54 protein-coding genes and 2 tRNA genes are annotated in these 56,437 nt (G+C 57.7%); 25 read left to right on the forward strand and 31 right to left on the reverse strand.

Features of this window, described 5'->3' with window-relative positions; genetic code table 11:
* The 4 genes from PHX60_RS12225 to PHX60_RS12240 form a co-directional block, all read right to left on the reverse strand.
* The coding region (locus tag PHX60_RS12225) for a transposase (protein WP_300078058.1) at window positions 1–367 on the reverse strand (367 nt) is incomplete at its 3' end.
* 269 nt (window positions 368–636) lie between these two features.
* Window positions 637–1,341: a glycerol-3-phosphate 1-O-acyltransferase PlsY gene (gene plsY, locus PHX60_RS12230; RefSeq protein WP_300078063.1), complete on the reverse strand. Its 705-nt coding sequence runs from the start codon at window positions 1,339–1,341 to the stop codon at window positions 637–639.
* Window positions 1,342–1,406: 65 nt separating this feature from the next.
* Entirely contained in the window at window positions 1,407–1,907 is a 501-nt protein-coding gene (locus PHX60_RS12235; RefSeq protein ID WP_300078066.1) for an aminoacyl-tRNA deacylase, read from the reverse strand.
* A gap of 51 nt (window positions 1,908–1,958) precedes the next feature.
* A complete protein-coding gene (locus tag PHX60_RS12240) occupies window positions 1,959–3,017 on the reverse strand; it encodes an aldo/keto reductase (RefSeq protein WP_300078069.1) in 1,059 nt (352 codons plus the stop codon).
* A 69-nt stretch (window positions 3,018–3,086) separates the two neighbouring features.
* Between PHX60_RS12240 and PHX60_RS12245 the strand changes: the two genes are divergently transcribed.
* The 5 genes from PHX60_RS12245 (at window position 3,087) to PHX60_RS12265 (ending at window position 9,011) form a co-directional block, all read left to right on the forward strand.
* Entirely contained in the window at window positions 3,087–4,016 is a 930-nt protein-coding gene (locus PHX60_RS12245; protein ID WP_300078072.1) for an alpha/beta hydrolase, read from the forward strand.
* Window positions 4,017–4,084: 68 nt separating this feature from the next.
* A protein-coding gene (gene prfB / locus PHX60_RS12250) for a peptide chain release factor 2 (RefSeq protein WP_300078077.1) occupies window positions 4,085–5,189 on the forward strand; the annotation gives its coding sequence in 2 pieces (ribosomal slippage) (window positions 4,085–4,165 and window positions 4,167–5,189; 1,104 coding nt in all).
* 8 nt (window positions 5,190–5,197) lie between these two features.
* Entirely contained in the window at window positions 5,198–7,906 is a 2,709-nt protein-coding gene (gene pepN, locus PHX60_RS12255) for an aminopeptidase N (RefSeq protein ID WP_300078080.1), read from the forward strand.
* A gap of 11 nt (window positions 7,907–7,917) precedes the next feature.
* Window positions 7,918–8,925, forward strand: a complete 1,008-nt coding sequence (locus tag PHX60_RS12260) for a class 1 fructose-bisphosphatase (RefSeq protein WP_300078083.1) — start codon at window positions 7,918–7,920, stop codon at window positions 8,923–8,925.
* A 10-nt stretch (window positions 8,926–8,935) separates the two neighbouring features.
* Window positions 8,936–9,011 (forward strand) — tRNA-Thr (locus tag PHX60_RS12265).
* A gap of 315 nt (window positions 9,012–9,326) precedes the next feature.
* Here PHX60_RS12265 and PHX60_RS12270 read toward each other — a convergent pair.
* The 4 genes from PHX60_RS12270 to PHX60_RS12285 all read right to left on the reverse strand — a co-directional run bounded on the left by PHX60_RS12270 (window position 9,327) and on the right by PHX60_RS12285 (window position 14,431).
* Entirely contained in the window at window positions 9,327–9,644 is a 318-nt protein-coding gene (locus PHX60_RS12270) for a HigA family addiction module antitoxin (protein WP_300078086.1), read from the reverse strand.
* Window positions 9,645–9,655: 11 nt separating this feature from the next.
* On the reverse strand, window positions 9,656–9,934 hold the full coding sequence (locus tag PHX60_RS12275; RefSeq protein WP_300078089.1) for a type II toxin-antitoxin system RelE/ParE family toxin: 279 nt from the start codon (window positions 9,932–9,934) through the stop codon (window positions 9,656–9,658).
* 576 nt (window positions 9,935–10,510) lie between these two features.
* Window positions 10,511–11,404: a UTP--glucose-1-phosphate uridylyltransferase GalU gene (gene galU / locus PHX60_RS12280; protein WP_300078205.1), complete on the reverse strand. Its 894-nt coding sequence runs from the start codon at window positions 11,402–11,404 to the stop codon at window positions 10,511–10,513.
* A gap of 24 nt (window positions 11,405–11,428) precedes the next feature.
* On the reverse strand, window positions 11,429–14,431 hold the full coding sequence (locus PHX60_RS12285; protein WP_300078092.1) for a valine--tRNA ligase: 3,003 nt from the start codon (window positions 14,429–14,431) through the stop codon (window positions 11,429–11,431).
* Window positions 14,432–14,570: 139 nt separating this feature from the next.
* Between PHX60_RS12285 and PHX60_RS12290 the strand changes: the two genes are divergently transcribed.
* Window positions 14,571–15,299 carry a YggS family pyridoxal phosphate-dependent enzyme gene (locus PHX60_RS12290; protein WP_300078208.1) on the forward strand — a complete coding sequence of 243 codons (729 nt, stop codon included), beginning with the start codon at window positions 14,571–14,573 and terminating at the stop codon, window positions 15,297–15,299.
* Window positions 15,300–15,331: 32 nt separating this feature from the next.
* Here PHX60_RS12290 and ilvD read toward each other — a convergent pair whose 3' ends face one another.
* Both ilvD and PHX60_RS12300 read right to left on the reverse strand, forming a co-directional pair.
* Window positions 15,332–17,191 (reverse strand): dihydroxy-acid dehydratase, encoded by a 1,860-nt coding sequence (gene ilvD, locus PHX60_RS12295; RefSeq protein ID WP_300078094.1) that lies wholly within the window; start codon window positions 17,189–17,191, stop codon window positions 15,332–15,334.
* A gap of 90 nt (window positions 17,192–17,281) precedes the next feature.
* The gene (locus tag PHX60_RS12300; protein WP_300078097.1) at window positions 17,282–17,524 is read right to left on the reverse strand and encodes a TIGR04438 family Trp-rich protein; all 243 of its coding nucleotides are present in this window, start codon (window positions 17,522–17,524) and stop codon (window positions 17,282–17,284) included.
* Window positions 17,525–17,602: 78 nt separating this feature from the next.
* Between PHX60_RS12300 and PHX60_RS12305 the strand changes: the two genes are divergently transcribed.
* Window positions 17,603–17,908 (forward strand): c-type cytochrome, encoded by a 306-nt coding sequence (locus PHX60_RS12305; protein ID WP_300078101.1) that lies wholly within the window; start codon window positions 17,603–17,605, stop codon window positions 17,906–17,908.
* Between the two features lie 56 nt (window positions 17,909–17,964).
* Here the strand turns inward: PHX60_RS12305 and PHX60_RS12310 are convergent, their stop codons facing one another.
* Genes PHX60_RS12310 through PHX60_RS12345 form a run of 8 tightly spaced genes read right to left on the reverse strand, consistent with a single transcriptional unit; the run spans window position 17,965 to window position 25,473 of the window.
* Complete coding sequence (locus PHX60_RS12310) at window positions 17,965–18,834, reverse strand: TIGR00730 family Rossman fold protein (protein ID WP_300078104.1); 870 nt, start codon at window positions 18,832–18,834, stop codon at window positions 17,965–17,967.
* Window positions 18,835–18,880: 46 nt separating this feature from the next.
* Window positions 18,881–19,270 carry a fluoride efflux transporter CrcB gene (gene crcB / locus PHX60_RS12315; RefSeq protein ID WP_300078107.1) on the reverse strand — a complete coding sequence of 130 codons (390 nt, stop codon included), beginning with the start codon at window positions 19,268–19,270 and terminating at the stop codon, window positions 18,881–18,883.
* Window positions 19,271–19,301: 31 nt separating this feature from the next.
* The gene (mnhG, locus tag PHX60_RS12320; protein ID WP_300078110.1) at window positions 19,302–19,676 is read right to left on the reverse strand and encodes a monovalent cation/H(+) antiporter subunit G; all 375 of its coding nucleotides are present in this window, start codon (window positions 19,674–19,676) and stop codon (window positions 19,302–19,304) included.
* Entirely contained in the window at window positions 19,676–19,969 is a 294-nt protein-coding gene (locus tag PHX60_RS12325; RefSeq protein WP_300078113.1) for a K+/H+ antiporter subunit F, read from the reverse strand. The genes mnhG and PHX60_RS12325 overlap by 1 nt, the downstream gene beginning before the upstream one ends.
* On the reverse strand, window positions 19,966–20,457 hold the full coding sequence (locus PHX60_RS12330) for a Na+/H+ antiporter subunit E (protein ID WP_300078116.1): 492 nt from the start codon (window positions 20,455–20,457) through the stop codon (window positions 19,966–19,968). Before PHX60_RS12330 ends, PHX60_RS12325 begins: the two co-directional genes overlap by 4 nt.
* Window positions 20,454–22,184 (reverse strand): monovalent cation/H+ antiporter subunit D, encoded by a 1,731-nt coding sequence (locus PHX60_RS12335; protein WP_300078119.1) that lies wholly within the window; start codon window positions 22,182–22,184, stop codon window positions 20,454–20,456. Before PHX60_RS12335 ends, PHX60_RS12330 begins: the two co-directional genes overlap by 4 nt.
* Window positions 22,181–22,549, reverse strand: coding sequence for a Na+/H+ antiporter subunit C (locus PHX60_RS12340; protein WP_300078122.1), 369 nt, complete (start codon window positions 22,547–22,549; stop codon window positions 22,181–22,183). The genes PHX60_RS12335 and PHX60_RS12340 overlap by 4 nt, the downstream gene beginning before the upstream one ends.
* Window positions 22,549–25,473, reverse strand: a complete 2,925-nt coding sequence (locus PHX60_RS12345; protein ID WP_300078125.1) for a monovalent cation/H+ antiporter subunit A — start codon at window positions 25,471–25,473, stop codon at window positions 22,549–22,551. The genes PHX60_RS12340 and PHX60_RS12345 overlap by 1 nt, the downstream gene beginning before the upstream one ends.
* Before the next feature lie 171 nt (window positions 25,474–25,644).
* On the opposite strand from PHX60_RS12345, the gene PHX60_RS12350 reads away from it, so the two are divergent.
* Window positions 25,645–26,664, forward strand: coding sequence for a nitronate monooxygenase (locus PHX60_RS12350; RefSeq protein WP_366144385.1), 1,020 nt, complete (start codon window positions 25,645–25,647; stop codon window positions 26,662–26,664).
* 58 nt (window positions 26,665–26,722) lie between these two features.
* Here the strand turns inward: PHX60_RS12350 and PHX60_RS12355 are convergent, their stop codons facing one another.
* Complete coding sequence (locus PHX60_RS12355; RefSeq protein WP_300078130.1) at window positions 26,723–27,520, reverse strand: protein phosphatase 2C domain-containing protein; 798 nt, start codon at window positions 27,518–27,520, stop codon at window positions 26,723–26,725.
* 33 nt (window positions 27,521–27,553) lie between these two features.
* Complete coding sequence (locus PHX60_RS12360) at window positions 27,554–28,354, reverse strand: outer membrane protein assembly factor BamD (protein ID WP_300078133.1); 801 nt, start codon at window positions 28,352–28,354, stop codon at window positions 27,554–27,556.
* 101 nt (window positions 28,355–28,455) lie between these two features.
* On the opposite strand from PHX60_RS12360, the gene dnaE reads away from it, so the two are divergent.
* The 4 genes from dnaE (at window position 28,456) to clpA (ending at window position 35,738) form a co-directional block, all read left to right on the forward strand.
* Window positions 28,456–31,968, forward strand: a complete 3,513-nt coding sequence (dnaE, locus tag PHX60_RS12365) for a DNA polymerase III subunit alpha (protein ID WP_300078136.1) — start codon at window positions 28,456–28,458, stop codon at window positions 31,966–31,968.
* A gap of 97 nt (window positions 31,969–32,065) precedes the next feature.
* Window positions 32,066–32,425 (forward strand): ATP-dependent Clp protease adapter ClpS, encoded by a 360-nt coding sequence (gene clpS / locus PHX60_RS12370; protein WP_300078139.1) that lies wholly within the window; start codon window positions 32,066–32,068, stop codon window positions 32,423–32,425.
* Window positions 32,426–32,817: 392 nt separating this feature from the next.
* Window positions 32,818–33,384 carry an RRXRR domain-containing protein gene (locus tag PHX60_RS12375; RefSeq protein ID WP_366144386.1) on the forward strand — a complete coding sequence of 189 codons (567 nt, stop codon included), beginning with the start codon at window positions 32,818–32,820 and terminating at the stop codon, window positions 33,382–33,384.
* Entirely contained in the window at window positions 33,384–35,738 is a 2,355-nt protein-coding gene (gene clpA / locus PHX60_RS12380; protein WP_300078144.1) for an ATP-dependent Clp protease ATP-binding subunit ClpA, read from the forward strand. The genes PHX60_RS12375 and clpA overlap by 1 nt, the downstream gene beginning before the upstream one ends.
* Before the next feature lie 92 nt (window positions 35,739–35,830).
* On the opposite strand, the gene PHX60_RS12385 is transcribed toward clpA, so the two are convergent.
* The 3 genes from PHX60_RS12385 to PHX60_RS12395 form a co-directional block, all read right to left on the reverse strand.
* Window positions 35,831–36,736, reverse strand: a complete 906-nt coding sequence (locus PHX60_RS12385) for a GNAT family N-acetyltransferase (protein ID WP_300078148.1) — start codon at window positions 36,734–36,736, stop codon at window positions 35,831–35,833.
* A gap of 6 nt (window positions 36,737–36,742) precedes the next feature.
* The gene (locus tag PHX60_RS12390) at window positions 36,743–37,675 is read right to left on the reverse strand and encodes an alpha/beta hydrolase (RefSeq protein ID WP_300078211.1); all 933 of its coding nucleotides are present in this window, start codon (window positions 37,673–37,675) and stop codon (window positions 36,743–36,745) included.
* 81 nt (window positions 37,676–37,756) lie between these two features.
* Complete coding sequence (locus PHX60_RS12395; protein WP_300078151.1) at window positions 37,757–39,028, reverse strand: Hsp70 family protein; 1,272 nt, start codon at window positions 39,026–39,028, stop codon at window positions 37,757–37,759.
* 146 nt (window positions 39,029–39,174) lie between these two features.
* Here PHX60_RS12395 and PHX60_RS12400 point away from each other — a divergent pair, with 146 nt between their 5' ends.
* The 6 genes from PHX60_RS12400 (at window position 39,175) to PHX60_RS12425 (ending at window position 43,992) form a co-directional block, all read left to right on the forward strand.
* On the forward strand, window positions 39,175–39,855 hold the full coding sequence (locus PHX60_RS12400; RefSeq protein WP_300078154.1) for a glycine zipper 2TM domain-containing protein: 681 nt from the start codon (window positions 39,175–39,177) through the stop codon (window positions 39,853–39,855).
* 74 nt (window positions 39,856–39,929) lie between these two features.
* Window positions 39,930–40,247 carry a pyrimidine/purine nucleoside phosphorylase gene (locus tag PHX60_RS12405; RefSeq protein ID WP_300078157.1) on the forward strand — a complete coding sequence of 106 codons (318 nt, stop codon included), beginning with the start codon at window positions 39,930–39,932 and terminating at the stop codon, window positions 40,245–40,247.
* Window positions 40,248–40,276: 29 nt separating this feature from the next.
* The gene (argG, locus tag PHX60_RS12410; protein ID WP_300078160.1) at window positions 40,277–41,617 is read left to right on the forward strand and encodes an argininosuccinate synthase; all 1,341 of its coding nucleotides are present in this window, start codon (window positions 40,277–40,279) and stop codon (window positions 41,615–41,617) included.
* Window positions 41,618–41,696: 79 nt separating this feature from the next.
* Window positions 41,697–43,034 (forward strand): ferric reductase-like transmembrane domain-containing protein, encoded by a 1,338-nt coding sequence (locus PHX60_RS12415; protein WP_300078163.1) that lies wholly within the window; start codon window positions 41,697–41,699, stop codon window positions 43,032–43,034.
* Window positions 43,035–43,418: 384 nt separating this feature from the next.
* Window positions 43,419–43,493 carry a type II toxin-antitoxin system HicA family toxin gene (locus PHX60_RS16030; RefSeq protein WP_366144387.1) on the forward strand — a complete coding sequence of 25 codons (75 nt, stop codon included), beginning with the start codon at window positions 43,419–43,421 and terminating at the stop codon, window positions 43,491–43,493.
* Window positions 43,494–43,566: 73 nt separating this feature from the next.
* Entirely contained in the window at window positions 43,567–43,992 is a 426-nt protein-coding gene (locus PHX60_RS12425; protein WP_300078214.1) for a type II toxin-antitoxin system HicB family antitoxin, read from the forward strand.
* Window positions 43,993–44,148: 156 nt separating this feature from the next.
* Here PHX60_RS12425 and PHX60_RS12430 read toward each other — a convergent pair.
* Window positions 44,149–44,224 (reverse strand) — tRNA-Lys (locus PHX60_RS12430).
* Between the two features lie 169 nt (window positions 44,225–44,393).
* Between PHX60_RS12430 and PHX60_RS12435 the strand changes: the two genes are divergently transcribed.
* Window positions 44,394–46,439: a methyl-accepting chemotaxis protein gene (locus PHX60_RS12435; RefSeq protein ID WP_300078166.1), complete on the forward strand. Its 2,046-nt coding sequence runs from the start codon at window positions 44,394–44,396 to the stop codon at window positions 46,437–46,439.
* A 337-nt stretch (window positions 46,440–46,776) separates the two neighbouring features.
* Complete coding sequence (gene rraA / locus PHX60_RS12440) at window positions 46,777–47,283, forward strand: ribonuclease E activity regulator RraA (protein ID WP_300078169.1); 507 nt, start codon at window positions 46,777–46,779, stop codon at window positions 47,281–47,283.
* 40 nt (window positions 47,284–47,323) lie between these two features.
* Here the strand turns inward: rraA and PHX60_RS12445 are convergent, their stop codons facing one another.
* The 4 genes from PHX60_RS12445 to PHX60_RS12460 form a co-directional block, all read right to left on the reverse strand.
* Window positions 47,324–48,523, reverse strand: a complete 1,200-nt coding sequence (locus PHX60_RS12445) for an alpha/beta fold hydrolase (RefSeq protein ID WP_300078172.1) — start codon at window positions 48,521–48,523, stop codon at window positions 47,324–47,326.
* Window positions 48,524–48,577: 54 nt separating this feature from the next.
* Complete coding sequence (locus tag PHX60_RS12450; RefSeq protein WP_300078175.1) at window positions 48,578–49,441, reverse strand: MipA/OmpV family protein; 864 nt, start codon at window positions 49,439–49,441, stop codon at window positions 48,578–48,580.
* Window positions 49,442–49,449: 8 nt separating this feature from the next.
* Window positions 49,450–50,277 carry an undecaprenyl-diphosphate phosphatase gene (locus PHX60_RS12455; protein WP_300078177.1) on the reverse strand — a complete coding sequence of 276 codons (828 nt, stop codon included), beginning with the start codon at window positions 50,275–50,277 and terminating at the stop codon, window positions 49,450–49,452.
* Window positions 50,278–50,376: 99 nt separating this feature from the next.
* Window positions 50,377–51,006, reverse strand: coding sequence for an ATP-binding cassette domain-containing protein (locus PHX60_RS12460; RefSeq protein WP_300078180.1), 630 nt, complete (start codon window positions 51,004–51,006; stop codon window positions 50,377–50,379).
* Between the two features lie 102 nt (window positions 51,007–51,108).
* Between PHX60_RS12460 and PHX60_RS12465 the strand changes: the two genes are divergently transcribed.
* From PHX60_RS12465 to PHX60_RS12485, 5 genes are read left to right on the forward strand one after another with little or no spacing between them, the layout of a single operon-like run.
* Entirely contained in the window at window positions 51,109–51,486 is a 378-nt protein-coding gene (locus PHX60_RS12465; RefSeq protein WP_300078183.1) for a hypothetical protein, read from the forward strand.
* 32 nt (window positions 51,487–51,518) lie between these two features.
* Window positions 51,519–51,806 carry a DnaJ domain-containing protein gene (locus tag PHX60_RS12470; protein WP_300078186.1) on the forward strand — a complete coding sequence of 96 codons (288 nt, stop codon included), beginning with the start codon at window positions 51,519–51,521 and terminating at the stop codon, window positions 51,804–51,806.
* Between the two features lie 59 nt (window positions 51,807–51,865).
* Window positions 51,866–52,444, forward strand: coding sequence for a hypothetical protein (locus PHX60_RS12475; RefSeq protein WP_300078189.1), 579 nt, complete (start codon window positions 51,866–51,868; stop codon window positions 52,442–52,444).
* A 15-nt stretch (window positions 52,445–52,459) separates the two neighbouring features.
* The gene (locus PHX60_RS12480) at window positions 52,460–53,209 is read left to right on the forward strand and encodes a hypothetical protein (protein ID WP_300078192.1); all 750 of its coding nucleotides are present in this window, start codon (window positions 52,460–52,462) and stop codon (window positions 53,207–53,209) included.
* Window positions 53,210–53,223: 14 nt separating this feature from the next.
* The gene (locus tag PHX60_RS12485) at window positions 53,224–54,516 is read left to right on the forward strand and encodes a hypothetical protein (RefSeq protein ID WP_300078195.1); all 1,293 of its coding nucleotides are present in this window, start codon (window positions 53,224–53,226) and stop codon (window positions 54,514–54,516) included.
* Here the strand turns inward: PHX60_RS12485 and PHX60_RS12490 are convergent.
* The 3 genes from PHX60_RS12490 to PHX60_RS12500 form a co-directional block, all read right to left on the reverse strand.
* Window positions 54,487–54,963 carry a hemerythrin domain-containing protein gene (locus PHX60_RS12490; protein ID WP_300078198.1) on the reverse strand — a complete coding sequence of 159 codons (477 nt, stop codon included), beginning with the start codon at window positions 54,961–54,963 and terminating at the stop codon, window positions 54,487–54,489. The two genes, PHX60_RS12485 and PHX60_RS12490, sit on opposite strands and share 30 nt — an antisense overlap.
* A gap of 251 nt (window positions 54,964–55,214) precedes the next feature.
* Window positions 55,215–56,033 (reverse strand): methylmalonyl-CoA decarboxylase, encoded by an 819-nt coding sequence (gene scpB, locus PHX60_RS12495; protein WP_300078201.1) that lies wholly within the window; start codon window positions 56,031–56,033, stop codon window positions 55,215–55,217.
* Window positions 56,034–56,109: 76 nt separating this feature from the next.
* On the reverse strand, window positions 56,110–56,437 hold a 328-nt coding region (locus PHX60_RS12500), incomplete at its 5' end, for a zinc ribbon domain-containing protein (protein WP_300078203.1).

Genomic DNA, 56,437 nt, shown 5'->3' on the forward strand with positions numbered 1-56,437 from the left:
TTTTGAAGCTGAAGCCGGGAAAACGCCCCAGCGACTTGAAGCGCGGAAAGCCCGGTGTTTGGCCCGCCTTGATGCGCCTGAAGAACGCAGCAAATGCTTTGTCCAAGCGGCGCAGCGTCATCTGCTGACTAGAACAGTTAGCCGCATCAGCCCACTCGGGCAGGTCGTGGCGCAGCAGCGTCAGGCCCTTGCACTGGTCGGCATAAGAAATTGATGTGCCCGCCTTGCTCCAAGCGCTGATGCGTTCTTCCAAGGCCGCGTTGTAAAGCTGTTGGTGTGAGCGTAGCAGGGCATCGAGCGCAACGGCCTGCTTCGGCGTTGGGTACAGCCGATAGGTCGTTTTGCGTAGGTTGCGGGCTTCGCTCATAATTGGTTACTATAGACAAATTATGCAAATAAGCAAGCTACACAGTTGCCGCCTACGGCGGCACTGGCTGAGTTCTTCAATGGACTCAAGACTGGCACCAGCAGCAGGACAGGCCGGACGACTGAAGCCAGCCTGGGGCTGGCGGCGCTTACCCCTCCAGCCAATGGGGGCGGCTTTGCCTCTAGGCCGCAAGCGGCCAACCCAAATGGATGGAGCCCCTCGCGCTATTCAGTGGCGTTGCCGATGGCAGCGCCCTGTCTTTTCTAAGCTCAATGCCGTTTACGGGTTTTCTTGCTGCCTACCGGATGCTGGTGGGTAGCGGCAACTGGCGTTGCTGGCGCTGTTTTGTCTTTGCTTTGGCCCAGCTTAGCCTCTGTACCACGCAATAAGCGCCCAATGTTTTCTTGGTGTCGCCAGACCAGCAAACCGGCCATTGCGCCAATCGCAGCGGCCACGCGGTGGTCGGCATACCACAGCGCTCCCCCTGCCAGTAAAAAGAAGGTGGGCGCAAACACCGCTGCCGCCATCGACGCCAACGACACATAACGCGAAACAGACACCACCGCCAGCCATGCCAGCAGCGTGGCCAAGCCCAGCCAAGCGCTCACGCCCAGCAAGACCCCCAGCGCTGTCGCTACGCCCTTGCCACCCTTAAAACCAAAAAATACTGGCCACAGGTGGCCGACAAAAGCGGCCAAGGCCACCAGCGCTTGTGTGCCCTCTTCCATGCCATAGGGTGCGCCAAACCAACGCACCAGCGCCACCGGTAGCCAGCCTTTGGCGGCATCGAGAACCAAGGTCAGGATGGCAGCGGCTTTGCTGCCCGAGCGCAGCACATTGGTGGCCCCCGGATTTTTACTGCCAAAGGTGCGTGGGTCGTTCAGGCCCATCAGGCGGCTGACAATCACGGCAAACGACAACGAGCCTAGCAAATAGGCTGCCAGTACCGCCAGTGCGGAATAAACGAGGGGCAAAATCAATCTCCAAAAGGGTGGTTTGAACGCTTAGCGGGGCGCCATTGTGCCAGCGGCCTGTGGCATTATTCGGCCAAAGCGCATTGCACCGGCGTGGCCCCCAGCAGGCGCAAGCACACTTGTGGCTCTAGCTGTACCAAAAAACCACGTCGGCCGCCATTGATGGCGATGCGGGGTAAATCCAAAATAGACGCTTCGATATACACCGGCATGGCTTTGCGCGTGCCAAATGGCGAAGTGCCACCCACCAAATAACCGCTGTGCCGGTTGGCCACCTCGGGCGCACAAGGCTCGACCGATTTGGCCCCAATCTGGCGCGCCAAGGCTTTGGTGGACACTTTGCAATCACCGTGCATCAGCACGAGGAGCGGTTTGGCATCTTGGTCTTGCATCACCAGCGTTTTGACCACGCTGTGTTCATCCAGCCCCAAACTGGCGGCGCTGTGCGCGGTGCCGCCATGCTCAACATAATCGTAGGGCAAGCCAATAAAGGCCACGCCCTGCGCTTTGAGCAGCTGCGTGGCGGGGGTTTCACTGACGTGGGTTTTACTGTCTTTTTTTGCCATGATGGCAAATTGAACCACAAATACGACGGGCCTCAACAGCCCGTCAGCCGCTCAAAGAGCCGGGTCGCCCACCTGCCAGCGGATAGCATCGATTTCGGCCAGCAATTCAGGCGATAAGGTGGTGCCCCAAGCATCCACATCCTCTTCCAGCTGCGCCAATGAGGTCACGCCGATGATGGTGCTGGCTACCTGCCATTTGGTATAGCAAAACGCCAGCGCCAGCCGGGTAGGCGTTAGGCCATGCTGGCGTGCCAAAGCGTTGTAACGCCGCGCCGCTTCCAAGGCTTCGGGGCGGCCCCAACGTTGCTTGCGAAAGCCCTCAAACAAGGCCATGCGCCCTTGCGGTGCATCTGGCCCGGTCAGGCCGCTTTGGTCGTATTTGCCCGTGAGCAGGCCAAATCCTACCGGTGAATAAGCCAACAGCGAGACATTGAGGCGGTAGCAAGTTTCATCCAAGGCGTTTTCATAACTGCGGTTGATGAGGCAATAGGGGTTTTGCACCGTGGCAATGCGCGGCAGGCCATGCTGTTCGGCCAAACGAACAAACTCGTGTACGCCGTAGGGGGTTTCGTTGGACAGACCGATGTGGCGCACTTTGCCCGCCTTCACCAATCCGGCCAAGGCTTCTAATTGCTCATGAATCGAGGTTTGCGTGCGCTCTAGTTGCGGGTCGTAATACTGGATGCCAAAGTTGGGCGCGTAGCGCTCGGGCCAGTGGATTTGGTAGAGGTCAATCACCTCGGTTTGCAAACGGCGCAAACTGCCCTCACACGAGGCGACGATGTCCGCTGCCGTCAGGCCTTGCCCTTCGCGCAGCCACGGCATACCGCGTGAGGGACCTGCCACTTTGCTGGCCAGCACGATTTTTTGGCGCACACCGGGGTTTTGCGCCAGCCAGTGGCCAATGATGGTCTCGGTGGCTCCGGCGGTTTCGGCCCGCGCGGGTACGGCATACATCTCGGCGGTGTCGATAAAGTTAATGCCACGCTCTAAGGCACGATTCAAAATAGCGTGGGCATCGGCCTCTGGCACCTGCTCGCCAAAGGTCATCGTGCCTAAGCAAATGGGGGTAACATGCAGGTCGCTTTGACCCAATTGAACGGTATCCATGCGCTTGCTCCGCTTAAAACCTCCAGTGTACGCAGGGCGATAAAGCCTTGCTGCGGAATAATCGGACGCATGTACCAAAGCCTTCGCCCTTTTCAAACCGAGTTTGTCCCGCTGCGCGGCCTGCGCTACCATGTGCGCCATTGGGGCAGCGCCAGCAACAGCACCTCACAGCCGCCCTTGTTTTTGCTACATGGATGGATGGATGTCGGAGCCTCCTACCAATTTGTGGTGGATGCCCTGAGTGAGGATTTTTTTCAGGGACGGCGCATCATTGCGCCCGATTGGCGCGGTTTCGGCCTCACGGAACCACCTGCGGGCAATGACCATTACCAATTTGCCGATTACTTGGCTGACCTAGAACGCCTGCTAGACCATTACGCCCCCGGCCAAACAGTGGATTTGGTCGGCCACAGCATGGGTGGCAATATCGCCATGATGTACGCGGGCATACGGCCTGCACGCATTCGCCGTCTTATCAACCTAGAGGGTTTTGGTATGCCAGCCAACCCCCCAGACCAAGCCCCCACCCGCTATGCCCAATGGCTAGATGAATTGCAACACTACGAGCGTGGCACGCTCAGCATGAAAGCCTACGACAGCGCCCAAGCCGTGGCCCAGCGTTTAATCAAAACCAACCCACGCCTGCCCCAAGACAAGGCCGATTGGCTGGCGCAGCACTGGGCGCAAGCCAACGCCCAAGGCGAATGGCGCATTTTGGGCGATGCAGCGCACAAAATTATCAACGCGCAACTCTACCGCGTGGAAGAAGTGCTGGCGCTTTGGCGTGCCATTACTGCCCCCACCTTGGCGGTGGAAGCCACCGACAACCGCATGGCCCACTGGTGGCAAGGCCGCTACACCTTGGCGCAATACCATGAACGCCTGCAAGCGGTGCCAAACTGCCAACGGGCTGTGGTGCAAGAGGCCGGCCACATGTTGCACCACGACCAGCCCCAAGCCGTGGCGGCATGGATTGAATCGTTTTTGGCCACGGCCTAAGTCCGCCCCGCCAATAGGCGTGAGAAAATCGCGCACCCTTTACCGAATATAGACACAGAAAGAACATCATGGAAGCAGAACGTATCAACCTCATCGGCAATACCTTGCAAGACCTGTCCACCCGGACAGAAGAGTTACGGAGGTATCTTTGACTACGATGCCAAATTTGAACGCCTGCGTACCGTCGATGCCTCGCTAGAAGACCCAGCCGTCTGGAATGACCCCAAAAAAGCCCAAGAACTGGGCAAAGAAAAAAAACTGCTCGATGGCGTGGTGCTGACGCTAGAAAAGCTCACGCGCGAGCTGGCTGACAACGCCGAACTGTTTGAGATGAGCAAAGAAGAAGGCGACGAGGCCGGCCTGCTCACCATCGAAGCCGAATCGGCCAAGCTGCGCCCACTGATTGAAGAGCTAGAGTTCCGGCGCATGTTCCGCTATGAGGCCGACCCGCTCAATTGCTTTGTTGATATCCAATCGGGTGCCGGTGGTACCGAAGCCTGTGATTGGGCCAGCATCTTGCTGCGCCAGTACCTGAAATACGCCGAGCGCAAAGGCTTCAAAGCCACGGTAGAAGAAGAAACCCCCGGCGACGTGGCCGGTATCAAAAGCGCCACCATCCATATCGAAGGCGAATACGCCTATGGCCTGCTACGTACCGAGACCGGCGTGCATCGCTTGGTGCGTAAATCGCCGTTTGACAGCTCGGGCGGCCGCCATACCAGCTTTGCCAGCTTGTTTGTCTATCCTGAGATTGATGATTCGATTGAAATCAACATCAACCCCGCCGATGTGCGTACCGATACCTTCCGCGCCAGTGGGGCCGGTGGTCAGCACATCAACAAAACCGATTCGGCGGTGCGCCTGACGCACATCCCGACTGGCATCGTGGTGCAGTGCCAAGATGGCCGCAGCCAACACGGCAACCGTGACATCGCTTGGCAACGTTTGCGCTCTAAACTCTACGACTTTGAAATGCGTAAACGCCAAGAAGAAGCGCAAAAATTGGAAGACACCAAGACCGATGTCGGCTGGGGCCATCAAATCCGCTCTTATGTGCTAGACAACAGCCGCATCAAAGATTTACGCACCAATGTCGAAATCTCCGCCACGCAAAAAGTGCTGGACGGCGATTTAGACGCATTTATCGAAGCATCGCTCAAACAGGGCGTTTAAGGAAAACCATGTTGCTTATGCCTGACGGACAGGGCCAACCCACGGCCACCCACCGCAGCGACTACCAGCCCCCGGCGTGGTGGATTGACACGGTAGAACTGACTTTCGACCTCGACCCGGCCAAAACCCGGGTGCTGAATAAGATGCGCCTGCGCCGCAACCCCGAGGTAGCGGCCCAAGCCCTGCGTCTGGAGGGCGAAGAGCTGAATTTGTCGCGGGTGCTGGTGAATGGGGCTGGAACCTCGTTCAAAATGGACGGCAGCCAGTTGGTGCTAGAAAATCTACCCGAAGGGCCAGAGCCGTTCGATTTAGAGATTTTTACCACCTGCGCGCCCGACAAAAACACCCAGCTCATGGGGCTGTACGTCAGTCAGGGTACTTTCTTTACACAGTGCGAAGCCGAAGGCTTCCGGCGCATCACCTATTTCCTAGACCGCCCCGATGTCATGGCCAGCTACACCGTGACACTGCGCGCCGACAAAACGGCCTACCCGGTGTTGCTGTCCAACGGCAACTTGGTAGAGCAAGGCGACTTGGAAGGGGGCCGCCACTTTGCCAAGTGGCACGACCCACACAAAAAACCCTGCTATCTGTTTGCCTTGGTGGCTGGTAAGTTGGTGGCACGCCAGCAGCGCATTCTGTCGCGCTCGGGCACCGAGCATCTGTTGGAAGTGTATGTGCGCCCCGGCGACTTGGGTAAAACCGAACACGCCATGAACTCGCTCATGGCCAGCGTGGCTTGGGATGAGGCCCGCTTTGGCCTGCCCTTGGATTTGGAACGCTTCATGATTGTCGCCACCAGCGACTTCAACATGGGCGCGATGGAAAACAAGGGTCTCAATATCTTCAACACCAAGTATGTGCTGGCCAGCGAAGCCACTGCCACCGATACCGACTTTGCCAACATCGAAGCCGTGGTCGGGCACGAATACTTCCACAACTGGACGGGCAACCGCATCACCTGCCGCGATTGGTTCCAACTCTCGCTCAAAGAGGGGCTGACGGTCTTCCGGGACCAAGAGTTCAGCATGGACATGGCGGGCAGCCCCTCGGCCCGTGCGGTAAAACGCATTGAAGATGTGCGCGTATTGCGTAGCGCCCAGTTTCCCGAAGACGCTGGCCCGATGGCGCACGCGGTACGCCCAGACAGCTATATTGAAATCAATAACTTCTACACCGTCACCATCTACGAAAAAGGTGCAGAAGTCGTACGCATGATGCACAACTTGGTCGGCCGGGATGGCTTTGCCCAAGGCATGAAGCTGTACTTTGCCCGCCATGACGGCCAAGCCGTGACCTGCGATGATTTTGCCCAAGCCATTGCCGACGCGAACCCCGGCAGCGCACTGGCCTTGCAATTAGAACAGTTCAAGCGCTGGTACAGCCAAGCAGGCACGCCACGGGTGCAAGCCAGCGGCCAATACGACCCCGAAGCACAGCGTTACACACTGACGCTGCGCCAAAGCTGCCCAGCCACCCCCGGCCAACCGCACAAAGCGCCGTTTGTCATTCCGGTGGAATTGGGATTGCTCAATCACGCAGGTCAGGCGCTGGCCTTGCAACTGGAGGGCGAACAAACTGCCAACGGCAATAGTCGCACTTTGGTCTTGGACGGAGCTGAACAGCAATGGACGTTTATCAATGTAGTGCAAGCGCCCGTGCCATCGCTGTTGCGCGGCTTTAGCGCCCCCGTGGTGCTGGAAGTGGATTACAGCGATGCCGAATTGCTCACGCTGCTGGCCCACGACCAAGATGCGTTTAACCGCTGGGAAGCTGGCCAACGCTTGCTATTGCGCCGTGCCCTGCAAGCCATCACGGCCCCAGACGATAGCCAAGATGCCGCCATCTTGGACGAAGCCCTGTTGCAGGCACTGCGCCAAGTGCTACTTGACCCGCAGCTGGATGCAGCGTTCAAAGAGTTGGTGCTGACGTTGCCCTCGGAGACCTATATCGCTGAGCAACTGGAAGTCGTCAACCCGCAACGTATCCACGCGGTGCGCGAAGCCATGCGCCTACAACTGGCCTTGGCCTTGCATATCGATTGGCAATCGGCCTACGAAACCCACCAAGCCAGTGGCGCTTACCGCCCCGATGCCGCCTCCGCCGGGCGGCGCGCTTTGGCGGGTTTGGCCTTGACCATGCTCTGCTTAGGCGCACAACACAGCGGCGATAGCATTTGGCCGGGTAAAACTTTGCAGCGCTTCAAAGATGCGGGCAATATGACCGACCGCTTCAACGCTTTGGCTGCCTTGGTGGGCTGTGGCCATGCCTTGGCAGCGCCCGCGTTGGAGCGTTTCCATACGCTGTTCAAAGACGACCCACTGGTGCTGGACAAATGGTTTGCGCTCCAAGCTGGGGCCAGCGACCGTGCCGGCCATGTGCTGCCGTTGGTGAAACAACTGATGGCACACCCTGATTTCACCATCAAAAACCCCAACCGCGCCCGCAGTTTGATTTTTAGCTACTGCAACGCCAACCCCGGAGCCTTCCACCGCGCCGATGCTGCCGGTTATGTGTTCTGGAGCGAACGGGTGTTAGAGTTGGATGCCATCAACCCGCAAGTAGCCGCGCGCTTGGCCCGCGCCCTAGACCGCTGGAAAAAGCTGGCCGAACCTTGGCGCAGCAGCGCGCGCGAGGCCATTGCCCGCGTAGCCGCCCGCGCCGATTTGAGCAACGATGTGCGCGAGGTCGTCACCCGCGCCTTGGCCGAAGAATAAGGAGAGAACCTATGGCAAAACGAATCAGCCTAACCCGCTATCTGGTCGAACAACAACGCGTAGATGGCCTGATACCCTCGCAACTGCGCTTGCTGCTCGAAGTGGTGGCGCGCGCTTGCAAGAGCATCAGCCAAGCCGTGAACAAAGGCGCACTCGGGGGCGTACTGGGCAGCGCCGATAGCGAAAACGTGCAAGGCGAGGTACAGAAAAAGCTCGACATCATCGCCAACGAGGTACTGATTGAGGCCAACGAATGGGGCGGCCACTTGGCTGCGATGGCTTCGGAAGAGATGGACGGCATCTACGTCGTGCCCAATCGCTACCCACAAGGTGAATACCTGCTGCTGTTTGACCCCTTGGATGGCTCCAGCAACATCGATGTCAACGTCAGCATCGGTACGATTTTCAGCGTGCTGAAAAAGCCCGAAGGTGACCGGGGCGTAGAAGAAAAAGACTTCCTGCAAGCAGGCTACCAACAAGTGGCAGCGGGCTATTGCGTCTATGGCCCACAAACCACCTTGGTACTCACCGTGGGCGATGGCGTGGCCATGTTCACCCTCGACCGTGAGCAAGGCTCCTTCGTGCTAACGCAAGAAAAAGTGCGTATCCCCGAAGACACGAAAGAGTTTGCCATCAACATGAGCAATATGCGCCACTGGGACGAGCCCGTGAAGCGCTACATTGACGAATGCTTGCAAGGCAAAGAAGGTCCACGCGGCAAAGACTTCAATATGCGCTGGATTGCCAGCATGGTGGCCGATGTGCATCGCATCATGACGCGCGGCGGCGTGTTCATGTACCCTTGGGACAAGCGCGAACCGAACAAACCGGGCAAACTGCGCCTGATGTACGAGGCCAACCCGATGGGCTGGCTGGTCGAGCAAGCCGGTGGTGCCGCCACCAATGGCCGCCAACGCATTTTGGACATCCAACCTACGCATCTGCACGAGCGCGTCAGCGTGATGCTAGGTTCTAAGAACGAAGTCGAGCGCGTGACCAGCTACCACCAGCCGCTATAATGGCAGCTTAGCCGGTGTAGCTCAGTCGGTAGAGCAGCTCATTCGTAATGAGAAGGTCGGGTGTTCGATTCATCTCTCCGGCACCAATGAAAACAACAACTTAGCCACTCCTAGCCCGAGTGGCTTTTTTGTTGCCCGTTAGGATGTAACGGCGGATGTAACGCCATTTTTCAAATCGGGCCTTTTATCTGCACTTTTGCAGTACCCGCAACCGGCTATGCACCTGCTCTAGCCATGCCATGCTGGCTGCCAGTGTTTGCCTTTCAGCGGCGCGGTACTTGTTCACCAGTCTAGCAAAGGTGGTTGCCCTCATACCTTTGGGCTTTGGCCCTTCGCCAAAGGCAACACCAGGTAACTGTGCAGCAATGGCACATGCACGGCTTGGCCAGCAAGACCACAGGCTAGGTTTGTGCCATTTGCGGTGCTGGTTGAACATAGAAGGGCGCAGCCTTAAATCGTTGTTCGGCTTGCCACATGTCGTAGGCGCTTTGCTGTCCCAGCCATAGCCTTGCAGCGCCCCCACGCTCTACACCCAGCCACGCCTCTAAGCGCAGCGCCATTTCTGGGGAGATGGCGGCGTGCCCATTCAGCACACGGGACAAAGTGCCACGGGCTACACCTAGCTGCTGTGCAGCTTCGGTAACGGTCAGGCCCAAAGCTGGTAATACATCATCCCGCAGCGTTAGGCCGGGGTGGGGGGGGTTATACATATAGGCCATTGGGCTATTTCCTAGTGGTAATCCTGATAATCAACCAGCACAGCGTCTGCGCCATCAAAGGTGAACGTCATACGCCAGTTGCCATTTACCCAAATTGAAAAATATCCCTTGAGGTCTCCCTTTAGCGGGTGAAGATTCCAACCGGGTAAATTCATGTCTTGGGCGGTTTGGGCGTGGTCAAGGCGTGCCAGTTGACGGGCTAGTCTGGGCGCATGTGCTGGCTGGATACCGGCCATGCTGCCATCCTCAAAAAAAGCCTTTAAGCCCTTATGTCGGAATGTCTTAATCATGGGTCATTGTATGGCGTAGTGTTACACGATACAGCACCAGCGGAAACAAGGCTGGCCATAGCACGGGCACAGGTATGGCTGGAAAGTTATCCACAGCCACGCCTACAGGTAGAGAACCCCCAGCTTTATCCACAGTTTGGGCTAGGCAGCTTGGCATCGCAGCAATTGTCGTAACCCGTTGCGGGAATGCCAGCACCACACTAACCAGTGGCTCTACGGCATCGTTAGCCCTTGGTGTAGGTCTGCACAACAGGGGGCAATGACTGGCCAGCTTGATACCTGAATATCTGGCAAACGTCGGTCGGTCGGAGTCTTTCCCTATGCACCTAGCTGTATTAAACGATATGGACAGGCGCAGAGGGTAGAGCTGGCCACAGCACCAGCAACAAAAACCCCGGCATTTAGCCGGGCTTGGTGTGGCATGGCTGGTGCTGGGTAGCGCCAGCGGGGTCTAGGTGGCTGAAAATGCCTGCTCTACGGCGGCGCTCAATTGCTGGCCTACCGAACACAGCGGGCCACGGGTGCGCCCTGCAATCTTGCACACCGGGCAGCTCCAATAGTGGGCTTGAAACTCACTTACAACTCCAAGCCCCGCAAATACGCCCGGAACGAGGCCCCGACCTGCGGGTGCTGCAAGGCCAGCTCGACCGTGGCTTCTAAGAAGCCTTCTTTGCTGCCACAATCGTAACGCTTACCGGCATACTGGTAGGCATAAACAGCCTCGTGCTGCATCAGGCGGGCGATGGCATCGGTGAGTTGGATTTCGCCGCCAGCGCCTTGGCCTTGTTGCCGAATATGGCCAAAAATGGATGGCGTAAGAATATAGCGGCCAGCCACCCCCATGCGCGAAGGGGCAGTTTCCGGGCTGGGTTTTTCGACAATGCGCTCAATGCGTAACAGTGGCGAGGGGCCACCCGCTGGGTGCCCCGCAACGATACCATAGCGGTTGACCTGCTCCAGTGGCACTTCTTGCACCGCCAACAAAGAGCGTCCTTGCTCGGCAAAGGTGCGGGCCATTTGGGCCAACACGGGCAGGCCGTCGGGTGGCCCAACCATCAAATCATCGGCCAACAACACGGCAAAGGGTTCGTGTCCCACCAAAGGCTCGGCACAGAGTACGGCATGGCCTAGCCCCAAGGCACGGGGCTGGCGCACAAAGGCGCAGTCCATATCCTGCGGTTGGATGGAGCGCACCAGCGCCAGCAGTTCTTGCTTGCCCGCTTGTTCTAGCTCATTTTCTAGCTCGTAAGCGGTATCAAAATGGTCTTCAATGGCACGCTTGCCGCGGCCAGTGACAAAAATCATATGCCGCACGCCAGCGGCATAGGCTTCTTCGACCGCGTATTGAATCAGCGGCTTATCCACCACCGGCAACATCTCTTTGGGCGAGGCTTTGGTGGCGGGCAGAAAGCGTGTTCCCAGCCCGGCGACCGGGAACACGGCTTTGCGGATGGCGCTTGGCAGGTGCAGGCTCATCTTGATAGACTTTATGGTTTAGCCCAAACGGGCCAATTGTTCTTGAATGCGTGCCAGCGTGGCGCTGAAGTCGGCGACACGCTTTTGCTCTTGCGCCAGCACCGCTGGCGGGGCTTTGGCGACAAAAGCCTCGTTGCCGAGCTTGCCTTGGGCTTTGGCAATTTCGCCTTGCAGGCGGGCGGCCTCTTTACCCAAACGGGCTTTTTCAGCGGCCACGTCAATCTCGACAAACAAGGCCAAGCGGGCCTCGCCCACCACCGCCACGGGGGCTGTTTGCGCGGCAGTTTGCCAAGCGGCCTCGTCGTCAAACACTTTGACTTCACTCAGTTTGGCCAATGCTTGCAGCACGGGGGCCACACTACGCACAAAGCTGGCATCGCCCACCACCAGCAGGGGCAAACGGGTGGCGGGCGAGACATTCATCTCACCGCGCAGGGTGCGGCAAGTATCCACCAGCGCCTTCAGGCGGCCCATCTCGGTCACAGCGGCAGCATCCACCAGTTCAGGTTGTGCTTGTGGGTAGTGGGCAATGCTGACCGAAGCGCCAGCCAAGCCAGCCACTGGAGCCACGGTTTGCCATAAGGCTTCGGTGATGAAGGGAATAATGGGATGAGCCAAACGCAAAATGGCTTCCAGGGTACGAATCAGGGTGTGGCGGGTGGCGCGTTGCTGTGCCTCGTTGCCGTTCTGGATTTGCACCTTGGCGATTTCCAGATACCAATCGCAGAACTCGTTCCAAACAAAGTCATAAAGGGTGTTGGCAACGTTATCGAGACGGTATTCGGCAAAGCCTTTGGCGACTTCGGCAGCCACGGTTTGCAATTGGGCTTGAATCCAACGGTCGGCAGTGCTGAACTCTAGCGTGGCATCGGCTGTGACACCGCAGTCGTAGCCTTCGCAGTTCATCAGCACAAAACGGCTGGCGTTCCAGAGTTTGTTACAGAAGTTGCGATAGCCCTCGCAGCGTTTGCTGTCAAAGTTGATACTGCGGCCCAAGCTGGCCAAGGCGGCAAAGGTAAAGCGCAGGGCATCAGCGCCGTAGGCGGGAATGCCATCCGGGAACTCTTTTTGTGTATCTTTACGCACCCGGGGCGCGGTTTCGGGTTTACGCAGGCCGGTGGTGCGCTTGTCCAGCAACGGCTCTAAGGCAATGCCATCAATCAAGTCCACGGGGTCAAGCACGTTGCCCTCGGATTTGCTCATCTTTTTGCCTTGGGCATCACGCACCAAGCCGTGGATATACACATGCTTGAACGGCACACGCCCGGTGAAGTGCGTGGTCATCATAATCATCCGGGCCACCCAGAAGAAAATGATGTCATAGCCCGTCACCAGCACGCTGCTAGGCAGGTAGAGGTTGAAATCGTCGTTGGCAGCGTCGGTCTGCTCCGGCCAACCCATGGTGCTAAAGGGCACCAAGGCGGAGGAGTACCAAGTATCCAGCACGTCTTCATCGCGGCGCAGGGTTTTGCCCGGCGCTTGGGCTTGGGCCTCGGCTTCGTTACGGGCCACATAGACGTTACCTTCTTCGTCGTACCAAGCTGGGATTTGATGGCCCCACCACAGTTGGCGCGAAATGCACCAGTCTTGAATGTTGTTCATCCACTGGTGGTAGGTGTTAATCCAGTTTTCGGGCACAAACTTCACCGCACCCGAATCGACGGCTTCAATGGCTTTTTGGGTAATGCTCTTGCCGGTAGCATCGCCCTCGCCCACCTTGTTCATGGCGACAAACCATTGGTCGGTGAGCATTTTTTCAATCATCTCGCCGGTGCGGGTGCAAATGGGAGCCATCAGCTTGTGCTTTTTGGAGTCCACCAACGCGCCGGTTTCTTGTAGCTCGGCCACGATTTTTTTACGCGCCACATAACGGTCTAAGCCTTGGTAGGCTGGGGGCACCAAACGGGCCACGGCCTCAGCGGTGGGCAATTGGGCCAGTTCATGCAAAAACGCTGCATGGGCAGCAGGGGCGGCGCGCTCTTCTTCCGCTTCGCTCAGGCCATAGCTCCAAATTTGCGTGTGGATGTCGGCAATGCGCTCTGCCGACAGGGTGCGCGCTTGCAAGTCAAAAATAATCAACGCACTCAGGCGGTGACGGCGGCCTACGGCGTAGTCGTTCTCATCGTGTGCCGGTGTGACCTTGACCACGCCGGTACCAAAGTCTTTGTCCACATAGTCATCGGCAATCACTGGGATTTGGCGGCCCACCAGTGGCAGCGTCACAGTTTTGCCGATAAAGGCTTGGTAGCGTTCATCGTCGGGATGCACCATCACGGCCACGTCGCCCAGCATGGTTTCGGGGCGCGTAGTCGCTACCGTCAGGCTGCCGGAGCCATCGGTGAGCGGATAGACGATGTACCAAAGCGAGCCGTCTTTTTCTTCGTTTTCTACTTCCAAGTCCGAGACTGCCGATTGCAGCTTGGGGTCCCAATTCACCAAGCGCTTGCCCCGGTAAATTAAACCCTGCTGGTACAGGCGGACAAAAGTCTCACTGACCACTTTGGACAGTTTGTCGTCCATCGTGAAATATTCGCGGCTCCAGTCCACGCTGTCGCCCATGCGGCGCATTTGGGTGGTGATGGTGTTGCCGCTTTTTTCTTTCCACTCCCAGACTTTGGAGACAAAGTTTTTGCGCGCTTCAAACGGCGTAGCCCCCATATCGTGGCGGCTGATGCCTTGCTCTTGCAGTTGGCGCTCCACCACAATTTGCGTGGCAATACCGGCGTGGTCGGTGCCCGGAATCCAAGCTGTGTTGTCGCCCTTCATGCGGTGGTAGCGCGTCAGGCTGTCCATGATGGTCTGGTTGAACGCATGGCCCATGTGCAGCGTGCCCGTCACGTTCGGGGGCGGCAACTGGATGGAGAAAGCTGCTTGGCTGGCATCGGCTTGGCCCGTGCCGCGTACACCGGCAGCGCCGTAGCCGCGTGCTTCCCATTCGGGACCCCATTGGGCTTCTAAAGCGGCGGGTTCAAACGATTTGGACAGACTGGCAAGGCCGGGTTGGGAGAGGGTGTCGCTCATCGGGGGTAATCTTGGAAATGACAACGGCATCCAGCGGGGATACCGTCAGGTTAGCAGGTGACGGGAATGGGAATGGGGACTGATAATGGGGCTTGATTCTACCGGCCTGCTTTTATCCATCTTGCGCTATCCTGTGGCCATGCATACCATTGCCCAGAACCTTGAACAGCTCCATGCCCGGATTGCGCGCGCTTGCGCGGCAGCCGGGCGGGATGTCGGCAGCGTGGCCCTGCTGGCAGTATCCAAAACCTTTGGCCCCGAAGCGGTGCGCGAGGCCGCCGCCGCCGGGCAGTGCGCTTTTGGCGAAAACTACTTGCAAGAAGCGGTAGAAAAGATAGCCATTTTGCGCGCCGATACCACCTTACCCCAAGCGCTGCAATGGCACTGCATTGGCCCAGTGCAAAGCAACAAAACCCGCCTGGTGGCCGAGCATTTTGATTGGCTGCACACGCTAGACCGGCTCAAAATTGCCCAACGCCTGTCTGAGCAGCGCCCCGCCCATCTGCCACCCTTGCAGGTGTGCATTCAGGTGAATGTGGATGGTGGCCTGAATAAATCTGGCGTAGCCGCCACTGAAGCGCTGGCGCTGGCGCAAGCAGTGGCCGCCCTACCGCGCTTGCAATTGCGTGGCCTGATGGCGATTCCAGAACCTGCGCCAGATTTCCAAGCCCAATATGCCGTGCATCAAATCGCGCAAAAGCTGTTTGCACACATCCAGCACAGCGCCAGCCCCGGCTTGGAGGCGTGGGACACCCTGTCTTTGGGCATGACGGCTGATTTAGAGGCCGCTATTTTGGCCGGTAGTACGCTGGTGCGGGTGGGGAGCGGCATTTTTGGCAGCCGCCACTACCCCAGCACCCCGCTTTAATGCCCTTTTAGCGCTTGGGCGGCACTTTGGGGTCAATCGTCCAACAACGAGACATCACGCACTGCGCCCTTGTCGGCTGAAGTGACCAGCTTGGCATAGGCTTTGAGCGCCGCAGACACCTTGCGCGGGCGGGGTTGCGCGGGCTTCCAGCCCTTGGCATCTTGCTCGGCACGACGCTGGGCCAGTTCTTCATCGCTCAGCAGCACATCAATGCGGCGCTTGGGGATGTCGATGCGGATACGGTCGCCATTGCGTACCAAACCAATCGCACCACCTGCTGCGGCCTCGGGCGAACAGTGGCCAATCGACAGGCCCGACGTGCCGCCAGAAAAACGCCCATCGGTGAGCAAAGCACAGGCTTTACCCAAACCCTTGGATTTGATGTAGCTGGTCGGGTAGAGCATTTCTTGCATACCGGGGCCGCCCTTGGGGCCTTCGTAGCGCACGATGACCACATCACCGGCCTTGACCTTGTCGCTCAAAATGTTGGCCACGGCCTCGTCTTGGCTTTCGGTGACGTGGGCGGGGCCTTCAAACACTAGCAGTTCATCGTCCACGCCCGCGGTTTTCACTACGCAACCATCCAAAGCGATGTTGCCATGCAGCACCGCCAAGCCACCTTCTTGCGAGAAGGCATGGTCCGCAGAGCGGATGCAGCCTTCGGCGCGGTCGGTATCCAAACTGGGCCAGCGCACCGCTTGGCTAAAGGCCGTTTGCGTGGGCACGCCACCGGGGCCAGCCAGATAAAAGGTTTTCACGGCCTCGTCGGTGGTCTGCACAATGTCCCACTGCTTCAGGGCATCGCCCAAAGTGGGGCTGTGGACGGTGGGCACATCGGTGTGCAGCTTACCGGCGCGCGCCAATTCGCCCAAAATCGCCATGATGCCACCGGCGCGGTGGACATCTTCGATGTGGTATTTGTTGGTGTTGGGAGCCACCTTGCACAGCTGCGGCACTTGCAGAGATAGGCGGTCAATATCCTTCATGGTGAAGGCAATTTCGGCTTCTTGGGCGATGGCGAGCAGGTGCAAGATGGTGTTGGTAGAACCACCCATCGCAATGTCGAGCGTGATGGCGTTTTCAAACGCCTTAAAGCCAATCGCACGCGGCAAGATGGTTTCTTCGTTGCCTTCGTAATAACGCTTGGCCAATTCAACAATCAAATGTCCGGCACGTTTGAACAACTGCTCGCGGTCAGCATGGGTCGCTACCACGGTACCATTGCCCGGCAAGGACAGGCCCAGCGCTTCGGTCAGGCAGTTCATGGAGTTGGCAGTGAACATGCCCGAGCAAGAGCCACAGGTGGGGCAGGCCGAGCGCTCTACCTCGGCCACATCGGCATCGGACACCTTGTCATCGGCGGCCATGACCATCGCGTCGATCAAGTCGAGCTTTTTGATTTCGATGGTTTTGCTGCCGGGCTGGCTCAATTGCACCTTACCGGCCTCCATCGGGCCACCCGAGACAAACACCACCGGGATGTTCAGGCGCATGGCGGCCATCAACATGCCGGGGGTGATTTTGTCGCAGTTGGAGATACACACCATCGCATCGGCGCAATGGGCGTTGACCATGTACTCGACCGAGTCGGCAATGATGTCGCGGCTGGGCAGCGAGTACAACATGCCATCGTGGCCCATCGCGATGCCGTCATCGACGGCAATGGTGTTGAACTCTTTGGCGACACCACCGGCGGCTTCAATCTCACGCGCTACCAGTTGGCCCAGGTCTTTCAGGTGGACGTGGCCGGGCACAAACTGGGTGAAGGAGTTGACCACCGCAATGATGGGCTTTTGAAAGTCGGCATCTTTCATGCCGGTAGCCCGCCACAGCGAGCGGGCACCAGCCATGTTGCGGCCAGCGGTGGAAGTTTTGGAGCGGTAAACGGGCATGGGATTTTTTTCCGAAAAATGGGGCTGCATCCTAGTGCAAGATGCCAGCCAATTATGTCCCAGCCCCAGTAGCCACAACGGCCTTGTCGCTTAACGCGGGTTTTTAGGGCGCATTCCCAAATTTTCTTTTTGGCGGTTGAGGCGGTCTTTTTTGCGCTGGTCCACTTTTTCCATCGCCTTACGCTTGGTGTAGCCGGTCGAGTCGGCCCAGCCCCACCAGAGCAAGGTCAGGCCAAACGGCGACAACACCCACCACCAAGACCATTGCGCTACCGGCCCCACCTCTAGGTACTTGAGCAAAGCCAGCACAATGCCTAACATTAACAGATACATGATAAAAAATCCTTGTCAGCGCATGACAATACAATCGCGTTAAAACACTGTAATCTAACCTGAAGAAAGCCCCTCGCCATGAAACGTTCTCTCGCTGTTCTCGCTTTGACCCTCTCTGCTGCTGTGCCTGCGATGGCCGACCAAGCCTTGGCCACGGCCAAAAATTGCATGGCCTGCCATGCCGTAGATAAGAAGCTGGTTGGCCCCGCCTACAAGGACGTAGCCGCCAAGTACAAGGCCGATAAGGGTGCCGTCGATATGCTGGCGGCCAAAATTATCAAGGGTGGTGCAGGTGTCTGGGGTCCCGTGCCCATGCCACCGAATGCACAGGTGAACGAAGCCGAAGCCAAAAAGCTGGCCGCTTGGGTGATGGCGCAAAAATAAGCTGCTGTGGTTTTAGCACCACCGCCTGGCCCTTTGGGCAGGCGGTTTTTTGTTTTTTAGCGTTCCAATTTGTAAAAATTGCGAATCGTGACCCAAGCGTCTTCGGCATCGTCGGTGATGTGAAACAGCTTGAGGTCATGGGCCGAGATGGTGCCTTCTTCGACCATCAAATCCCAGTTAATCAGGCGCTTCCAGTAGTTGCTGCCAAACAACACAATCGGCAAGGGTTTGGCCTTCTTGGTTTGTACCAGCGTTAGCACTTCAAACAGCTCATCCAAGGTGCCAAAGCCGCCCGGAAAAGCCACCAACGCCTTGGCGCGAATCATAAAGTGCATCTTTCGCAGCGCAAAATAATGAAACTTGAAGCTCAACGAGGGCGAGATAAAGCGGTTGCCTGCCTGCTCGTGCGGTAGGGCAATACTTAAACCGACGTTGGGTGCATCGGCATCGTGCGCCCCTCGGTTGGCCGCCTCCATGATGCCGGGGCCACCACCAGTGCAGATATACAAGCGATTTTCGGGTTGTTGGCGTTTGCTGTGTTCGGCCACCAAACGGGCAAATTTGCGCGCTTGGGCATAGTGTTCGGCGTTGCGGACTGCCCGCTCGGCCAGCATAATTTGGTGTGCATTGCCCTTCTCTTTGGCTTGGGCCAGTTGCTTGGCGGCTTGCTTGGGCGAGATAAAACGCGCACTGCCATACACCACCACGGTGTTGTCAATGCCCTGCTCGGCTTGGCCCAAATCGGGCTTGAGCATTTCGAGCTGAAAGCGGATGCCCCGGGTTTCGCGCCGGAACATAAACTCGGGGTCGGCAAAGGCCATGCGGTGGGCATCGGCATGTAAGGGATTGCCTTGGTGGGCATCGGTGTGCAGCTCGGCCCACGCATCGGCCAGGCGGCGTTGGTTCAGTCGGGTATTGGCGTCCATAGTGTTCAAAAAAAAGGGCAAAAATGTTTGCCGAGACAGCATCACATCAACGCAGTCGCAACAATAAAACAACGGTCTGCAATCCGGCACCAGTCATCAATAAAGAGCCGAGCAGGTGCAGCGCACTCCAGCCTAACGCCATTAAATAACGTTGTTGTTGCAACAAGCCTACTACTTCGATAGAAAAGCTAGAAAAAGTGGTCAGTGCGCCCAAAAAGCCGGTGATTAAAGCCAAGCGCCACATGGGGTCCAGTGGTGGCAGGGTTTGGAAGAATCCGACCAACAGGCCAATCAGGTAGCCGCCCAGCAAATTGGCCGCCAAAGTGCCCCAAGGCAGCAAGGCCCCAGGGCTTAACCACAGGCCCAAACGCCAACGGGCCAAAGCGCCCACACTGGCCCCAAAGCAGATACTCAACATCTGTAATGCTATGGGCATGGGGTGCGCGAACGGGTTTTAGGTTTTTTGCTTAGGGTTTATCCACGCGGGTGGGCTGGATACGGCTCAGTGTTGGCGGAACCTCTTTGCGCCGCGCTTGGCGCGCCCGAAACAAACCTGCACGCATCAAAAAAATCGTGGTAATGGGCACGGTGATGGCCAGAAAAATAGCAATCAATAGCATGTGCCATGCCACGCCGCCTGACACCACAGAAAAATACAGCATCGCAGCGGCCAAAATACACCAGCAGCCCAAGGTCGCAATCATAGCTGGGGCATGAACCCGCTCAAAAAAACTGGGCAGCCGCAGCAGGCCGCTAGAGCCGAGCAAGGCAATGGCTGCACCCAAGAGCAGCAGCGCCGCCACTACCACTTCAGCCCACAAGGGCAAAACTGGTGCGTCCATTATTCAATCACCTCGCCACGTAACAGAAATTTAGCCATCGCGGTCGAACTGACAAAGCCGAGCAAGGCCACCAACAAAGCGGCTTCAAAATAATGCGGGCTGTTGTAGTGCAAGCCCAACACCAGCATGGCCAACATGCCATTGAGGTACATGCAGTCTAGCGCCAGCACCCGGTCTTGTGCTGCTGGCCCCAACAACACCCGCACCAAGGTACAGGCCATCGCCAGCACCAACATCAGCACCGCCAAAGGCACCGCCCACGACAAAATAGGCAAGGTGGCGGCGGTCGTCATAGTTCAAAAATCTCCATCAAAGGGCGCTCGTAGTGTTGTTTGATGTAGTTGGCAATGGCTTGGGCATCATCTACCTCTAGCACATGTAGCAACAGCATACTGCGGTCTAAGGCCAACTCGGCCCACGCCGTGCCGGGGGTGATGCAGACAATCATGGCCAACACGGCCAAGGCGTTGGGGTCGCGCAAATCCAGTGGTACATGCACAAAACCAGGCGGATGACTGCGGCTACCGGGCAGCAGCAACAAGCGCATCACGGCGATATTGGAATGGACAGAATCCAGCAGCACCCGGCACAACAAGCGCACGATGGTCAGGGGCCGACGCACGCGCACCGGCAAAGGGCGTAGCTCTTGGGTCAGCAATGGGATGCACAAGGCCAGCAACGTCCCCAACAACAGGTGCCCGGCACTCAAACTACGGTTGAGCAACAGCCACAACAACAACAAAGCCAGCGACAGCAAAGGCATGGGCAATAAGCGCTTCATGGTTGCTCCTGCCCGGTGATGGGTTGCCCGCTGGGTAAATACACGGGCGATGCAATCGGCATGGCCGACATCACGGCCCGCACATAGGTGCTGGGTGAATGCAGGGCATCGGCAGTGGCTTGGGTATAGCGCAACACCGGTTCAGCCGCTACCGTAAGCCAGACACACAGCAACAACAAACCGGCAATCGGCAAACCCTCTACCAGCCGCAACTGGGGTGCAGGCCGGTTGTGCGCCGCCCAAAAATGCCGAATGCCGGCACGGGTGAGGGCCAGCAGCGCCAGCAAGCCCGAACAAATCAGCAGCGCCAGAAAACTCCAGCCCGGCCAGCCCGGTTGGTGCCCCGCCGAGCCACCCAAACCCAAAGGATTAAGCACGGCGGTGAGCATGGCCACCTTGCCGACAAAACTGGCCAAGGGCGGCAAGCCAGCCACCATCAGGGTACAGCCCAAAAAAGCGCCCCCCATCAAGGCCGCTGCCGCTGGAATCACCCGCCCGACCAGCACCTCTTCTTGCTCATCGAGGTTCATGCCCACGGTGGGCACCAGTTCGGCATCTAAGAAAGGGGCTTCGTCGGCCAAAGGTTCGTAGGGCAAACTCTCGCTGCCTTCGGAGCGCCAACGGTCTATTAAATCGCTCAGCAAAAACAAGGCACTCACTGCCAAAGTGGAGCCGGGTAGGTAATACAGCAAGCTGCCCGTGAGCAAATTGTGCCCAAAGCCCATTGCCGCCAGCAAGGTGCCCGACGACAACACCGCTGCATAACCGGCCAAATGGCCTAAGCGTTGCGAGCCTAACATGCCAATCGCGCCAAAGGCCATCGTCAACAGGCCACCACTGAGCAACCACAAACTCCCAAACCAGGCCGAAGCGCCCGATTCGGTGCCAAACAGCAGCGTCCACAGGCGCAAAATGGCATAAATGCCCACTTTGGTCATTAAAGCAAACAAGGCCCCGACCGGAGCCGTTGCCGCGCTGTACGCTGGTACCAGCCAAAAATTGAGCGGCCAAGCAGCTGCCTTAATCAGGAAGGCCGTGGCCAAAATAGCCGCTGCCGCGTGCAGCAAACCCCGGTCGTGCGCGGCAATGCCGGGCATACTGCGCGCCAAATCGGCCATGTTCAGGGTGCCAGTCAGGCCATACAGCATCGACACGCCCACCAAAAACAACGCCGAAGCGGCCAAATTGATAGCGATGTAATGCAGCCCGGCTTGTACCCGCGCCCGCCCTGAGCCATGCAGCAGCAGGCCATAGGATGCCGCCAGCATGATTTCAAAGAAAACAAACAGGTTGAACAAGTCGGCGGTTAAAAAAGCCCCGCTCAAACCCATCAACTGAAACTGAAACAGTGGATGAAAATGTACCCCGGCGCGGTGCCAGCGGGCGCTGGCAAACAGCACCGAAGCCAGTGCCACGGTGCTGGTCAGAACCAACATCAGGGCGGTTAAGCGGTCCAGGGCCAACACAATGCCAAACGGCGCGGGCCAATTGCCCGGCAGATAGACCCCCAAACTGGTAGGCAAGCCTTGTTGGTTGCTCCAGACCAGCAACACCACAGAAATTACCAGCCCCAAGGCGGTAGAAAATAAATTGAGGGCAATTTTGAGGCGCTGCTGCTCTTCGCGCAGTATCAGCATCAAAGCCGCCGTAACCAAAGGCAGCGCTATCGGGGCCAGCATCAAATGGGGCATGGCCGACTGCGCCAGCGAGAGCAACAGCGCCTTCATGCGTTTTCCTCGGGGTGCTGAGTGGGGTCGGTGCCATCCACATGGTCGTTGCCAGCCAAGCCGCGCGAGGCCAACAGCACCACCAAAAACAGGGCCGTCATGGCAAAGCCAATCACAATCGCTGTGAGTACCAAGGCTTGCGGCAGTGGGTCGGCGTAGTGGGCCAAATCTTGCGCTACACCGGGGCGCAGCACCGGTTCCATGCCCGTGGCCAAACCCAAACGGCCCATGCTAAAGATAAACAGGTTGACGGCATACGACAGCAGCGACAGCCCCATGATGACCTGAAAGGTGCGTGGGCGCAGCAGCAGCCAAACCCCCGCACCCGTGAGAACACCAATTGCCAAGGCTAAGGTTATTTCCATCAGTGGTCTTCTTTCGTGCTTTCGGCGGCCTCTTCGGCCATGCGGGCATGAAAACGATGGCCACGCACCGACTGATGGGCGATAGAAGTCAAAATCACCAGTGTGGTGCCCACCACCAAGGTAAACACGCCCAAATCAAAGAACAGGGCGCTGGCAATGTGCAAATCACCCACCACCGGCCAATGCACATGCGCGGTGTGTGTGGTCAGGAACGGATAGCCCCAATACAAGGCCCCCAAACCAGTGGCCAAAGCGAACAACAGGCCCGTGGCCATCCAGCGCCGGGGAGTCAGGGGCATGTGGGCTTCTACCCATTGCGTACCCGAGACAATATATTGCAATAACAAGCCCACTGAAAATATCAATCCAGCAACAAAGCCGCCACCGGGTTCATTGTGACCACGCATAAAAAAGTGTAGCGCTACCAACACGGTAAAGGGCAGCAGCAAACGCACCAACACCGCTGGCACCATCAGGTAGCCCAGGGCAGTATCGGCAGCTTGGCGTGGGTTGATTAAATCAGTGTGCAAATCGGCGGGCAAACTGCGTTGCTGTACCGGTAAATCCATGGTCTCGGGGGCGGGGCGAAAGCGCCGCAGCAGCGCATACACCGTCAGGGCGACGATGCACAGCACCACAATCTCGCCAAAGGTATCAAAACCCCGAAAATCAACCAGCATTACATTCACCACATTGGTGCCACCGCCGCCAATCAGGGCGTTTTCTAAGAAGAACGTCGAGGTGCTGTCTGGAAAGGGCCGACTGAGCATCGCCAACACCAGCGTTGCCATACCCCCGCCAGCGGCCAAAGCAATCCACAAATCACGCAAACGCCGAACCTTAGTACGCACCCGCTGGCTTGTGCGTGGCGGAATATCTTGCTCCCGCCGGGGTAACCAGCGCAGCCCGAGCAAAATCAGCACCGTGGTCACAATCTCGACCATCAATTGCGTCAGCGCCAAATCTGGGGCCGAAAACCATAAAAAGGTCATGCTGGTACACAGCCCCGCCCCGCCCATCAGCGTGAGCGCGGCCATACGGTGGTATTTGGCTTGCCACGCGGCCCCCAAAGCGCAAACCATGCCCCCTATCCACAAGGCGACAAAAGCGGGCGATACCGGCATGGCAGAGCGATTGCCAATGTGCAAGCCACGGCTCCACAGCGGCACGGTAGCGACCAACAAGGTAACGCAACACAGCCAAAACATTTGCCATTGCAAGCGGTGCGTGCCCAGCAGACGCCGCCCTTGGCGCCCCAGCCAAGACAAGCGCGCCAAAAGATGCTCAAACCAGCGCTGGCCATTCAGGCACGCTGGCCAACCACGCAAGCTGCCAGCGCGTTGGCGTTGCCAGCGCAACAAGCCGTACAACAAGCTGCCTCCCAGCAAGGCGATTAAACTCATCACGAAGGGCGTGTTAAACCCATGCCAAACCGCCAAACTGAACACCGGCAAAATGCCGCCCACCACCGGCAAAGCAGCGGCATTAAGGTAAGGGCCAATCGCCCACGCGGGCAAAGTGCCTACGACCAAACAGGCGCACACCAGCAACTCTACCGGCACGCGCATCCAATGGGGCGGCTCGTGCGGGGTATGCGGTAAATCGGTTGCTGGTGGCCCCCAGAACACATCTAGCGTAAAACGCAAGGAATAAGCCACGCTGAACATGCCTGCCACGGTGGCGGCGATGGGTAAAAAATAGTTGATGAGCGTGCTGCCATCCAAAAACACCGTCTCGGCAAAAAACATCTCTTTGGACAAAAATCCGTTCAGCAACGGCACCCCGGCCATCGCCGCCGCCGCCACCGTGGCCAGCGTGGCCGTGACCGGCATCATGCTACGCAGCCCAGACAAGCGCCGAATATCGCGCGTGCCGCTTTCGTGGTCCACAATCCCCACCGCCATAAACAGCGAGGCTTTGAAGGTCGCATGGTTCAAAATATGGAACACTGCCGCCACTGCTGCCAGTGGGCTATTGAGGCCCAGCAGCAAGGTAATCAGCCCCAAATGCGAGATGGTGGAATAGGCCAGCAAGCCCTTCAAATCGTTCTGGAACATGGCCAGATAACCACCCAGCAGCAGGGTACAGACCCCCGCCCCACCCACCAGCCAGAACCATTCTTGCGTACCGCTAAGTACCGGCCACAGCCGCGCCAGCAAAAACACCCCTGCCTTGACCATCGTGGCCGAATGCAAATAGGCCGACACCGGCGTGGGCGCGGCCATCGCATGGGGCAACCAAAAGTGGAACGGAAACTGCGCGCTTTTGCTCAAGGCACCAAGCAAAATCAGCACCAGTGCCGTCAGGTAAAGCGGATGGTCGCGCACCAATTGGCCCGCTACCAACACATGGTCTAAATCATAGCTGCCGACGATATGGCCCAGCACCAGCATACCGGCCAGCATACACAGGCCGCCCGTGCCAGTGACCGTCAGGGCCATGCGCGCACCTCGGCGGGCATCTTTGCGGTGGTGCCAATAGCCAATCAGCAAAAAGGAGAACAGACTGGTCAACTCCCAAAACAGCGCCAGCTGAATCAAATTGCCCGACAGCACCACGCCCATCATCGCGCCCATAAACGCCAAGAAGAAGGCAAAAAAGCGTGGCACCGGGTCTGCCGGTGACATGTAATAGCGCGCATACAGCACCACCAGCGCCCCAATGCCCAGCACCAACATGCAGAACATCCAGGCAAAGCCATCCATGCGTAGCACCAAGTTCAGCCCCAAAGAGGGCAACCAAGTGATTTCTTCGCGCACCACGCCGCCTTGGGCCACCTGCGGAAAATAAAGCGCCGTTTGCACGCAGCAAAACAGCGCTACGGCTCCGGCCAGCGTAGATTCGGTGTTGCGTGCGTTAGAGGGCAGCACCGCCGCCAGCGCACTGGCCAAAAAGGGTAGAAAGATCAGAATAATCAAAGACATGCCCTTGCCATTTTACGGGCTAGAAAAAGGTAGCCAAAACGATAGCCATACCAGTGACTGAGGATGAGGAGAGTAGTATCGCTAAGCAACCCTGCTGGCCAGCGTACTGGATGCCAGCGCCTTCTTTTTTTGCGGAAGCAACACCGAATGCAGATACAAACTCTTTTGGGAATGGAATTGCCCATCATCCAAGCACCGATGGCAGGCGTACAGAACAGCGCCTTGGCGATTGCCGTGTCCAATGCGGGCGGTTTGGGTTCTTTGCCGTGCGCCATGCTCAATGCCGAAGCACTGCGCGCCGAGCTAGACACCATCAAGGCCAAGCTAACACCGGGCCGCCCCTTCAATCTCAATTTTTTTTGCCACCCCACGCCTGCGGGCGATACAAACAAAGCGGCGGCATGGCAAGCCCTGTTTGCGCCGTACTATGCCGAATGGGGCATTAACCCAGCGCAAGTGCCTTGGGCCACCAGCCGAATGCCGTTCAATCGCGACATGGCGGCTTTGGTCTGTGCTTACCGACCCGCCGTAGTGAGTTTTCATTTTGGCCTGCCCGCCCCCGAATTGTTACAAATGGTACGCAGTACAGGGGCCAAAATTATTTCGTCCGCCACCACGGTGACAGAAGCCCTGTGGCTAGAAGAGCGCGGCGTGGATGCCATCATCGCCCAAGGACTAGAAGCGGGCGGCCACCGAGGCATGTTTTTGAGCGAAGACCTGAGCAGCCAAATGGGCAGCTTGGCCCTGTGGCCACAAGTGGTCAAGGCCGTAAAAGTGCCGGTGATTGCTGCCGGAGGCATTGCCGATGCAGCTGGCGTGCGCGCCGCTTTGGCCTTGGGTGCCGCCGGGGTGCAAGTGGGCACAGCCTACCTGCTGTGCCCAGAGGCGACGACCAGCAGCATCCACCGCGCCGCCCTGAAAAGCCCTCTGGCACACACAACCACGTTGACCAATGTTTTTTCTGGTCGGCCAGCACGGGGCATGGTGAACCGTTTGGTACGCGAGTTAGGCCCGATACATCCTTTGGCCCCCACCTTTCCACTGGCCACGGCGGCCTCTGCGGCCTTGCGCCTGAAGGCCGAATGCAGGGGCAATGGTGATTTTTCGCCTCTGTGGGCTGGGCAAAACGTCTCTGGCTGCCAAGAAATACCTGCGGCTGCATTGACCCGCGCTTTGGCCAGTGGCGCTTAGGCCAATGGCGTTTAGACCATCAAAACCAAAAAACTCCACAGCGCTTGCACAGACTGAATTAACGCCCCATGCCAAAGCGCAGTGGTGGTTTTTTTTCCACCTCTAGCGCTTCAATTTTGACAATCACCAAAGACAGATTGTCACCGCCACCACGCCCGCGCATCCGGGCTTTTTCAATCAAAAACTCCGTCGCCTCGCGCGGCGTGAGCGATTGCACCACGGTGGCCATTTCTTCGGCAGAAAAATAGTGCCAAACGCCATCACTGCAAGCCATAAGGACATCACCGGGGCGCAGTTGGTGAATACTGTGCGTGCCCATAGGCGGGTCCACCTCGGCCCCCAAGCAACCCAACAAAATGTTGGACTGGGGATGCACTTGGGCCTCGTCTTCGGTCAAATCACCCCGATCCACCAAGGCTTGCACATAAGAATGGTCTTTGGTGCGATGCACCATTTTGCCGTCTTGAAAATGGTAAATGCGCGAATCCCCCGCATGAACCCAATAGCAATCGCCGCGCGGATTGATTAAAAAAGCCGCCAAAGTGCTGTGTGGCTCCTCTTCGGAGGAAATGGCCGTCAGGCGAATCACGATATGCGCCTCTTCCACCAGGTTTTTTAACATGGAGGGGCCATCGTCATAGTCGGGCGAATAGCGCTCAAACAACTGGCGCGCGGTCATCATCACCTGGTCGGAGGCTTTGCGGCCACCACTGCGCCCGCCCATGCCATCGGCCAGCACGCCCAGCAAACAGCCGTTGTAACGCGAATGGGTGAGCAAGGCCACTTGGTCTTGCTGGTAGCTGCGGTCGCCCTTGTGGATACCCGTGGAGGCGCTGATACGAAATGCTTTAGACATGCCCAAGCCAAAAAAGGGATTGGCCCCGTGTTTTTACCAAGGCTTCCACCAAGAGGATGGACGCTGCTCGATGCCCTGCGCGAGGTACTTGCTGTGCGGATAACTGGCATCGAACACCCGACGGGCATCGTCGCGCAGTTGCACCATGCCCAAGGCATCGTAGGAGCGCACCAAGATAAACAGGGCTTCTTCTTGTGCTGGCACGCCTTGGTAGTCTGACAGGGCAATTTGCGCCCGGTTGATGGCCGCTACATAGGCACCACGCTGAAAATAGTAGCGCGCCACATGCACTTCATACTGCGCCAGCGCGTTGACGATGTAGGTCATGCGCTGGCGGGCATCGGGGGTGTATTTGGACTCGGGAAAGCGCGTACTCAGCTCACGGAAAGACTCAAAAGAATCTTTGGCCGCTTTTTGGTCACGCTCGGACAAATCTTGGTTCGCTACCCAAGAAAATAAACCCAGCTCGTCATTAAAGTTGACCAAGCCTTTCAGGTAGAGCGCGTAATCTGCCGCTGGGCTGGCAGGGTGCAGTTTCAGAAAACGGTCCAGTGTGGCCAGCGCTTGCGCTTTGTCGCCACCTTTGTATTGGGCGTGGGCTTTGTCCAGTTGGGCCTGTTGGGCCAATGGAGTGCCAGCGGCACGCCCTTCTAATTTTTCTAGCAACACCACGGCTTTGTCAAAGGCACCGCCGCTGACTTCCTCGCGGGCCTCCGCATAGATGCGCTCGGGGCTCCAACCGGCGGTTTTGTCTTCGGTGACAGTGGAGCAGCCTGCCAGCAAAGCACTGGCAACCAGCAGGGCGGGAACAATCGCGACAGACACACGCGGCATGGTAAAACAGCTTTCTGGGAAGAACGAGCAAACGGGCTGCCGATTGTACCGGTGGGCCAAGCCTCGCATTGCGTGGCTCCAGCCTTTCTACAATGGCGGCTATGTTTGTTCATTTGCGCCTACACACCGAGTTTTCCGTCGTTGACGGCACCAACCGTATTGACGAGGTGGTTCAAGCCGCCGCCGCCGATGGCCAGCCCGCGCTGGCGATTACGGATTTCAACAACCTGTTTGGGGCTGTCAAGTTTTACAAACAAGCGCGTGGCAAGGGGGTCAAGCCCGTATTGGGGGCCGAAATTTTGCTCGAAGGTGCCAGCGCCAGCGACCCAAGCAGCCGCATCGTGCTGTTGGTGCAAGACAACCAAGGCTACCTGAATCTGTCTGAGTTGCTGGCCCGGGCTTGGACACGCAAACAAATTAAAGGCCAAGGGGTCTGCACTTGGGCCTGGCTAGAAGAGCTGCACGCCGGGCTGTTGGTGCTGGCCGGTGCCCAAGCTGGCCCCGTGGGCCAAGCCTTGGTGCGTGGCGATACCGCTGGTGCCACGGCCATAGCGCAGCGCTTGGCGGCCTTGTTTGCCCAACGGTTTTATTTAGAAATCCAACGCGCTGGCCGCCCGGACGATGAAAGCCATGTTGCCGCCACGGTGCAATTGGCCGCCCAGTTGCAATTGCCCGTAGTCGCCACGCACCCGGTGCAATTTGCCACCGCAGACGACTACGAAGCCCACGAAGCGCGCGTGTGTATTGCCGAAGGCGAAATCTTGGGCAACCAGCGCCGCGTGCGCCGTTTTACGCGCGAGCAGTATTTCAAACCAGCGGCGCAAATGCAGGCGTTGTTTGCCGATGTACCCTCGGCGCTGGCCAATACGCTAGAAATTGCCAAACGCTGCAACCTGACGCTGGTCTTGGGCAAACCACAATTGCCCAATTTTCCGATTCCGCCAGTCAATGGGCAGGTGTTGTCGGTAGAAGATTACTTTCGCCACGTCTCACACGAAGGGCTAGAGCAACGCCTGTTGCACCTCTACCCTGATGCCACAGTCTGCGCGGCACAGCGCCCACGCTACGTTGAGCGACTAGAGTTTGAACTCAACACCATCCTCAAAATGGGCTTTCCGGGCTATTTTTTGATTGTGGGCGACTTCATCCAGTGGGCCAAAGCCCACGGCTGCCCGGTGGGGCCGGGCCGGGGTTCTGGGGCAGGTTCTTTGGTGGCCTATGCGCTCAAAATTACCGACTTAGACCCGCTGGAATACAAACTGCTGTTTGAGCGCTTCCTCAACCCCGAGCGCGTCTCGATGCCCGACTTTGATATTGACTTTTGCCAGTCCAACCGCGACCGCGTGATTGATTATGTCAAAGACAAATACGGCAAAGAAGCCGTGAGCCAAATTGCCACCTTCGGCACGATGGCCGCGCGCGCCGCCATCCGCGATGTGGGCCGGGTGCTGGACATGAGCTACACCTTTTGCGACGGCATCAGCAAACTCATCCCCAACAAGCCGGGCCAGCACATCACCATTGCGGGCGCGATTGAAGCCGAACCGGTGTTGGCCGAACGCTTGGCCAAAGAAGATGAAGTCAAGACCCTGCTGGCCTTGGCGCAAAAATTGGAAGGCTTAACGCGCAACATCGGGATGCACGCCGGGGGCGTATTGATTGCACCGGGCAAACTGACCGATTTTTGCCCACTCTACCAACAGCCGGGTAGCGAATCGGCGGTCAGCCAATACGACAAAGACGATGTCGAGGCCATCGGTTTGGTGAAGTTTGACTTCTTGGGCTTGGCCACACTCACGATTTTGGAGCTGGCGCGCGAATTTATCGTGCAACGTCACCCCAAACAAGCCGATTTTTCCTTTGAAAACATCCCACTCAACGACAAAGCCACCTACGAGCTGTTCTCCGATGGCCTGACCGAAGCGGTGTTCCAGTTTGAAAGCCGAGGGATGCAGGGCATGTTGAAAGAAGCCCGCCCCACGCGCTTAGAGGACCTCATCGCCCTGAACGCCTTGTATCGCCCTGGGCCTATGGACCTCATCCCCAGCTTTGTCAATCGCAAGCATGGCAAAGAGCCGGTCGAATACCCGCATCCGCTGGTGGCCGAGATGCTGTCCGAAACCTACGGCATCATGGTCTATCAAGAGCAGGTGATGCAAACGGCGCAGATTTTGGGCGGCTACTCGCTCGGTGGTGCAGATTTATTGCGCCGCGCAATGGGCAAAAAAAAGGCCGAAGAAATGGCCGAGCATCGGGCTGTTTTCCGCACTGGGGCAGCCAAAAATGGCATCAGCGAAGAAAAAGCCGATGAGATTTTTGACTTGATGGAAAAATTTGCCGGTTACGGTTTTAACAAATCGCACGCGGCAGCCTATTCTTTACTGGCCTACCATACCGGCTGGCTGAAAGTGCATTTCAAGGCGGAGTTTTTTTGCGCCAACATGACCATCGAAATGGACGACACCGACAAGCTCAAGGTGTTGCTCGATGACGCACAGAAAAACTTTGGCCTTTCATTTGAGCCGCCCGACATCAACCAAGGCGCTTACCGTTTTGAACCCATTTCAGACAGCAGCATCCGTTACGGCTTAGGGGCCGTCAAAGGTACCGGCCAAGCCGCCATTGAGGCCATTATTGCCGCGCGCGAAGGCAAGGGCGAAGGCCCGCATGGCGGCCAGAGTGGGCCGTTTAGCAGCCTGTTTGATTTCTGCCTGCGCGTCGAGCGCAGCAAACTCAACAAACGCACGGTGGATGCCTTGATTAAAGCGGGGGCCTTTGACAGCATCGAGCCAAACCGCGCTGCTTTATCGGCCTCCATAGACCGAGCCTTTGACTTTGTCACTGCCACGCTGGCCAATGCCAACCAAAGCGGTTTGTTTGATATGGATGCCGATGCCCACGGCTCTAGCACCCAAGAGCCGGAGCTGGTCGAGGTAGCCCCTTGGGGCGTGAAAGAGCGCCTGGGCTACGAAAAACCCGCCTTGGGCTTTTACCTGTCGGGCCATTTGTTTGATGAAGTCGCCCCCGAAGTGCGCCGTTTTGTCCGCACCCGCTTGGCCGAGTTGCGCGATACGCGCGACACGCAAACCGTGGCCGGGATTGTGGACGGTTTTCGGGTAGTCAATGGGATGCGTGGCAAACAAGGCATTTTTGTGCTGGACGATACCTCAGCCCAAATTGAAGCCTCGGCCAGCGAAGCGGTGCTTAACCAGTACCGCGAGCTGCTGCAAGACGACGAGCTGGTCATCGTTTCAGGTCGCCTGCAACCGGGACGCAACGGCTTTGAAGCCCGCTTTATCGTGCAGCAAGTGCAAAACTTGCCTACGGCGCGCAGTCGTTTTGGCAAATACCTGCAAGTGACCGTGGGCGATACCACGCCCGACTTGGCGCGTTTGTTGCGCGATTACCCCTGCCACGTTGAAACCCCAGCCCAAGGCGAGGCGCAAAAATACGGCTTGCCGGTGCGCCTGTCCATCGCCTGCGCTGGCCCTGAAGGCACGGCCCATGCCGAAGTGCAATTGGGCGAAGCCCACCGCACCTACCCCAGCGACGAGGCTTTGGCCGCTTGGGCGCAACAGGCCGAACCAGGGCGCGTTACCATCGTTTACGAATAATTTTCAAGAATGTGATTACAACACTTGAAAAAATCTGCCCACGGGCGCAGATTCCCCCATTCAGCGCCCATGCGCGCGCATCGTTAGAATGATTTTTATGGCAACCAAAATCCCCACCCCTGCTCGCACGCCTGCGGTGCATCGGCCTGCACCAGATGATGGCGATGCCGTTGTGCTGGAGCGCGTGCCGCAAAAAACCAAGCCGCCACAGATGTACCGCGTGGTGATGCTCAATGACGATTACACCCCAATGGAGTTTGTGATTGTGGTGTTGCAAGAATTTTTTGGCAAAAACCGCGAAATGGCCACGCAAATCATGCTCAAAATCCATCTCGATGGCAAAGGCGTGTGCGGGGTTTACTCGCGCGATGTGGCCACCACCAAAGTCAATCAGGTGATGGAAGCCGCCCATCAGGCGGGCCATCCCTTGCAATGCCTGAGCGAGCCGGTTGAATAAACGGTTGAATAAACACCTAGCATCCTCAAATACAGTTCCACTTTTTCGCAAGCACAAAGGAGTTCACGTCAATTACCCCATCCTGAAGGATGGGGCTTGAAGCCGAAAGGATTTAAGCCGGGTTGACCAGGGAAAGCGGTAGCCAATCCGCTACGTTAACAACAGGTCGTTCAGACGCACCAGCAAATGCTTCCTCAGTTTGCTGCTCTGCAAGGTTTTGATCATGCTGGGCCAAGGTAAAAGCCCGAAGGTTGAAACCGCAGCTTGTAAAAGCTGGAGCCGGTTGCCAACATTCCCGAGGGGAGCGACATCGCAAGATGTCCGTCACTAGGCCCGTAAGGGCTGACCGCTGGAAAGACAGCTTATTTTTGGAGAGATAGGTGGCAGTTTTTGTGTTGAATTCCCAAGGCAAGGCATTGATGCCCTGCACCGAAAAGCGCGCCCGGCTGCTGCTGGCACGTGGTCGGGCGCGGGTGCATCGCCTTGTGCCGATGGTGATTCGACTCACAGACCGTGCAGCGGATTCGTGCGCTTTGCAGCCACTGCGCTTGAAACTGGACCCCGGCAGCAAAACGTTAATCCATCGCGGTAAGCAAATTTCTGAAGCCTTAACCGCTCGCCGCCAAATGCGCCGTAAGCGTGTGCATGGTTTTGGCACTGGCGATATGGTGCGCCCCGAGGTGCCCTCGGGGGTGAAGGCTGGCATCCACATTGGACGGGTGGCCGTGCGGGCCAGCGGCTCTTTCAACATCCAAAGCTACCAAGATGGTCAATCTATCGTGGTGCAAGGCATTAGCCACAAACATTGCCGCGTGATTCAGCGTGCTGATGGTTATGGCTATTTCTTCAACCGGGCCAACAACACAGGACGTGAGCAGGCAAGGCCCAAAGCAAGGAACGCTGCGCGTTCCGCGCTCTACCTCCCCGGCATGAATGCCGAGGTTTCACGCGCAAATTGATGATTGCCCAAGAACTGGAAGTCAGCTTGCACATGGCCTTTGTCGAGGCCCGCCAGCAACGCCACGAATTTATTACCGTGGAGCATCTGTTGCTCGCACTGCTCGATAACCCCAGCGCCGCCGAGGTATTGCGTGCCTGTTCGGCCAATATGGACGATCTGCGCGCCGCGCTGATCCACTTTATCAAAGACAACACGCCCCAAGTGGCCGGTAACGACGAGGTCGATACCCAACCCACGCTGGGCTTTCAGCGCGTGATTCAGCGCGCCATCATGCACGTCCAATCCACTGGCAACGGCAAAAAAGAAGTCAACGGTGCCAATGTGCTGGTGGCTATTTTTGGCGAGAAAGACTCGCACGCCGTGTATTACCTGCACCAACAGGGGGTCACGCGGCTGGATGTGGTCAACTTTATTGCCCACGGCATCAAAAAGAGCGAGCCGCCCGAGCCAGCAAAAAACCCCGAAGGCAATGCCCCCGAAGGTGAAGAAGCCGCCGCCGCCGAGCGCAACGAAAAAGCCTCGCCGCTAGAGCTGTACACGCAAAACCTCAACCAGTTGGCCAAAGACGGCAAAATTGACCCCCTCATTGGCCGCCATTTTGAAGTCGAGCGCACGATCCAAATTCTGTGCCGTCGGCGCAAAAACAACCCGCTGTTGGTGGGCGAGGCCGGTGTGGGCAAAACCGCGATTGCCGAAGGCTTGGCTTGGCGCATCACACAAAAAGACGTGCCCGAAATTTTGGCCGAAGCCACCGTTTATTCTTTGGACATGGGCGCATTGCTGGCCGGTACCAAATACCGGGGTGATTTTGAACAGCGCCTGAAAGCGGTGCTCAAATCGCTCAAAGACAAGCCACACGCCATCTTGTTCATTGATGAAATCCACACCCTGATTGGTGCCGGTGCGGCTTCGGGTGGCACTATGGATGCTTCCAATTTGCTTAAACCAGCGCTCAGTTCGGGCGTGCTGAAATGTATTGGGGCTACCACCTTTACCGAATACCGGGGCATTTTTGAAAAAGATGCTGCCCTGTCGCGGCGCTTCCAAAAGGTGGATGTGGTCGAGCCTAGCGTGGCCGAGACGGTGGACATCCTCAAGGGCCTCAAATCGCGCTTTGAAGAACACCACAGCGTCAAATACGCGGCAGCCGCCCTGCAAGCCGCGGCAGAACTCAGCGCCAAATACATCAACGACCGCCATTTGCCCGACAAGGCAATTGACGTGATTGACGAGGCCGGTGCCGCCCAGCGTATTTTGGTGGCCAGCAAGCGCAAGAAAACCATTGGCAAAACCGAGATTGAAGAAATCGTCGCCAAAATTGCGCGCATTCCGCCTGCCAATGTCTCCAACGACGACCGGGGCAAGCTGCAAGTGCTAGAGCGCGACCTGAAAAGCGTGGTGTTCGGCCAAGACAAAGCCTTGGAAGTGCTGGCCTCGAGCGTCAAAATGGCGCGCTCGGGTTTGGGCAAGCCCGACAAACCGATTGGTGCCTTCTTGTTCAGCGGCCCCACTGGTGTCGGCAAAACCGAAGCCGCGCGACAATTGGCCTACATTTTGGGCATTGAGCTAATCCGCTTTGATATGTCCGAATACATGGAGCGCCACGCCGTTAGCCGCCTGATTGGCGCGCCGCCCGGCTATGTCGGCTTTGACCAAGGTGGCTTGCTGACCGAAGCCATCACCAAAAAGCCGCATTCGGTGCTGCTGCTCGATGAAATCGAAAAGGCGCACCCCGACATCTTCAACGTGTTGTTGCAGGTGATGGACCACGGCACCCTGACCGACAACAACGGGCGCAAGGCCGATTTCCGCAATGTCATCATCGTCATGACCACCAATGCGGGTGCCGAAACCATGAACAAGGCCACGATTGGCTTTACCACCCAACGCGAAGCCGGTGATGAAATGGCCGACATCAAGCGCCTGTTTACACCCGAGTTCCGCAACCGCTTAGATGCCATCGTCGGCTTTAAGGCACTCGATGCGCAAATCATCTTGCGCGTGGTGGACAAATTCTTGCTGCAACTCGAAACCCAACTGGCCGAGAAGAAGGTAGAAGTGACCTTCACCGACGCGCTGCGCCAGCACTTGGCCAAGAAAGGTTTTGATCCGCTGATGGGCGCGCGTCCGATGCAGCGCCTGATCCAAGACACCATTCGCCGCGCCTTGGCCGACGAATTGTTGTTTGGTCGCTTAACCGATGGTGGCCGCCTGACCGTGGATGTGGAACACAAAAAAGACGACAAGGGCGCAGAAACTTCCGAAGTGAAGCTCGATATCCAACCCCTGTCGAAAAAAGAGCGCGCCGCTAAGGCCGAACCGGCAGAGCCGGAAGAGGCCACCGCACGCTAACCACCCCAGCAGGCAGGGGGCTAGCCTCTCCCTGCCCTCAGACCAGGCCAGCCAGCCCGCGCAGGGCGGTGCTGGCCCTGGTTTTGTGCGGGCTAGACAATCGCCGTCATGTCCCCTGCCCCCAAGGCGGGGCCTTGTAAGGCGCGCTCCATCGTGATGTGGCTGATACCGGCTTCTTCGTAGGGTGCGCCACGCGGAATAAAGCCAGCACGAGCATAAAACGACATGGCACTGCATTGGGCATGCAACTCTAGGCAGGTATCGCCCCGACTGCGCGCTTGCTCTATCAAGGTGTAGAGCAGTTCACGCCCCCAATCGGCCCCGCGCAAGGAGCGATGCACCGCCAAACGGCCAATGCGCCCCATGCCATCTTGGGCGGGTAACAAGCGGCCCGTGGCAATGGCTTGGCCGAGGCGGTTGTAGAGCACCGCGTGCAAGGATTGCGGGTCGTATTCGTCCAACTCTAACGCTGGGTCAATGCCCTGTTCTTCCACAAAAACGGCGCTACGCAATGCCAAGGCATCTGGGCCGAGCACAGCCCAATCGCCGGTACGCACTTCGGCCATGCGGTGCTGTGCTTCAAAGCTTTCCATAATGGCACGCAGAGGGGCTGGCACTGGGCAGGCGCTGTGGCTAGCCAGATTGACAAACACGGCTACCAATTCACCCGAGGCCAACAGCCGCTCGCCGCGAAAGATTCCTGCCTCTAATTGCACCGAGGTATTGCCCACACGCACACAGCGGATACCGACTTCTAACACATCATCTAAACGGGCTGAGTCGTGGTACTCCAGCGTGACCTTTCTGAGTACCAGTTCACCACCCAACAGGGCCATACTGGCTTCATAAGGCAGTGCCAGCGCACGCCAATAGCCCATCATGGCGGTTTGGATATAGGCCAAATAATGGGGGCTGGAAAGGATTTTTTGGCTGTCCACTTCAATCCAGCGCACACGCTGGCGGTGCAGGCAACGAAAATCAGCACGTTGGGGCAGCATGAATGTTTACTCCAAAGAATTGAAAGAAAAGGCTTGGCGCAGCGCGCGGGCAGCATCGGCATGGGCGGTGCGCGCTTCAGGGATGGCACGGCCCATTTTGATAAATTCGTGTGTCACGCCACGGTAAATTTCTAAATCTACTGGCACGCCAGCCAGACGCAGTTTGTCGGCGTAATCAATGCCCTCATCCACCAACGGATCGCATTCGGCCAGCCCTATCCAGGCTGGGGCTACGCCTTCGACATCCGGGGCCAACAAGGGCGCAAAACGCCAGTCTTCGCGCTCTTGCCGGGTTTGCACATAATGGGCAAAAAACCAACTGATGGCGGGTTCTTCTAATACCAGCCCACGGGCATAGGTGGCGTGCGAAGGGGTATCTTGGTGCGCAGCACAACCGGGGTAGAACAATAGTTGCAGCGCCAAGGGCAAACCGGCATCGCGCGCCAAAATAGCATTCACGGCGGACAGCGTGCCGCCAGCGCTATCGCCGCCCACGGCCAAACGGCTGGCATCGGCTCCTAGGGTGCTGGCGTGCAGCGCCAGCCATTGCAAGGCATCCCAAGCATCGTTGCTGGCGGTGGGAAAGCGGTGTTCTGGGGCCAAACGGTAGTCTAACGACACCACCATGCAAGCAGCCAAGCGGGCCAACTCGCGGCACAGGGTATCGTGGGTGGCAATGCTGCCAATGGTAAAACCGCCGCCATGTAGATACAGCAACAGGCCGGACGCTGGGCCGGTGGTGTCGGAAGCATACAGACGGGCGGGCAAGGGGTAGCCATCGCGCGCCGGGATGGTGAAGTCCTCTATCCGTGCCAAGGGGGCCTTAGGCACTTCCAACACCCCTGCGCCCACCTCGTAGGCAGCACGGGCTTGGACGGGTGTCAGGGTATGCAAGGGGGTACCACCAGCACGGTGCATGCGTTCTAGTACGCTGTACATGGCCTTGGTCAGGCGGGTGCGGTGGAGGTGCAGTTCAGGGTGGGCAGTCACAACAGCAGGGCAAAGCAGGCGAAGCCGCCATTATGCGGATGCCTTTGCCAACGGCCCGTAGGCCAGCCCAGAAGCCACACCACCAAATAAGTCGCCCTCGACCAAAGGCACACCCGGAAAGCCTTGTGCCAGCACCTGTTGGAAGGCACGCAAGGCCGATGAGCCACCAGTGAGGTAAATAGCCCCCAATTGAACAGGAGCAATGCCCGCTTGGCGCACACACTCTTGCGCGCACTGCAGCACACGCGCCAGCAGCTTAGAAAGCTGGCTGGCTACCTGCTCTGGGGCCAATGTGGCGATGAGCTGGGCTTGAACCTCGGACAAATCTAGCGTTTGCGGCTGCCCGCTGATGGAGCAGGCAATTTTGGCCTGCTCCATCGCATTCATTAGGCGGTGCCCGAGTTGCTCGCGCAGCACCACCATCAGGCGCTGGTGCAGGCGTTCATCGCGGTAGTCTTGGCGCAGGGCTTGGGCTTCGCGCAGTGCCTTGGGTGACGACAGCCAATGAATCAGGTGCCAAGTGGCCAAATCGAAGAACACCCGGCTGGGCACCTCGCGGCCTTTGGGGCCAGTATGGCGATAGCCTAACAACGGCATCACCTGCTCTAGATGCAATTTATGGTCGTAATCGGTGCCACCAATATGCACGCCGGTAGTGGCCAGAATATCGGCACTGCGATCCGTTTTGGCGATGCGTTCTGGCCCCAAGCGCACCACGGTAAAGTCGGAAGTACCGCCACCAATATCCACCACCAGCACGGTGCTTTCTTGCGTCAGGCGGCGTTCGTAGTCCAGCGCGGCGGCAATCGGTTCTAACTGGAAGCCTACTTCGGCAAAACCACAGCGGGCAGCCGCTTGCAACAGCGAGGCTTGCGCCAGCTGGTCGCGCTCGGGGTTGTCATCGACAAAATGCACCGGACGCCCCAATACCAGCCGTGCGGGCAAGCCACCCAATTGCAATTGAGCGCGCTGCACCAGCTCTAGCAAAAAGCGCTCAATGATGTCCTGAAAACTCACCATCTCATGGTGGATGGCGGTTTTTTCCTGCAACAACGGGCTACCGAGCAGGCTTTTGAGCGAGCGCATCAAGCGCCCCTCGGTGTGCGCCAGATAGTGCGTCATGGCATCGCGGCCAAAATGCGTACTGTGGGTTTCGTGGTTAAAAAACAAGGCGGTGGGCAGGGTGGTGGCTTGGCCCTCTAAGGGCAGCAGGCGAGCCTTGCCTTGGCCATCAGCCCAAGCCACCGCAGAGTTGGAAGTGCCAAAGTCAATGCCTAGCGTACCGGGAAGAAAAGAAGTCATGCAGCGCAAAGCAAAAAAGCGGCCGATTGTGGCACAAGGCCCAAAGCGCCTTTTTTCTGGATAAGGGATAGAATGATTGGACGCAAATTGGCAACTGCTTTCGCTGCAATCCCACTCGAACAAAAGCGGATTGAAAGGAATTTTTTATGCAAAAAATGCTACTGCTGGTGGGCCTGTGCAGCGTGGCCACACTGGCCAGCGCGCAAGAGCAGGCGCGCGTTATCTCCTCTACCCCCATCTTGCAGCAGGTGGCGGTGCCGCAGCAGGTGTGCCACGATGAAACGATAGCCACTGCACCACGCACTACGGGCGGCGGGGCCATGTTGGGGGCGATTGCAGGTGGCGCAGCAGGCAATGCGATTGGCGGTGGCAGTGGCCGCGCGGCAGCAACCGCCTTGGGCGTAATTGGCGGCGCTTTGTTAGGAAACCAAGTAGAAGGCCAAGGCCGCCAGCCCTACTACCAAGATGTGCGACGCTGCACCACCGAAACTTTTTATGAAAACCGCACCGTAGGCTACAACGTAATCTATGAGTATGCTGGCCGCCAATACAGCACCCGCACCGAGCGCGACCCCGGCGGCTGGCTGCCTATCAGTGTGCAACCCGTGGCCGATAAGCGGCATGGCCGGGTGTACTCCACCGCACAACCCGAATACATTGAGCAAGGCCGCGTCGTCTCGGGCCAGCGTCGCGAGGTTTTGCCCCCGCCGCCTGCGGTGTATGTCAATCCACCCGTAACCGTGATTGAATACAACCGCCAGCGCGATTACTACCCGCCTCCTCCACCTCCACGCCCGTACCACCACCATCGGGACGAATGGCGCTAATTTTGTACTGCGCTGGTGTGGTGGCCCATGCAGCCGCCTAAAATTGCTGCTTTACCTTTGACGCTTTTTTGTCCATGACTACCGAAAAAATTGACGGCGTTTCCGTTGCTACCCAAGCCAATGTTTATTTTGATGGCAAATGCGTCAGCCACAGCCTTACCTACCCCGATGGCACGAAAAAATCCGTCGGTGTGGTGCTGCCTGCCGCCCTGACCTTCAACACCGGCGCACCCGAAATCATGGAATGCGTGGCGGGCAGCTGCGAATACAAATTGGCAGGCAGTGATGCTTGGCTGCAAAGCACAGCGGGCGACAAGTTCAGCGTGCCGGGCAACTCCAGCTTTGACATTCGCGTCACCGAGGCTTACCACTACATCTGCCATTTCGGCTAAACCCTTTTTCACTGACAAGATTCAAGCCTATGGCCACCATCCTACAAAACCTTCCCGTCGGCCAAAAGGTCGGTATTGCCTTCTCGGGCGGCTTAGACACCAGCGCCGCGCTGCACTGGATGAAGCTCAAGGGGGCCTTGCCCTACGCCTACACCGCCAACTTGGGCCAGCCCGACGAGCCAGACTACAACGAAATTCCGCGCAAGGCGATGGAATACGGTGCCGAAAAAGCGCGCCTGATTGACTGCCGCACCCAACTGGCGCACGAAGGCATTGCCGCGCTGCAAGCCGGAGCTTTTCATATCAGCACCGCTGGCATCACCTACTTCAACACCACGCCACTGGGCCGCGCTGTCACCGGCACCATGCTGGTGGCCGCCATGAAGGAAGACGATGTGCATATCTGGGGCGATGGCTCCACCTTCAAGGGCAACGATATTGAGCGTTTTTACCGCTACGGCCTGCTGACCAACCCCGCCCTGAAAATCTACAAACCTTGGCTAGACCAGTTGTTTATTGACGAGCTGGGCGGCCGCGCCGAAATGTCTGCGTTCATGACGCAACATGGCTTTGGCTACAAAATGAGCGCCGAAAAAGCTTACTCCACCGACTCCAACATGCTCGGCGCTACGCACGAGGCCAAAGACCTGGAGTTTTTGAACAGCGGCATCCGCATCGTCAACCCCATTATGGGCGTGGCCTTCTGGAAAGACGATGTGGCCGTGAAGGCCGAAGAAGTCTCGGTGCGCTTTGAAGAAGGCCAGCCGGTGGCCCTGAATGGTGTCGAGTTCAATGACCCAGTCGAGCTGATTTTGGAAGCCAACCGCATCGGTGGCCGCCACGGTTTGGGCATGAGCGACCAGATTGAGAACCGCATCATCGAGGCCAAGAGCCGTGGCATCTACGAAGCCCCCGGCCTAGCGCTACTGCACATCGCCTACGAGCGTTTGGTGACCGGCATCCACAACGAAGACACCATCGAGCAATACCGCATGAATGGCCTGAAACTGGGCCGCCTGCTGTACCAAGGCCGCTGGTTTGACCCACAAGCCATCATGCTGCGCGAAACCGCACAGCGCTGGGTGGCGCGCGCCGTCACCGGCACGGTCACGTTGGAGCTGCGCCGTGGCAATGATTACTCCATCCTCAACACCGAATCGCCCAACCTGACCTACCACCCCGAGCGCCTGAGCATGGAAAAGGTAGAAGATGCGCCGTTTAGCCCGCTAGACCGCATCGGCCAACTCACCATGCGTAACTTGGACATTGTGGATACGCGCGCCAAGCTGGGCATTTACTCGAACGCGGGTTTGCTGTCGCTGGGTGGCAATGCTGCGCTGGCACAATTGGGCAGCAGTGACGCGAAATAAATGCTTATAGCGCGTTGAGCATGTCAGAAGCCACCGCCAGCGGTGGCTTCTTTTTTTCACCTTCGCTTTGGGGTTCTGCATGAAAAACATCCAACGCAGTCTGGTTGGCATTTTGTTGGGCTTGAGCCTGCTCTGGTGCTTAGCTGATGGGACCGAGTGGGCCAGCGTACCGCATTTTTTTGCTTGGCGAACTTTGCTCATGCAGTGGACAGGGGTGTTGGCGATAGGTGTCATGAGTGTGGCCATCTTGTTGGCCTTGCGCCCGGTGTGGCTAGAGCCTTGGCTGGGGGGCTTAGACAAGATGTATCGGCTGCATAAATGGCTAGGCATTGCCGGGCTGGTGTTGGCCATCGGGCACTGGCTGCTGTCGGAAGCGCCGAAATGGCTGGTTGAGCTAGGCTGGTTGACCAAGCCAGCACGCGGTGCGCGCCCGGCCTTGCCCGAGGATGCGCTGGTGCAGCGTTTTTTGGCCGGACAACGCCATCTGGCCGAAAACATCGGTGAATGGGCTTTTTATGCCACCGTGTTGCTGCTCACGCTGGCTTTGCTCAAGCGTTTTCCGTACCGCTATTTTTTTAAAACGCACCGTTGGATCAGTCTGGCCTATTTGGCGCTGGTGTGGCATTCGGTGGTGTTGCTGCAATGGAGCTACTGGGCCAGCCCGTTGGGGCTGGTGCTGGCGCTGTTGCTGCTGGGCGGCAGTGTGGCTACGGTGTTGGTGCTGTTGCGCCGAGTGGGCCACCAACGCAAAGCAGTGGGCGAGGTCGCGGCTGTGCGCCATTTTGCGGCCCTAAAGGTGGTGGAGCTGGACATTGCCTTGCACCATCGTTGGTCTGGGCACCAAGCAGGGCAATTTGCTTTTGTCACTCTGCACCCCGAAGAAGGGCCACATCCGTTCACGATTTCTTCTGCTTGGACAGGTGATGGCCATATCACTTTCATCATCAAAGCCTTGGGCGATTACACCAATACCCTGGCGCAGCGGGTGCAAGTGGGGCAGGATGTCGAGTTAGAGGGGCCGTATGGTCAGTTTCAGTTCCAAGGGGCTGCCACGCGGCAAATATGGATTGGTGCGGGTATCGGCATTACTCCATTTATCGCCCGGATGCAAACCTTGGCCGAGCAGCCCGACGGCAAAACGATAGATTTGTTCCATACCACCGCTGTCTATGAGGACGAGGCCATCGCCCTGCTAGAGCAAGCGGCCCGCGCCGCTGGTGTGGCGCTGCATGTGTACTGGGATCAGCGCGATGGCCGCCTAGACGCGGCGCGTATCGTGGCCGCCGTGCCGCAGTGGCAGGAGGCCGATGTGTGGTTTTGTGGCCCTGCGGCTTTTGGTCAGGCCCTGCAACGCGATTGCTTGGCTTTGGGCTTGCCAGCGCAGCGCTTTCACCAAGAGCTGTTTGCCATGCGCTAGGGCTGAGGCTTGTCTTTACCCGCAACTCATATAAGCTATTGATTTTATTGACTTGTGACTCTGGTTTGTCACTGAAAAAGTCTATATAAATAGGACTTACGCAAACCAATAAAATTTATAGGACTTACGCAAAATGAATATTAAATTATTGTCAACTCCTATACAAATCAATAATTTACACATTTGAGTACCCGAAAATTTTCACAATGCGGAACAAAAACGCCGTTTTGCGTAAGTCCTAATTACATTAGCAGCATCGTAACCACAGAAAGGCGGATGTGAAAATCAGCGAATTCAAGCGGTGGCTTGAGTCGCAGGGGGTGCTGATAGAAAACGGCACCAACCATTCATTGGAAGCTGTACCGCAACGGCTACCAAAGTACCCTGCCAAGACACCCCAGCAAAGAGCTGAAGGAAGGCACCAGACGCGCCATTCTCAAGCAACTGGACATGAAATAAGGAGGAAGCGGGGCCGCAAGGCTCTGTTTAACTGCCCTGCCCGTTGCCATCCGCCCGACCCACCAAGGCCACCATGCTCTACTACCCCGCTCAATTTGAACCCGAAGCCGATGGTGGCTACAGCGTCACCTTCCGCGACATCCCCGAAGCCATCACCCAAGGAGACTCCTTGGAAGAGGCACGCCGCGCAGCGGTAGATGCCCTGATCACCGCAATGGATTTTTACTTTGAAGATGGCCGCGCCGTGTCAGCCCCCAGCGCCGCGCAAGCGGGCGAAGAGTTGGTGACCATGCCGGTGTCGGTGGCGACCAAGGTGCTATTGCTGAACCTGATGATTGAGCAGCGCAAACGCCCAATGGAGCTGGCGCGCGCCATGCACATTAAGCCACAGGAAGTAACCCGCATCATGGACATTCACCACGCCACCAAGATAGACACCTTGGCCGCCGCCTTTGCGGCCTTGGGTAAACGCCTAGAGGTACGAGTGCTTGCCCCCTAAAGGCGGCAGCTTCGGTAGGGGGGCGTTATCGGGCTATGCTTCGTTGCCCGATAATCAGGGATGGCTCTAGTTCACTGCCGTACAGGCAGTCAAAAAACAAAAAACCCTGCCATCATTTTGCTGGCAGGGTTTTATTGCGCCGTTGGGCTAAATACTTGGTGGGACGTGCGGGGGTCGAACCCACGACAAACGGATTAAAAGTCCGCTGCTCTACCAACTGAGCTAACGTCCCACATTTGCTGAGAACGCAATTGTAGCACGAATAAATCAGCTGGTTCAAAATTTTTTTGAATGGTGCCTGCAACATCTCCCAAAGCGGCCCCACCACACGCCAGCATCCTCCCCTATGATGCCGCCTGTCAGACCACTGTCATAAAAATACTATCGAGACCCGCGATGTCATGAGTGATTCCAGTTCTTACCCCACCGCTACCCCGTCTATGCAGCGCCCCGATGCCTCGGGATTTTTTGAACACCACGGCATTTGGGCGCCCGGTGTGCGCGCCTTTCGCAACCTGCGCTTTGCCACCAAGGCGCTGATTATTTCCTTGGCTTTTATGTTGCCCATGCTAGTGTTGGTCGGCTGGATGCTCAAAAATGAGTTTGATACCGCCATGCAGACACGCATGGATGCCACGCGCCAGCATGTCGAAATCGCCTCTGGTTTTTTGGAGTGGGCGCACAGCCAAGAAACCTCTGGGCAGCTTACCCCAGTCCAAGCGCAAGCCCTGGCCCAAGCAGTGATTGGCAAACTGCGCTACGACCAGCAAGAATACTTCTGGATTAACGATGTGCAGCAGCGCATGGTCATGCACCCGATGTCACCGCAACTCAACGGCAAAGACATGAGCGCACACCAAGACCCCAATGGCTTTGCCCTGTTCCAAGCCTTTGCCAACACCGGGCGCAATGGGGGCAAGGGTTTTGTTTCCTACCAATGGCCACGTCCCGGTAGCCAAAAGGCCGTGGACAAACTGGCCTATGTGCAAGGTTTTCAGCCTTGGGGCTGGGTACTGGGGTCGGGCATCTATGTGGATGATTTGTACCAAGTTTTTTTGCATGAACTAACCATCGCAGGCATTGGGGTTTTTATCAGCGTGGCCGTGGCCAGTTATTTATTTTTAAGTTTTTACCGCGTGATGGATGGTGGCCTCAAAGAGACCCGTCGCCACCTGCGCGCCATGACCAGCGGCGACTTAACCACCTCGCCCTCGCCTTGGGGCAAAGACGAAGCAGCGCAACTGATGACCGAACTGCACGCCATGCAAGACGCTTTGCGGACGATGGTGCTGCGCGTGCGCCGTTCTAGCGATGACATCGTGCATTCAGCCAGTGAGATTGCCAGCGGTGCTTTGGATTTATCGCGGCGCACCGAACAAACTGCCAGCAACTTAGAAGAATCAGCGGCTTCGATGGAGCAAATTGCCGCCACCGTTAGCAACACCACCCAGCACACGCAAGAAGCCTCGCAGGTAGCGCAACACAATGCCCAAGTCGCCAGTGATGGGGGCCAAGTGATGCGTGAAGTGGTGCATACGATGGAAGGCATCCGGCAATCGTCGGCGCAAATCTCGGACATCATCAGCACCATCGACGGCATTGCTTTCCAAACCAATATTTTGGCGCTCAATGCCGCCGTAGAAGCCGCCCGCGCCGGTGAGCAAGGCCGAGGCTTTGCCGTGGTGGCCTCTGAAGTACGCAATTTGGCTGGACGCAGTGCCGCCGCCGCCAAAGAAATCAAAGCCCTGATTGACAGCAGCGTCCGCCAAGTCAGTACCGGCACCGACATTGTGCGTAAAGCGGGCAGCACGATTGAAGATATTGTGCATTCGTCCCAGCACGTCAACAGCTTGCTCAGTGAAGTGGCCACTGGCGCGCGTGAACAAAACCAAGGCATTGGTCAAATTGGCCAAGCGGTGCAAGAATTAGACCGCATGACGCAGCAAAATGCTGCGTTGGTGGAAGAGACCGCTGCTGCCGCTGCCGCCATGCAAAACCAAGCGCAAACGCTGGCCAGCGAGGTGGCACGCTTTGTTTTGCCTGCGATGGCACAATTGTCAGAAGAAGACAGCGCCAGCTACAACACCACGGTGGCAGATTTTGATTTTGACAGCGCCATCGAGGCGCACCGCCAGTGGAAAGTCAAACTGCGCTCCGCGATTGCCAAGCAGGAAAAGCTCGATGCCGACACCATCTGCCGCGATGACCAATGCCCCTTAGGGCGCTGGATTCATGGCCCCGGTGGCACGCAATGGGGCAGCCGCCCGCTGTTCTCGCAATTGCTGACCAAACATGCCGATTTCCACCAGAGCGCCGGTGCGGTAGCGCGCAAAATCAATGCCGGACAATACCAAGATGCGGAAAAACTCATCGGGGCTGGTTCACACTTTTCGGATGTTTCCTTGGAAGTCACCACCTTGTTGAGCAGTGCCAAACGCGGCTTGTAAGTCAACTACCCCGACCTGAAGGTCGGAACTTGGAAGGCGAAAGCTTTGCAAGTTCTGGTTGCAGACAAGCGACAGGGTAAGCACGAAACGGTTCGGAACCGCCCGCAAGGGCAAGCCGGCACGCAACATGGTCGAGGGGATCCGCACCGCAAGGTGCGCGTCACTAGGCCCTTACGGGCAGAGCCGCAAGGCCCAGCAGAGGTGAAAAGCCTCGCACTAATTTCTGTCAACCGGGCTATTGAATGGACGTGAGCAGGTACCGGCCCAAAGCAAGGAACGCGATGCGTTCCGCGCTCTACCTCCCCGGCATGAATGCCGAGGTTTCACGCGCAACCTGATGAATAGTAGTGATAGCCCCCGCTTTAGCACCTGCGATTTTTGCGACAGCCATAAAAACGATGACAGCGGCGACTTCAGGGTCTTGCCGCCGGTGTTTCGTGATTTTGGTGGCCGGGTGCAGTTTTGTGGCCCGGTCAGTACCATACAGTGCCACGAAGACAACACCCTCGTCAAAGCGGCCCTAGACAGCCCCGGCGAGGGCCGGGTGCTGGTGGTCGATGGCGGTGGCTCGTTGCGCCGCGCGCTGGTGGGGGGCAATCTGGCTGCCGCTGCCGCGCGCAATGGTTGGGCCGGGGTGTTGGTCGATGGCTGTGTGCGTGATGTGGCCGAGTTGGCCGCCAGCGCGGTGGGTATTCGAGCGCTGGCCAATATGCCGCTGCCGACAGAAAAACGCGGCCAAGGCTTGCGTGATGTGGCCGTGCGTATCCAGGGGGTGTGGGTGCGCCCCGGCGATTGGCTCTATGCCGATGCCGACGGCACCATTATCAGCGCCAAGGCTTTGTAATACCCCAACGAAACGGCCCCAGATAGGGGCCGTTGCTGCTTTATAAGCCTTGGGCTTCAGGGGCCAGCGTATTCAGCATAAATTCTAGGAAGGTAGGCACACATTGCAAGTGGCCTGCTGGGCTGGCGGGACAATCGGTCAGGCTGACCAAATCACCGGCACCACGAGCCTGCATGGCTTGCACCGTAGTGGCGGAGCTGTTGTAGGGCACGGTGCGGTCTTCGCGCCCGTGGTAAAAATGCACCGGCAGATTGGGCTTCCATTGGTGTACGTTGCTCAGGCGCTCTAAGCCCGGCTCATCGTCGGCCAAAAAGACGTCGATAAACTTGGTGTCCATCACCACATCGGTGTCGTCGGGCAGCAATTGCTTGAGCAGGGCGCGGCGCACTTCACGTTGTGCGCTGTTGCCCAAATAATGCAAGAAGCCTGGGTTAATCAACGCGCCCAACAAATTGTTCTCGTTACGCACCAAATTTACCAAACCATCCATCGTCGCTTGCACGTTGTAAGGGCCACCGCCGACCACCACTTGGCGCAGGTTTTGCAAATGGGGCGAGTTGGCCTCTTGCAAAGCCCGGTGGGTAGCCAGCGTGACATAGCCGCCTTCAGAGTAACCCGTCAGGAACAACTGACCGTTGTCTGGCACGCCCTGTTGTTGTCGCCATGTTTTAGCTGCCGTTAAAAAGTCAACCGTGGCGGCTGCCGATGGGGTTGCTTGCAAATAAGGATGTGGCGCACCTTTGGAGACTCCGTAGCCGACATAATCTGGGGCCAAGACGATATAGCCCAAAGAGGCCATCAGCACTGCCACTTCAGAGGGCGCAGCATTGTTGCTGGGCGCTTCGATGTCGCGGAAAATGGTGCCATGCTGGTAACTTAGCACCGGGCTGGCAGCGCCCAAGGTTTTCACCGGCACACTGACCAAGCCGGATGCCCGAATAGGCTGTCCGCTGGCATCGGTGGTCATGTACTCTAGGCGATAGGCCATGACATCGTAGCGCGGCTGCAAATTTTGCACCTTGCTGTCTTCGGCTTGCAGGGCTTGCACCATGTCCGCCGTGCGAATCGTGGTCAAGGCCGAGGCCGCTTTGAGTTCGCCCGCTCCTTCTGGTGCCGGTTGCACGGGCACTTCGGGTTCGGCATGGGCTTCATTGTCATCACTGCCACCGCAAGCGGTCAAGGCGGCCACCAGCACCCACGTCATGGCCCCACGCGACCAACGATAAAGAGAATTTTGCATCAGCAGACCTTCGGTTACGGTTACGAAAAAATAAGACTCAAGCAGCAGCGCCTATCAGTAGCGGTAAGCCAGCCCGATAGAGACACCGTAATTATTGGGCTTGAGCGTGAGCGGACTGCGCCGGGCATCACCGCGCAGCTGGGTATAGCGCCAACCGCCCAATAACACCCAATGGTGGTGCAGATTGTGTCGCCAGTCCATACCGATTTCGGTGCTGTGCATACCGGCACGGGCATGAAAAGCGGGCAATGGCGTAGTGACTCCCGACAAAGCAACGGGCACACCAAAAAAGCTGTTCATGTGGGTACTGTTGGCCAGATGCACTCCGGCCACCAAACTCAGCTCGGTGCCGGGGGCCAAGTTGAGTTCGTAGCGAGCGGTGTTGTTCAGCACCGCGCCGCTGCCACGCCCTAGCAAATCTTGGCTCAGGGAGCTACGCAAGGACCAGCGCTCATCCACATCGTAAATAAGCGCTGCACGCAGGCGCAAGGTACGGCGCACATCGGGCAGCCCTTGCAAGCGCGGCTCATCGCCCACGCTGCGCCCACCACCCCAGCGCAAAGAGGTACTCAGGCGCAGTTTGCCTTGGTCCACCAGCCGCGCGCTGATGCCAGAATCGGCCCGGTCTAAATCGCGGTCTAGCAGGGCACCGCCACCGCCAGTACTCAGGGTATAGCGCCCCAGTGCCAAGCCAATCACCGGGCTGATGCCAGTGCCACGGCGCTCACTGCCGGGATAGGTGGCCCCATTGCCGACGCTGGCTCCCAGCGCCCAGACAAATCCGGCATGTCCGGGCGTACCCTGAAAAGGCGTGTGGTTGGCAGCAGGGGTCTCGGGCGCAGCGCTAGGGGCCGCGCAGGCCATACCCACAGCGCACAAACCCATAAACCAAACGGCAGTGGTAAAGGAGGTATTCATCGGGGCAATTATGAATCAGCCCACTGCACCCAGCCTGTCCAGGCGGTCAGTAGCACCAACGCGCCAAAGGCAATGCGGTAGTAGGCAAAAATAACAAAATTATGCGTGCTGATATAGCGTAACAGCCAGCGCACGCACAGCCAAGCGCTAAAAAATGAGAATACCAGCCCAACCGCAAACATGGGTGCATCGGCCCAAGCCAGCAAAGCGCGTTCTTTGTACAAACTATAAACGCCAGCACCCATCAACGTAGGAATGGCCAAAAAGAAAGAAAAATCCGTGGCTGCTTTGCGCGATAGCCCCAGCAACATGCCACCGATGATGGTGGCCCCACTGCGGCTGGTGCCCGGAATCATGGCCAAGCATTGCACCAGCCCTACTTTCAGGGCATCGAGGGCGCTCATATCATCGACCGACTGCACATGGACGGTGGATGCTGGGCGGCGCTCGACCCACAAAATAATCAATCCACCCACAATAAAGGCACTGGCCACCACCACCGGCGTAAACAGGTGCGCTTTAATCGCTTTGCCTAACAGCAGCCCCATGACTACGGCAGGCAAAAAACCAATCAGCACATTCAGGGCAAAGCGCCGCGCCTGTACCTGCGTGGGCAAGGCCACCACCGTAGAATGGATTTTTTGCCAATAGACCAAAATCACGGCAAAGATGGCGCCGGTTTGGATGGCGATGTCAAACACTTTGGCCTTGGCATCATCCATGCCCAGCAAGGCACCAGCCAAAATCAAATGCCCGGTAGAAGAAATGGGCAAAAACTCGGTCAGACCTTCTACCACCCCCATGATGGCGGCCTTGACCAATAAAACGATATCCACGGTTGTCCTTCAGGCCCAAAACAGCAGGGCCAAAAAAGCGCGAATTATCCGCTGCCGTAGCAGTCAAAGGTCATCAAAGGGCGGGGGTAGGATGGCGTTTTAGTCGGGAAGCGCTATCACTTGCGCCCAAGGCACGCCATCCAGCGCCTCGTAGTGGGCCACCACCACGGCCCGACCGGGTTGTGCTGCTGCATCGGTTAACCCCTGTTGCAGGTATTGCACCGAGGCACGGTCTAATCCCGCCACAGGCTCATCCACCAAAGTAAGCGCAGCCCCCGAAGCCAGCGCCGCTGCCATCAGCACCTTGCGCCGGGTGCCTGCCGACAGCTGGTACAACGCTTTGTCCAAGTGGGGTTGCAGCGCAAAGCCTGCAATATGGGCCGCCAATGCGGGGGCATCCCAGCGCGGGTAGCACGCTGCGAGACTGTCCCACCACTGCTGCACGCCCCAAGCATCCAAAGCGGTTGAGCGCGGGTCTTGCCAAAATACCTGCTGGCGGTACGCCGCTGTATCTTCGTGCAACGCCACACCGGCCAGCGTGAGCGTGCCAGCACCAGGCAGCAAATCACCAGCCAGCAATTGCAGCAGAGTGGTTTTGCCGCTGCCATCGCCCCCCAACACCAGCGTAGCCCCCGGCCCTATGGTGGCCGACCAATGCGCCCACAATGGGCGCTCTGGGTAGCCAAAACACAACGCATGCACTTGCAGCACTGCGACCTTATCGTCCATCTACACTCCTTGTTTGCCACGGCTTGAAAACCTGCCGCACGCCAGCTATTTTGCATTTGTCGCACAATGCTGGCCCTGCCACCTGCTATCCCCTCCTGCACCATGCGCCTGTCTTACCTCGATTTTGATTACAGCGAAGACGACCAAGGCATCAGCACCTGGGATGCAATGGCCTCGGTCACAGCGCAGCGCCTACCCGCCCTGCTGGCCGAAATCACCTTGGTGCTGAATTGGGCGCAGCAACAATTTGGCCCACAGCGTGGCCCACTGGAGGAAGATAGCCTGTGGGATTACGACCTGCAAAGCCTTGCAGAAGGTTCAGCCCCCGCTTTGCCCCTGCACTACGCTCAAGACAGCAGCCAAATCATCCTGAGCGCCCCACCCGACCCCCAAGCCCGCTACACCCTGACGCTCACCCTCAGTGGCCATGCGGCCTTTGCCCAAGCCTTCCAAGCCCATTTTGGGCTGGATACTGAATAATTTTTCTTTTCTGTGAACCAAGCCATTTCTGCATGACGATAGACCACTACGCCGCCCTAGGGTTGGGCAGCCATGCCTCGCTGGCCGATATTAAAAAAGCCTTTCGGCAAAAAGCATCGTTTTATCACCCGGACAAAAACCCCGCACCCGATGCGGCAGCCCGCTTTCGGGCCGTGCAGCAGGCCTACGAAGTGCTGTCTGACCCCGAGCAGCGCCAAGCCTACGACGACAACCGCCGCCGCAACCTGTTAGATGACCCGCTAGAAACCGCCCAAGCCATCTGGCAAGGCTATTTCGAGCGGGTGCTGGCCGATAGATAGTCAGCCGCCGCGTTAAAGCCACCAGCCCACACCACCACCCTATTGACCTATAAAAATCCATGCGACTGACCTCTTTTTTCCATCCCCTGCGTTCCGCTTACCAAGCCGAATTGGACGATTTAACCAGCGACTCCGAAGGCAAAGACGTACTGCGTAAACGCTTGGCCGAAAAACGCAAAGAATTCGATTTTTTGGTACAAATGATGGAACTCAGCCCCGAAATGGTGGCCGTGGTGTTTCACCGTGCCTTCCATTTTGGCAGCGCTGCAAGCACCCTAGAGCATTTTTTGACTGCCGAAGGCACGCAGCCCGACTGGACGGAGTTGGCCCCCGCCATCACCTTAGAAACTTGGGCGCAGCCACTGGCCCAGCGTGTGCTACAAGAACCACAAGGCGCTTGGTTTTTGGCCGTGGCCGCCTGCCTAGAGTACCTGCAACAACATCCCCGTTTGGGCATGGCGACTGCACCGGTGCAGGACGATGAAGATAACGATAACGCCGAAGAAGATGAATACAACGATAACGACCACGCCCAGCCTCTAAGCGCCGACGATGCCGCCGACCTGCAAGATGCAGACAGCCGCGAACAAGCGCGCGAAGACTGGTTGTCCGACCAAGGCTTTGACCGCAAAGATTGAGAAGGAACCCCACCCATGAGCAACCACCTCGCCCTAATCCAACAAACCCAAAGCCTGATTGCTGCCGGTGACATCGTTGGCGCAGAATACGCACTGGCCGAACTGGCCGACACCGAAGGTGACCACGCCCTGATGGAAGTGATTGCCCAATTGCCGTCCAAAGACGTGCTGGCCGTGATTCGTGAATACGATTCTTCGCGCGATTCGGTGGTCAATCTGCTGGTCACGCCAGCGCAATTTGCCCGCGCCTTGGTATTAGAAAAGCAATACAAAGACCTGACGCACACCCACCTGCGCGGCATGGTCAATGGCATCATCTTTCGCGATGGGGCCGACCCACTAGAGTTTTTAGAAGCGATTGGCAACCTAGAAGGTGGCAGTGAAGCCTTGGCCAACTACTTTGCCGAAAAGTGGAGCCGCATCGAAGCCTTTGCCCGCACCGGCCACTTTGACACCATCGAAGACGACGGCGACTTGCTCAGTGACGACGAGTTGCGCGCCTCGGCCTACGTGCGCCCGCACATCACACAAGAAGAAGTGGCCGATAGCGATTGGATGGAGCTGGCTTGGCTGCTGCGCTACGAATGCCGCGACCTGTTCATCGAGATGCTGTTGGTACTGCGTGCCAAGGCCCGCGCCCACGATTTGGGCTTGGGTGACGACGAAGAAGCCGAAGAAGACGACGGCAAGTTTGAAACCCGCGACACCGACCGAGGCAAGGCCACCCCGGTGGCCCGCGACCCAGACGAAGAATTGGCGATTTGAAAGCAGCATTGCCTATGTCCGTTTCAGCCCCTACAACCCCCACCACCTCGGCATTGTCGCTGCACGATGCCCGCCCCTTCTTTGAAAAAGCACTGGTTTATGGGGTGCAGCACGGCCTACTCAGTGCCGAAAAATTAAAGGCTATTTGTACCGAAGCCCCCAAAGGCATGGTGCAAATTGCCCGTTACTTTGGCAACGAAAACCTGCGCCCCGATTTAGAACAGGCCCGGGCGCGCATCGTCAATTTGGTGAGCTTGTATTTGCAAGAAAGCTGTGGCGGCGATGTGCATTTGGCGGCCCAGTCTTTGCGTGACCACAGCCTGCTTTCGCGCTCTAAAGGCGGCTCGGAGATGCTCAAAAACCTCATCGCCATGCCGCAAAACACCCACTTTGCCATGCACGACCGCGAGGGCTTTACTGAGGCGCAGATACCGCAATTGGCCAAATGGAGCTTGCAAAGCCATGCCCAATACCAAGCCGAGTTGGCGGTGCGCCAACCCATCAGCCAACTGATTGAGGCAGCTTTGTGGCTGGCAGCGCGTTTTGATTTGCAGGCTGATGATTTGGAAGAGGCGGGCACGGATGCTGAAGCCGTGATTCGCACTGCGCTGTTGTTGCACAGCTTGGCCCCCAAGGCAGAGCAATGGCCCGACCGCATCGCCTTTGAAGCCCTCATCACCACGCTACGCAAAAAAACAGGCCCTATCCCTTTGCCATTGCCCGCCAGCTTGCCCGCAGAACTGCACAGCGCGGTAGAGCAGGTACGCGCCAGCGTGTTGGCCGATGTGCCACGTCTGCGCGATGCCAGCCAAAACCTGCGTGCCTTGCTGCGCAGCCCAGCGTTTAGCGGCCATTATTTCTGGCTAGAAGACCCATTGGCCGAAATCGAGCATTACCACCACAGCCTAGACGAGCTGCACCACGACCACTCCCCAGCAAGCGCTCCCCACAGCGGCAGCAAAACTTGGCAGCGCGTCACGCAAGGCCAGCAAGACGAACATGCCTTGCTCACGCTGTTTTTGTACCTGTCGGTGGGTGCGCCCAAGCGCTATGTACCGGCAGATAAAACTGCCTTGACCGAAAAAGCGGCACTCAGCCTGTTGCGCTCGATTCAGCAACGCGGCTTGCAAGCCGAGCAGGCCAGCGACTTTATCCGCCAACACGCCCCAGCAACGCACCAAGCAACCTATTGCGCTTTGTGGCAAAGTTTTGTGCAAGAGTCGCGCCGTACCCTGTGCGGCGACCACCACGGCCAGCGCCAAGAAGCACTGGCGCTGCTACGCCGCGAGTGCCATATCCTTGGCTAATGCCGCGTCTGATGGGTTGGAAGCATGTGGATGGTGGCGCAAAAATGGCTTCACCTTCAAATCCATCTCACTGAGGTGGTGCTTCATCCAATCCGTCAGGGCGTGGCGCAAATGCTCCTGCTGGAGGCAATGCTCTTGTGCCTCTAACAAGGCCGTTTGGATATGCTCTTGGGCGCGGGCATGGGCGGCGCGGTGTTCTGACAAGCTAGGGCAGTGGTTGTCGGCCAAAATGCTTTCTTCTAGGGCATCGTGGTAGCGCGAGATGACCAAAAAATCACTCAACAAAGACCACAAATGCTGCTGCGAGGCCCGGCCATCATGCAATAGCTCTAGCAAATCGCGGCCAATTTCTAGCAAGATGATGTGTTGGGCATCTAAATCGGCATTGCCCACACTCAGGGCCGGACTCCAGTGCAACAGCTGCTCTGGGTAGATTTCATCGCACATAGCTGCTTCCTCCTAATTCCCCCTGGTACACCAGCAGGGCCACCAGCAAAAATCCCAAGCAGATGATGATTTTGGGCTTAGCGCTGTAAGCAAACCGCAAAATCTTTTCCAAGATGGAACGCTGCATGATGAATCCTTTGTGAAACACAATAAGCACTCATCATCGAAACCTTTTTTTACACTGCGATGAAAAAAGCTGCCTCGGGACGAACCCGCAGGCAGCTACTGGAGGCGCACGGCACCGTGCAGGCTTAATCGCCGTGGTAGTTTGGCAGGCGCTTTTCCTTAAAGGCTTGGATGCCTTCGGCATAGTCGCGGCTGTTATAGACCACGCGGCGCAGGCTTTGGATGCGCTCAAAATCGGCCGGGGACACCGCGTTGGCGCTGGCCAAAATACGCAATTGCTCTTTCATCACACCGACAGCCAAGGGGGCATTGTGGGCAATGGTGCGTGCCATTTCAAACACATGGGCGGTGATATGTTCAGTGGGCACTACCGCATTAATCACCCCTTGGCGCTCTAGGCGCGCTGCCGTCATTGGGCGACCGGTAAACAGCATTTCTTTGGCGATGTGCGGCGGCGCTACGTTCAGAAAAGTCAGCAAGCCAGTCACGTTGTAAGGCACGCCCAACTTGGCCGGTGTCGCGGCAAAACTGGCCTCTGGCGTAGCCACCACCATATCGCAGGCGAACACCAATTCGCAAGCGCCACCCCAGACACCACCGTCAATCAGCGCAATCACGGGGCCGGGAAACAGCTCCACCTCACGAATCAGGGTGCGTAGCGAGTCTTGCCAACTCAGGGGGTCGTGGCCGCCTTCGGGCAATTCGGTGACATCATGGCCTGCCGACCAAACTTTGACACCGGGTGCAGCGCGCAAAATAGCCACGCGCACGCCTGCCTGTTTGAACTGTTCAAATGCCTGAATCATCTCCTGCACCATCAGCTCGGACAAGGCGTTGCGTTTGGCCTCGTGGTGCAGGGTGATGGTGCCAATGTCGGCATTGACTTCGGTCAAAATCAGCGACGGCGCTGAAGCCGTAGCAGCAGCATGAAGAAAATTGTGCATAAAAATCCTGGACAGTGGGGGTAGGTGGACTGGTGCCATTATGGATTACCGTTCTGCAATACCTACACAAATCTAATCATTTCTGATTAAATCTACCGATTGCTTCCTGCTTCACAGAGGCCGGTTTCACTCGGGTCTTACGACCCAAGCCAGTGCCTTCCTCTCCACAGGCTGTCACCGAACATCCAGCCATTGGCTGTATGCGCTGGCAGTCGCCAGCCGAACTCTCGGCCACTTGTTTCAAATTGATGGCCGCGTTCACATCCCGCTCATGGTTGGCACCACATTCGGGGCACGTCCATTGTCTTGCCGACAGCAGTAAAACATCCAGCTTGTGCCCACAAGCCGAGCAGGTCTTGCTGCTGGCAAACCAGCGATCTGCCACCACCACTTGCCCACCACGC

The sequence above is a fragment of the Giesbergeria sp. genome, from assembly GCF_028686475.1.
Classification (GTDB): Bacteria; Pseudomonadota; Gammaproteobacteria; order Burkholderiales; family Burkholderiaceae_C; genus Simplicispira.

Excerpts from the sequence above, each read along its gene's own strand:
- PHX60_RS12235 (WP_300078066.1), bottom strand. The coding sequence starts at position 1,907 with ATGGCAAAAAAAGACAGTAAAACCCACGTCAGTGAAACCCCCGCCACG.
- PHX60_RS12240 (WP_300078069.1), bottom strand. The coding sequence starts at position 3,017 with ATGGATACCGTTCAATTGGGTCAAAGCGACCTGCATGTTACCCCCATT.
- PHX60_RS12245 (WP_300078072.1), top strand. The coding sequence starts at position 3,087 with ATGTACCAAAGCCTTCGCCCTTTTCAAACCGAGTTTGTCCCGCTGCGC.
- pepN (WP_300078080.1), top strand. The coding sequence starts at position 5,198 with ATGTTGCTTATGCCTGACGGACAGGGCCAACCCACGGCCACCCACCGC.
- PHX60_RS12260 (WP_300078083.1), top strand. The coding sequence starts at position 7,918 with ATGGCAAAACGAATCAGCCTAACCCGCTATCTGGTCGAACAACAACGC.
- PHX60_RS12270 (WP_300078086.1), bottom strand. The coding sequence starts at position 9,644 with ATGGCCTATATGTATAACCCCCCCCACCCCGGCCTAACGCTGCGGGAT.
- PHX60_RS12275 (WP_300078089.1), bottom strand. The coding sequence starts at position 9,934 with ATGATTAAGACATTCCGACATAAGGGCTTAAAGGCTTTTTTTGAGGAT.
- PHX60_RS12285 (WP_300078092.1), bottom strand. The coding sequence starts at position 14,431 with ATGAGCGACACCCTCTCCCAACCCGGCCTTGCCAGTCTGTCCAAATCG.
- PHX60_RS12290 (WP_300078208.1), top strand. The coding sequence starts at position 14,571 with ATGCATACCATTGCCCAGAACCTTGAACAGCTCCATGCCCGGATTGCG.
- ilvD (WP_300078094.1), bottom strand. The coding sequence starts at position 17,191 with ATGCCCGTTTACCGCTCCAAAACTTCCACCGCTGGCCGCAACATGGCT.
- PHX60_RS12300 (WP_300078097.1), bottom strand. The coding sequence starts at position 17,524 with ATGTATCTGTTAATGTTAGGCATTGTGCTGGCTTTGCTCAAGTACCTA.
- PHX60_RS12305 (WP_300078101.1), top strand. The coding sequence starts at position 17,603 with ATGAAACGTTCTCTCGCTGTTCTCGCTTTGACCCTCTCTGCTGCTGTG.
- PHX60_RS12310 (WP_300078104.1), bottom strand. The coding sequence starts at position 18,834 with ATGGACGCCAATACCCGACTGAACCAACGCCGCCTGGCCGATGCGTGG.
- crcB (WP_300078107.1), bottom strand. The coding sequence starts at position 19,270 with ATGCCCATAGCATTACAGATGTTGAGTATCTGCTTTGGGGCCAGTGTG.
- mnhG (WP_300078110.1), bottom strand. The coding sequence starts at position 19,676 with ATGGACGCACCAGTTTTGCCCTTGTGGGCTGAAGTGGTAGTGGCGGCG.
- PHX60_RS12325 (WP_300078113.1), bottom strand. The coding sequence starts at position 19,969 with ATGACGACCGCCGCCACCTTGCCTATTTTGTCGTGGGCGGTGCCTTTG.
- PHX60_RS12330 (WP_300078116.1), bottom strand. The coding sequence starts at position 20,457 with ATGAAGCGCTTATTGCCCATGCCTTTGCTGTCGCTGGCTTTGTTGTTG.
- PHX60_RS12335 (WP_300078119.1), bottom strand. The coding sequence starts at position 22,184 with ATGAAGGCGCTGTTGCTCTCGCTGGCGCAGTCGGCCATGCCCCATTTG.
- PHX60_RS12340 (WP_300078122.1), bottom strand. The coding sequence starts at position 22,549 with ATGGAAATAACCTTAGCCTTGGCAATTGGTGTTCTCACGGGTGCGGGG.
- PHX60_RS12345 (WP_300078125.1), bottom strand. The coding sequence starts at position 25,473 with ATGTCTTTGATTATTCTGATCTTTCTACCCTTTTTGGCCAGTGCGCTG.
- PHX60_RS12350 (WP_366144385.1), top strand. The coding sequence starts at position 25,645 with ATGGAATTGCCCATCATCCAAGCACCGATGGCAGGCGTACAGAACAGC.
- PHX60_RS12355 (WP_300078130.1), bottom strand. The coding sequence starts at position 27,520 with ATGTCTAAAGCATTTCGTATCAGCGCCTCCACGGGTATCCACAAGGGC.
- PHX60_RS12360 (WP_300078133.1), bottom strand. The coding sequence starts at position 28,354 with ATGCCGCGTGTGTCTGTCGCGATTGTTCCCGCCCTGCTGGTTGCCAGT.
- dnaE (WP_300078136.1), top strand. The coding sequence starts at position 28,456 with ATGTTTGTTCATTTGCGCCTACACACCGAGTTTTCCGTCGTTGACGGC.
- clpS (WP_300078139.1), top strand. The coding sequence starts at position 32,066 with ATGGCAACCAAAATCCCCACCCCTGCTCGCACGCCTGCGGTGCATCGG.
- clpA (WP_300078144.1), top strand. The coding sequence starts at position 33,384 with ATGATTGCCCAAGAACTGGAAGTCAGCTTGCACATGGCCTTTGTCGAG.
- PHX60_RS12385 (WP_300078148.1), bottom strand. The coding sequence starts at position 36,736 with ATGCTGCCCCAACGTGCTGATTTTCGTTGCCTGCACCGCCAGCGTGTG.
- PHX60_RS12390 (WP_300078211.1), bottom strand. The coding sequence starts at position 37,675 with ATGTACAGCGTACTAGAACGCATGCACCGTGCTGGTGGTACCCCCTTG.
- PHX60_RS12395 (WP_300078151.1), bottom strand. The coding sequence starts at position 39,028 with ATGACTTCTTTTCTTCCCGGTACGCTAGGCATTGACTTTGGCACTTCC.
- PHX60_RS12400 (WP_300078154.1), top strand. The coding sequence starts at position 39,175 with ATGCAAAAAATGCTACTGCTGGTGGGCCTGTGCAGCGTGGCCACACTG.
- PHX60_RS12405 (WP_300078157.1), top strand. The coding sequence starts at position 39,930 with ATGACTACCGAAAAAATTGACGGCGTTTCCGTTGCTACCCAAGCCAAT.
- argG (WP_300078160.1), top strand. The coding sequence starts at position 40,277 with ATGGCCACCATCCTACAAAACCTTCCCGTCGGCCAAAAGGTCGGTATT.
- PHX60_RS12415 (WP_300078163.1), top strand. The coding sequence starts at position 41,697 with ATGAAAAACATCCAACGCAGTCTGGTTGGCATTTTGTTGGGCTTGAGC.
- PHX60_RS12425 (WP_300078214.1), top strand. The coding sequence starts at position 43,567 with ATGCTCTACTACCCCGCTCAATTTGAACCCGAAGCCGATGGTGGCTAC.
- PHX60_RS12435 (WP_300078166.1), top strand. The coding sequence starts at position 44,394 with ATGAGTGATTCCAGTTCTTACCCCACCGCTACCCCGTCTATGCAGCGC.
- rraA (WP_300078169.1), top strand. The coding sequence starts at position 46,777 with ATGAATAGTAGTGATAGCCCCCGCTTTAGCACCTGCGATTTTTGCGAC.
- PHX60_RS12445 (WP_300078172.1), bottom strand. The coding sequence starts at position 48,523 with ATGCAAAATTCTCTTTATCGTTGGTCGCGTGGGGCCATGACGTGGGTG.
- PHX60_RS12450 (WP_300078175.1), bottom strand. The coding sequence starts at position 49,441 with ATGAATACCTCCTTTACCACTGCCGTTTGGTTTATGGGTTTGTGCGCT.
- PHX60_RS12460 (WP_300078180.1), bottom strand. The coding sequence starts at position 51,006 with ATGGACGATAAGGTCGCAGTGCTGCAAGTGCATGCGTTGTGTTTTGGC.
- PHX60_RS12465 (WP_300078183.1), top strand. The coding sequence starts at position 51,109 with ATGCGCCTGTCTTACCTCGATTTTGATTACAGCGAAGACGACCAAGGC.
- PHX60_RS12470 (WP_300078186.1), top strand. The coding sequence starts at position 51,519 with ATGACGATAGACCACTACGCCGCCCTAGGGTTGGGCAGCCATGCCTCG.
- PHX60_RS12475 (WP_300078189.1), top strand. The coding sequence starts at position 51,866 with ATGCGACTGACCTCTTTTTTCCATCCCCTGCGTTCCGCTTACCAAGCC.
- PHX60_RS12480 (WP_300078192.1), top strand. The coding sequence starts at position 52,460 with ATGAGCAACCACCTCGCCCTAATCCAACAAACCCAAAGCCTGATTGCT.
- PHX60_RS12485 (WP_300078195.1), top strand. The coding sequence starts at position 53,224 with ATGTCCGTTTCAGCCCCTACAACCCCCACCACCTCGGCATTGTCGCTG.
- PHX60_RS12490 (WP_300078198.1), bottom strand. The coding sequence starts at position 54,963 with ATGTGCGATGAAATCTACCCAGAGCAGCTGTTGCACTGGAGTCCGGCC.
- scpB (WP_300078201.1), bottom strand. The coding sequence starts at position 56,033 with ATGCACAATTTTCTTCATGCTGCTGCTACGGCTTCAGCGCCGTCGCTG.